Here is a 56389-nt window from a genome sequence, read left to right on the forward strand (position 1 = left end):
GGAGGGCACCAAGCAGTCCCACACCATGGCCGAGAATATGGCCTTCATCAAGTGCTTCCTCAAGGGGGTGGTGGATAAAAAAGCCTACAGCCGCTATGTGGGCAATTTTTACTTTGTCTATGGCGCTCTGGAAGAGGGGTTCGCGCAGTTGCGAGAGCACCCGCTGGTGGGCCGGCTCTACTACCCGGAGCTGTGGCGCAAGGCCAGCTTGGAGAAGGATTTAAATTATTTTGTCGGCCCCAATTGGCGCGCTGTGGTCAAGCCCTCCCCCGCTTGCCAGGTCTACGTCAACCGCATTCGAGAAGTGGTGGAAACAGACCCGGTTCTGCTGATTGCCCATGCCTACACCCGCTACATCGGCGACCTGTCGGGTGGCCAGATCCTGAAAAATATTGCCCGCCGGGCCATGGGCCTGCCGCCAGGAGAGGGAACGGCCTTTTACGATTTCGAGCAGATCCCTCATGAGGGCAAGTTCAAGCAGCGCTACCGCGCTCAGATGGACGCCCTGGGACTGGATCAGGCCACCATCGAGCGCATTGTGGCGGAAGCCAACTACGCCTTCAAGCTGAACATGGACTTGTTTAGGGAGTTGGAGGGCAATTGGCTGTTGTCGATGGCCCGCCTGGCCTGGAACTCTCTCCTCGCCCAGTTTCAGCGCAAGCCCGCCCGCTCTGAGGCGGCTGCTCCCAGTTCCTAGCCACAGCTATTCCCAATCCCAGAGAATCTTTGCTGGGCCGCCAATCCCCCCTCTCCCTCAGGGAGAGGGGCTGGGGGTGAGGACTAGTCGCATTCGAGGGTATCGCGGGTGGCGCGACCGGTGACGGGGTTAACGCCCCTGGCCCGCTCGCAGAGGATGGCAAGGGCATCTTGCCGTATCAAGGCATTGGTGAAATCCGCCCCCTCGATCTGGATGTCCTCTACTCGAGCCAACCACATCATGCTGTCCTGCAGTTGTGCCTCTCGCAGATCCGCGCCCTGTAAGTTAGCCATGTCCAAGGTGGCGCCGCGCAGATCGGCCCCGCGCAGGTTGGCCTTGCTGAGGTTGGCCCCAAACAAATTCGCCCCTGCCGCTTTGACATGGCTGAGATCGCTTTGGCGCAGGTTGGCCTTGAGAAATTTCCAGCCGCTCAGGTCTTGCCCGGCAAAGCTCATGCCCTGCAGATCTCGTTTGGTGTAGTCTTCTGCCCAGGCCGGGAGCCCCAGGAGAATGACCCCCAGGTATAGTAGCAGCCCCCAAAACACCATCCCCCGCAGGAGCCGAGACAGCCTCACCCGAACCGAAGCCTGCCCAGCAACAGACATTGTGGATCCCTCCCTCCAGGAAACCTCCATGGCTTGGAAATTGCTTTTGTTTCTATCCTACCGGTTGGGGATCCCACTGGCAGAGCGGGCTATCTTAAACAGTGTAAGGGGGCGCGGTGACAGCCCTACCCCCAGCTCCTCCTTTCTGGAAAGGGGGAGTTAGGGTTCAAGGTAACGAGCCGTTTCATTGCTATTGGAAATGACTCACAAATCTTCGGCCAGTGGGGCTTCCGACAGGTCTTCTAGGCTCAATTGCACCTGCCGCTGCAGCGCTTGAATGGCTTGGTACTCCTGCTGGATGCTGGCCTGGTACTGGGCGGCAAGGACGGTGTTGCCCTCGGAAAAGGCTTGATCCCACAGTTGGGTCCAGTAGCGGTAGCGTTTCTGGCGAATTTCCAGCTCCATATTGGCAATGGCGGCCCGCACCACCATCCGTGGACGCATCAAGGCTACACGGGTGTTCTCGTCCAGCCAAAGCAGATGGCTGAGGCGCTCGTTGAGCTGTTCCTCATGGGCGCAGAGGGTGCGCAAAGCCGTCAGCAAAGGCTCTTCTTGGTCTTCCAGCTCCGGCTGCGCCGCCAGCAACTCCAAAGTCCGCTGCCACAGCTCTCGGTGAGGGCGAAAACTAAACTGCAGCTCTCGCTCCAACAAGGTCTCACGAATTTCGCGGCGGTACTCGGCAAAATGCAAGAAAATCTGCAAAAGATGGGACTCCGATTGTAAGAGCTTGGATCCCTTGTTGGCAGGAGGTTGGCGGGGTTTGGCCCAGCGGTAGCCGCGCACGGCGCGGCGCAGGTCTTCTTCCAAGTCCCGGCTGAGGCGACCGTTGCCGCGGCTGAGCAATTCTGCCACTTTATGCAAGTACAAAGAGCGCCATTGTCCACCCAAACCGGCCAGCAGTTGCACAAGGGCTTGCTGGGCCTGCTGAAAATCCGCGGCTCGGCTCAGATCCCGACCGGCCAGCACCTGTTCAATTCGCCAATCCAGCCACAGGGGAGCTTGACTGAGCAAGGTTTGAAACTCAGAAACAGGATGCTCTTGCAAAAACTCGTCGGCATCTTTGCCCTCGGGAAGGGTGAGAATGCGCAGCTCGATTTCTCCGCGCCGCGCTTGGTCTTCAATGGCTTCAATGGCCCGGTTGGCCGCGTTCAACCCGGCCCGATCCGCATCAAAGTTGAGAATCAGCCGCTTCGATTGGGTATAGCGCAGCAGGACTTTCACCTGGTGGGGCGTCAAAGCCGTGCCCATAGCGGCTACAGCGTGGGCAACTCCCGCCTGATGCAGGGCGATGACATCAAAGTACCCTTCCACCACCAAGGCTTGGTCGGCCTTGGCAATGGCGTCGCGGGCAAAGTTAAGGCCGTAGACCACCTGGCTTTTGTTGAACAGCTCGGTTTCTGGAGAGTTCAGGTACTTGGGCTGCTCCTCTCCCAAGGCTCTGCCGGCAAAGCCGATCACCCGCCCCTGCAGGTCGAAAATGGGCAGCATGATGCGGTTGCGGAAGCGGTCGTAATGTCCGGATCCCTGTTGGCGCGGCACCAGCAAGCCGGCTTCTTCTAGAAGTTGGACCGGCTGACCCTTCTGGTTAACCAGGTATTCGTAGAGCGAGTGCCAGCCGGGGGGAGCAAAGCCGATTTGAAATTTTTGCAAGGTTTCTTCCCTCAGGCGTCGGCTGTGCAGGTACTGGCGGGCCAGGGATCCTAGCTGGGAGCGGAGGGCGTGCTGGTAGAAATCGGCGGACAGGGCCAAGATCTCCAGCAGCTTTTCCTGGCGGGAGAGTTGGCGCTCGTAGTCCTGGGAGAGGGATCCCCTGGGCTCCGGCACATGGTAGCGGCGGGCCAAGTGGCGCACCGCCTCGGCAAAGGAGAGGCGCTCCATCTGGCTGACAAAGCGGATGACATCTCCGCCCGCCCCGCAGGAGAAGCACTTGTAGATCTGCTTGCTGGGGCTGACCTGAAGACTGGGCTTGCGGTCATTGTGGAAAGGACAGAGGCCGACGAAATTCTTGCCCTGCTTGCGCAGCACCACCTTTTCGGCCACCACCTCGACGAGGTCGGCCTTCTGGCGCACCAGTTGAATGAACTCGGGGGGCAGACCGCTCATGGCCTTGGGGATCCTACACCCCATGGTACCTGCGGGGGACTTGACAGGCTGTCTTTTGACCTGACCTGACCTGCCGGAGATAATGGTCTGGCTTCAAAAGCTGGATTTTTCTATGAACGGTCTTTTGCAGATTGTTGAGAGGAAAATGCGGATCGTCAAACTCTTCTTGCTGCTTTTGCTGGTCGGTGCTGCTGTCTTTTGGGGCCCACAAGTGGCTTCTGCGGAGCCGGATTTGGCTTTGGGAGCCAAGGTCTTTCAAGCCAAGTGTGTGGGCTGTCACTTGAACGGGCGCAACAGTTTGGTGGCAGCGAAAAACCTCTCTCTGGCGGCTCTTCATGAGTACCACGTGGATACCCCTGAGCTCATCCAGGCCCAGGTGCGCAACGGCAAAGGGGCCATGCCCGCTTTTGGCAAGCTGCTCAAGCCAGAAGAAATCGAAGCCGTGGCCGCCTACGTTCTAGACCGGGCTGAGCACAACTGGAGCAAAGGCTAATGGCCCAGGAGAGGACTCAAGATCTGACCCTGGCACCTCAGATGCCGCAGGAGCAGAGCTGTGGAGCACAGGGATCCCGCCGCAAAATCTTGTCGGTTGGGGTGGGGGCTCATGGTTTGGTGGCGGTGGGCATTTCTGCCCATGGAGTGGTGGCCATTGGCGTGGTGACCCACGGCATTCTCTCGATTGGCCTGGTGGCCATGGGCGCCCTCTCCTTTGGGCTGGTGTCGATGGGCTTGGCCAGCGCCGGCCTGGTGTCCATGGGCCTTTCCAGTTGGGGTCAGCACAGCATGAGCGTGACCGAATCCCACGGATCCCATCCCCATCCTTAGGTTTTGTTGGCCGGATCCTGACCGGTTCTCTTTCCACCTAGCGTTGTTAAGGAGTATTTACAATGTTCAGTTGGCACAGTTACCTGGCCTTGGCCAAGAAATCTCTGCTGGCCCTGGGAATGAGCGTTGTGCCCCTTTCTTCTGCTTGGGCCCATGTGACCGTCCATCCCAAAGAGGCCCCGGCGGGCAGCGTTGCCAAGCTCACCTTCCGCGTGCCCCATGGCTGCGATGGCTCCCCGACCATTCGCCTGCGGGTGCAGATCCCGGAAGGGGCCACCTCGGTGAAGCCGATGGTGCACCCTCTCTGGAAAATTGAGACGGTGAAAAAGCCGCTGGATAAGCCCTACGAGTCCCACGGGAAGATGATCACCGAAACAGTGGCCGAGGTGATCTGGAGCGGCGGATCCCTGCCGGATGAGTTCATGGATGAGTTCAGCCTCAGCCTCAGGCTGCCGGATCGCCCCGGCGAGACTATCCCCATCCCGGTCATCCAGGAGTGTGAACAAGGCATGTACCGCTGGATCCAGGTGGCGCAGCCGGGGGAGGATCCCAAAAACCTGCCAGAGCCGGCGCCGCTGCTGAAGCTGACGGACAAAGGAGAGACCCACGGCCACGGCCATGGCGCTCGCTAGCCGGGTTTGCCGTTGGAATGATGTCTTTTGTGCAAAAGGGGATCCTCTTCTGGATTCGGGTTGGTCTCCTGGGCACCCTGCTGTGGGTGGGCGGGATCCAGCCCGTTTTTGCCCATGCCAGCTTGCTCTCCACCTTTCCCGAAGATGGAGCGATGCTGCAGGAAGCGCCGGCGCAGGTGCGGCTGGTCTTCAATGAACCTGTGCAGCTCACGCAGCTCCAGGTTCTGGACGGCAACGGCCAGGTGCTGCCCCTGGAAAACTTGGTCGGCACGGGCAACGCACCGCAGGGGGATTTGCCGGCGGAGATCCCGGAAGGGGTTTACATCGTCAGTTGGCGGGCCATCTCTGCCGATTCCCATCCGGTGAGTGGTTCGTTTGCCTTTCAGGTGGGGACGGCGGATCCGGGGCTGTTGCAGGCGGCGAGGGCAGCCCAAGCGGGGGATCCCTTCTATTGGCCGCTGGTGGGAGTGCGCTGGGGGATCTACCTGGGCAGCCTGTTTGTGGTGGGCGTGCTGGGCTGGTGGCGGCTGGTGCGGGGGCGGTCGGGCGCTGCAGATGAAATAGAGCTCTCTGCCGAGGCCTGGGCTTTTGCGGCTGCCTGGCTCACCCTCAGCCTGACGCTGGTGGCTTTGAGTTTGCACCTGGCCCAGCTCTACCCCCACTTTGCCGGGCCGGAGCTGCTGAGCGTGCTGGCCTCTCCCTATGGTTGGGGCACAGGGCTACGGCTGGTGGGGCTGGGGATCCTGATCTGGGCCTGCGAGGGCGGCCCTGGCTGGGCCAGCGGATTGGGGTCGATGGCGGTGATTGGCTCGTTTTTGCCCATCGGCCATGCCCTCACCAGCGAGTATCCAGCAGGGACGATGGCCCTCTTGGGGCTGCACCTGGCCGGCTCGGCTTTTTGGTTGGGGGGGTTGTGGGGGCTGGAGCGCCTGCTAAGCCATTCGCGCCAGCGGGACGGAGTCCTTGAGTTGACTCCCCCCGCAGTAGGCCTCATCCAGCGGTTTTCCGATGTGGCCACCTGGGCCGTGCCGGGGCTGGTGCTGGCGGGGGTGGGAACGGGCGGGATCCACCGCGGCTGGGACTGGGATCATCCCTACGGGCAGTACCTCTGGGCCAAGCTGCTGCTGGTGCTGATGATCCTAGGGTTGGCCGCCCACAACAAGTTGCGGCTGCTGCCGGCGCTGCGGTCGGGGGTCTGGGCGGCGGCTCGATCCCTGCGCCGGATCGTCCGCCTAGAGCTGGTGGGGCTCGTTCTGGTGCTGGCCTTGACCAGCTTCCTCGTGGCCCAGGCTCCCCCTGGCCCTGGGGTAGTCTCGTCCTGCCAGGAGAAATTGAGCTGGCCGGAAGGCAACTTGCACCTGAGGATTCTGCCCTGTCGTCCTGGGGAGAATGAAATTCGGGTTGAAGTGAAAGGGATCCCGGCCCAGGAGCTGACCCTTGGGTTCTCTCTGCCGGAACAGGGGATCCCCCCTTTACGCCGCACTGTGGCGCCGGCTGGGCCCGGCCAATTTGGGGTGGAGAATGTGCCCCTGGCCCTGGCGGGGGAATGGCAGATCGAGGTGAGACTGTTGGTCGGCGATTTTGAAGAACGGCGAGGCCAGATCGCGGTTTCTCTCCAGCCAGACTAAGACACCCGCCAACCGCCGAGCCAGGGGCTCTCCGCTCAAGGGGGCCGGCCTGTGGCAGAATCGAGCCAGCCTGCAAAACAGCAAAAGGCTGCGCTGCTCAGGTGACCGGCTTGGCTATGGAAGACAAAATCAGGGCGGGAACTGTGCTCAGGGGGCGCTACCGCATTCTCCATCCCCTCGGGGAAGGGGGATTTGGTGTGACCTACAAGGCGGTGGATCAAGACACCTTCGATAGCCCCTGCGTCGTCAAGCGCCTTCGCCCCCTCTCTACGGATCCCTACACGCTGGCCACGGCTCGCAAGCTTTTTGAGCGGGAAGCCAAGGTTCTCAACCAGCTCAATCACTTCGACCAAGTGCCCCGCCTGCTGGCCCACTTCGAGCAGGATCAGGATTTTTACTTGGTGCAAGAGTTTGTTGCCGGCCATGATCTCAGCCAGGAGCTGATCCCGGGCAAGCCGCTGGGCGAGGCCGAGGTTTTGCAACTGTTGCGGGATATTTTGGAGATCCTGCGCCATGTGCATGCCCACCAGATCATCCATCGGGATATCAAGCCGGCCAACCTGATGCGCCGCGATGCTGATGGCAAGTTGGTGTTGATCGACTTTGGGGCGGTGAAAGAGGTGGGACGGCTGGTCAGCCCTGCCCCCGGCCAGACCCAGTTGGCGACGGTGATCGGCTCGGTGGGCTACATAGCGCCGGAACAGCTCAACGGCAAGCCCCAGCCCTGCAGCGACCTTTACGCCGTGGGAGTTCTGGCTATCCAAGCCCTCACCGGTCGTCCCCCTCAGAAGATCCGGGATGATCCCCGCACCGGCCAGCTTATCTGGCGGGATCTGGTTCAGGTCAGCGAGGAGCTGGCGGAGATTTTGGATCGCATGATCTGTCCCCGCTGGCAAGAGCGCTTTCAGTCGGCGGCTGAGGTGCTGGAGGCGCTGCGGCCCCTGCTGCCCAGTCCTGACGAAGCTGTTCTGGCGGTGGATCAAGTTCTGGCAGCGCGCCTCTTGACCCGTGGACAGGAGAAAGCCCGCCAAGGGGATTTCCAGGGAGCAATTGCCGACTATACCCTGGCCATTCAATTGGATCCCCGCAACAGCCGCGCCTACAGCCAGCGGGGCAGCGCCCGCTACAAAAGTGGAGACTTGGCAGGGGCTATCGCAGACTACACCCAAGTTATTCAATTGGCAGGGGATGCCCGCGCCTATTTCAACCGGGGCATCGCCCGCTACCGGCTGGAGGACTACGAGGGGGCTGTTGCCGACTATACACAGGCTCTCCGCCTCAACCCGCAATGGGCGGTGGCCTACTACAACCGCGGCAATGCTTACCGGCAACTGAATCAGCAGCAGCAGGCCATTGAGGATTATTCGCGGGCCATTGAGCTCAACCCAGAGGATGTGCGGGCCTATTTCAACCGCGGCGTGGTGCGCGGCCATCTGGGAGATGCACAGGGGGCAGCAGCAGATTTTTCCGAGGTGATCAAACGGGATCCACAGGATGGAGAGGCTTATTTCAACCGGGGGGTGGCGCGGGCCCAGTTGCTGGATCTGCAGGGGGCTGTCGAGGACTACACCCAAGCGTTGCAGTTGGATCCTGGCCAGGGCAAAGCCTATTACCGGCGGGGCCTGGCCCGACAAGTGTTGGGGGATCCCCAGGGGGCTGTTGAAGATTTTTCTCAGGCCATAGCGCTGCGGGCTGCGGAAACGGGCGAACTTTCTGGGACAGAGGCGGCTGCCCAAGCAGATCTCTACTTGCAGCGGGCCATGGCCCACCTGAGCAACAACGCTCTGGAGCCGGCGCTGGCCGATTGTGAACAGGCCCTCGGCCTGGATCCCAAGCTGTCGCGGGCCTATCTCTGCCGGGGCTTGGCCCGTCAGGGGCTGGGGGATCCCGGCGGCGCCCTGGCAGACTTCAACCGTGCCCTGGAGCTGGATCCCCAGATGGCCAAAGCCTACCTCAATCGGGGCATTGCCCAGCTCGATTTGGGCAACGTCGCCGCGGCTCTGGCGGACTTGAGCCAGGCCATCGCTTTGGATCCCCAAGATGCCGGTGCCTACAGCAGCCGCGGGCGGGTTCATCGGCTGCTGGGGGATCTGCTGGCGGCCCTACAGGATTACACGGCTGCTCTGGAGCGGGATCCGCAAAACCCCCAGCTCTACTTCAACCGCGGCCAACTCCATGCGGAGCGGGAAGATTGGTCGGCAGCCTGTGAGGACTTCTCGCAGGTGTTGCAATGGGCGGCCCGGCCTGGGATCCCGCGCGGGTCGGAGCTCTTGGTGAATGCCCATCTGGGCCGCGGCATGGTGCGACAGCGGCTGGGGGACTGGCAGGGGGCGCTGGCCGATTTCGACCAAGCTCTGCAAGGAGATCCTCAATCAGGCTTGGCTTATTTCCATCGCGGCCAGGTGCGGGCTGCCCTGGGAGATGGGCCGGGGGCCATCCAAGACTACCACCAGGCTTTGGCGCTGGGGGCAGCCGTGGCCGAAGCGGACATTCGCCGGGATCTGGCGCGGGTGCACGCTCAGACGGGGGATCTGCAGGCGGCCCTAGAGCAGTTGAACGAGGCGGTGCGCCTGCAGCCGCAGCGGCGGGATCTGCGCCAAGAGCGAGCCGAGCTCCATCGGCAATTGGGCCGGTGGCAGGAAGCAATTGCCGACTACGATGAGGTGTTGCGGCAGGATCCCCAAGACTGGACGGCTTGGTTAGGACGGGGCATGGCCCATCGGCAGATGGGCAACTTGGCTTCTGCCATTCAGGATCTCAGCCGGGTTTTGCAGCAGGATCCCGACCATAGGGAAGCGCTGTGGCAGCGGGGACAAACTCTGCTGCAGTTGGGCCAGAAGGAAGCGGCCCTGTCCGATCTCGACCGCCTGCTGCAAAGGGATCCCCACCACGGGATGGCCCGCCTGGCCCGCGGCTCCCTCTTGAAGGAGCTGGGGCACCCTGCGCAGGCCGAATCCGACTTTGACCAGCTCATCCAGGAAAAGGCCCAAGAGGGGGAACAGAAGCTCTCTCTGGAAGCCCACCTGCAGCGGGCCCAGGTTCGCCGCCTGCGCCACAACTTGGAGGGGGCGGTGGCCGATTTGGATCGGGCCTTGGAGCTGGCCGGCCCCGGGGCTCCGGAAGCGCTGGTCACGGCCGCCCTGCTGTACCGGGGCTTGTGTCACCAAGAGAGGGGGGATCTGGCCGGGGCGCTGGCGGATTTCACGGCGCTGATCCAGCAGCAGCCGCAGTCTTCTCAAGGATTTGCCCTGCGGGCAAGGGTGCATCTGGCTTTGGGAGACAAACAGGGGGCGTTGGCGGATCTCGACCAAGCCCTGGGTCTCAACCGGGACTGGGGAGTGGCCGATGCGGCCCTGACCTACCGTCAACGGGGGGATCTGCATCGGCAGGCCAATCGCCCTGAGCTGGCCATTGCCGACTACACGCAGGCCCTGGCCTTGAACCCACAGGAGCGCACTGCTTTGCTCTGCCGAGCTCTCTTGTGGGATCGCGCAGGGCAGACGGACAAAGCTCTGGCAGACTACACTCAACTGCTGCAACTGGAGCTGGATCCCCAAGAGCGCGTCTGGGTCTTGAACAACCGCGGCTGGGCTTGCGCCCAACAGGGGGATTTCTCGGCGGCCATCCGCGACTACACCCAAGCCATCGAGATCGACCCCTGCCACCTCAACGCTCACTACAACCGCGCCCTGGCCCGGGCTGCCTCTGGGGATTGGCAGGGGGCCTGCCAGGATTTCCAGGCTGCCCTCCAGATCCAGGAGTACCAAGGTCGGCTTTTGGAAGAGGCCAGTCTCCCCTTCTAGAGATCCACTCAAGCCTCCTCCGCACCTTCTCCCGTCTCCGGTCGCAGCAGCGGGAAGGCAATGACATCACGGATGCTAGGGGCGTCGCACAGCAGCATCGCCAGACGGTCGATGCCGATGCCCAGGCCGCCGGTGGGAGGAAGGCCGTACTCCAGGGCGGTGAGGAAGTCCTCGTCGAGAAAGTGGGCCTCTTCGTCTCCGGCTGCCTTCAGGGCCGCCTGGGCCTCCAGCCGCTGCCGTTGGTCTACCGGGTCGGTCAGCTCCGAGTAGGCGTTGGCCGTCTCTCGCCCGACGATAAACAGCTCAAAGCGCTCCGCCAACCCCGGCTTGCTGCGGTGGGGCTTGGTGAGCGGACATACCTCCAGGGGATAGTCCAGAACAAAAGTCGGCTGGCGCAGACGGCTTTCGCAGCAGTGCTCGAAGGCTTTGACCAGCAGCTTGCCGGGGGAGTCCTGGGGGGAGAGATCGGGGATCCCCTGCTCGGCCAGGGCAGGCAAGAGCTCAGCAGTGGATCCCTTTTCCACGTCGATGAAGATGCCGGTGGCCTCTTCCACCAACTCCTGTATCGTCACCCGCCGCCAGGGTGGGGTGAGGTCGATGGCTTCCCCTTGGTAAGTAATTTGCAGGGATCCCCGTACCGCCAGGGCGGCGTTGCAGACCAGGGTTTCGGTCAGCTCCATCATGGTGTGGTAGTCGGCAAAGGCTTGATAGGCCTCTAGCGAGGTGAACTCCGGGTTGTGGCGGGTGGAGATGCCTTCGTTGCGAAAGACCCGCCCAATTTCGTACACCCGCTCGATCCCGCCCACCACCAGCCGCTTCAGGTGTAGCTCGGTGGCGATGCGCAGGTAGAGATCCAGATCCAGGGCGTTGTGGTGGGTGATGAAAGGCCGCGCCTCCGCCCCGCCGGGGATCACCTGCAACACCGGCGTCTCGATCTCCACAAAGCCCTGCTCCTCCAGGGTCTGCCGCAGGGAGCGGACGATCTTGGCCCGGTCGAGCAAGGTTTGCTTCACCTCGGGGTTGACGATGAGATCGACGTAGCGCTGGCGGTAGCGTTTCTCCACATCCCGTAGGCCGTGCCACTTGTCGGGCAGGGGCAGCAGCGCCTTGGTCAGCACCTGGTACTCGTCCACCCGCACCGACAACTCGCCTTTTTCGGTGCGCTTGAGACAGCCCTTGGCCCCCAGCCAGTCGCCCACGTCGAGGAGCTTGTCCAGGTTCTTGAAAGCCAGCTCTCCCATGTGCTCCGTCAGCCGTTGCTTTTCTAGGTAGAGCTGGATGGTGCCGGAGCGATCCTGAAGGGTAAAAAAGGCCAGTTTGCCCATGACCCGCCGCGCCCGGATCCGTCCGGCCACGGCCACCTGCACATCCTCCCGCTCGGCGCCGGGCTCGAGATCGGCAAATTGGGCCTGCAACTCAGCGGCCAGGTGGGTAACCGGGAAAGAATAGGCATAGGGCAGGATCCCTTGCTCCTGCAGGTGGCGGGCTTTCTCGAGACGGGCGGCCCGTTGGGCGGCTTCACTGCTGCTGGGGAGAGTGGACATAGGAGTAAAGGGAATAGAGGATTTCAGGAACGGACGGGATCCTTTTTTTACTCTTCCGGCGGCGCGATCCCGTGGGAACGCAGCAGCTCCAAAAGTCTTTCGGCCCGTTGGCGTTCTCTTTCGGCCCGCTGCTGCTCTAGGGCGGCCTTTTCGTCGCCGGTGGGCAAAACTTGGCCCTCTCGGTCACACCAGCGCAGCCATTCCGTGTTGACGCCCTCGAAGGATCCCTGCCAGAGGGTCAAGCCCAGGCCAATCTCCTCCAGCCAAGTGGAATCGAAGGGAACCAGCTCTCCCCCCCGCCGCTGAAAAAGAACCAGCGGGGATCCCTGTAGTTCCCGCAGTTGCCGCAAAGGATCGTAAACCCCGTAGTAGCCCACCCCAGCGCGGGCATAGTCCCTGAGTTTGCGACCCAGCTCTTCCCCCTCGCGGTTGGAGACAATCTCAATGACCACGTCGGGGGGCTTGCCCATCTCCCAGACGAAGTAGGTGCGATCTTCCTTGCGCTCGAAGCTGGCGGGGGGAGCCACCTCCAGGCTGAGCATGACATCGGGCACCAGCGGCGGCAGCTTGAGGGCGTAGAACAGGCCGACGTTGGCCGTGGCCAAGAAGGGGATCGGCTCGCCGCTGTCTTTGGCCCTGGGTTGAAAGGAAGCGTAGAGGGCGTTGGTGAGCAGGCGCTGCAGCTTCTCTGAGTAGATGCTATCCACAGGCTGGTCGTCCTCGATTGTCAGGTCGCTGACATCCGGTGGCGGCGGCGGTGGAAACTCCGCTGCTGGTGTCGAGGGCTTGAGGGGGCTAGAAGGTGCAGAAACCATGATGCCGGGATCCCTTGCAGGGGTGCTAGGGGCTGCTCGGTTGTTTGTCGATCAGCCGATATGAAACCATCTCGAGGGTAGCAAAGGCTGCTGGGAAAAGGGTGACCAGAAAGCTTCTCCAATCCCACGCCAGAGATAGAAGCCCAACCCTGGGCTTGCCTCCTTGAGCAGAGCAAGAGACAAAAAATCCTGCCAGACCTCCTCAGCTTTGGCCGGATCCCTTTTGGAGAGCAGCTAGCGCTCTGCTTGGGCGTTCAAGCGGGAGACGATCAGGTACACCACGAAGATAAACAGGGCCACCAATGCCATAGGTCGATCCTTGGTCAGTATCTTTCGCCAGTGTCTGTAGGATAGGGTGCCCACCCGAGCAGGGATCGAGTCGCTGTCCTTGCATAAGACTTTACTATATAACGCTATAGATATGACATTTGCCCGCAGGTTGGTTCTCGGCGGAAGATCGACTGCCGAGCTGGGCCAGTTGGGGATCCCCTCTCACTGGGTAGGCTCGGAGCTGGGCAGAGCCACCAGCAGGGCCTCCAGCAGCCGCTGCACCCGGCTGAGGCGCAGGCCAGCGTCGGCCAAAACAGGGCTGTTGGGGATGATGGCGTGGCGGAACCCCAGCTTGGCGGCTTCCTTGAGGCGCTGCTCCAACTGCGGCACCGGGCGCACCTGCCCCCCCAGGCCCACCTCGCCAATCAAGACCGTGAAGGGATCCACCTGGCGATCCCGGAAGCTGGCGGCCACGGCCACCGCCACCCCCAAGTCGGCAGCCGGCTCGGCCACCTGGATGCCGCCGGCGGAGGCGATGTAGGCGTCGTATTTGGAAAGCGGGATCCCCACCCGTTTTTCCAGCACCGCCAAGATCTGCAGAAAGCGGTTGAGCTCGATGCCGGTGGCGGTGCGGCGGGGGGAGCTGTAGCTGGTGGGGCTGACCAGGGCCTGCACCTCGACCACCAAAGGGCGGGTGCCCTCACAGGCGACAATGGTGGCTGTTCCTGGCGTGGCCTGATCCCGGCTGCTCAAAAAAAGCTGCGAGGGGTTGTCTACTTCCACCAAGCCAGAGGCAGTCATCTCGAAAACGCCGATTTCCTGGGCTGCCCCAAAGCGGTTTTTGACGGCGCGCAGCAGGCGGTGGCTCTGAAAGCGATCCCCCTCGAAGTACAAGACGGTGTCCACTAAGTGCTCCAGCACCTTGGGCCCGGCCAGGGATCCATCTTTGGTGACATGGCCAACGATGAGCAGGGCCACCCCCAGTTTTTTGGCCACCCGCATCAAGAGGCCGGCACATTCCCGCACCTGGGAGACGGATCCCGGCGCTGAGCTAAGCTGCCCCCAGAAGATGGCCTGAATGCTGTCAATGATGGTCACCTGCGGCTGCAGAGCCTGGATCTCGGCCAGAATGGCCTCCAGCTCGGTCTCGGCCAATAGGTAGAGCTGCTCACTTTCTATCCCCAGCCCCTCCGTCCCGCCGAGGCGATCTGCACGCAGCTTAATCTGCTGGGCCGATTCCTCCCCCGACACGTACAAGACAGGCCCGCCCTTGGCCAGATGAGCAGCAGTCTGCAGCAGCAGAGTGCTTTTGCCGATGCCCGGATCCCCGCCGATCAACACCAGGGATCCCGGTACAATGCCGCCCCCCAACACGCGGTCGAACTCGCCAAAGCCCGAGGAAAGGCGGGGGTGGCGATCCGAGTGCACCTGAGCGAGAGGAAGGGCTGCCTGGGGGATCCCGCTGCCGCGGCTGCGCGGGGGGACAAGACGCTGGGGTGACCCAGACTTGGGAGAGGGGGTGAGAACCACCTCCGTCAGGGTATTCCAGGCGCCACAGTTGTCGCAGCGGCCCAAAAACTTGGGATAGCGCTCGCCGCACTGGCTACACTCCCAGACGGTTTTGGCCTTGGCCATGAGCAGGGATCCCGCCTCTTTCTCAGGATACAAAGACTCGATCCCGCTGGCGCAATCAGGATCTCCGCAAGGGCTCCGACCGGCTGCCGCTAACTGTGGGGCACAGGAACGGCAGGAATGGGCACCTCCGGCAAGACTAGGGATCCGCACTGGCCGTGGTGGCGCAGCAGATGGTCACAGAGCACCAAAGCCACCATCGCCTCCACCATCGGCACCGCCCGCGGCAGCACACAGGGATCGTGGCGCCCCCGCGCCGCCAAGACCGTCTCCTGCCCGTCGAGGGTGACCGTGCTTTGGGGCTGGCGAATGGTGGCGGTGGGCTTGAAGGCCACCCGCAGGACGATATCTTCCCCGTTGCTGATGCCCCCCTGGATGCCGCCGGAGCGGTTGCTGCGGGTGCGCCAGCCGCTGGGGGTCATGTAAAACTCATCGTTGTGCTGCTTGCCCGTCAGGTAGGTGCCGGCAAACCCCGACCCAATCTCAAACCCCTTGCTGGCCGGCAGCGACATCACCGCCTTGGCCAGGTCGGCTTCTAGTTTGTCAAACACGGGGCAGCCCAGCCCGCGGGGCACATTGCGGGCCACGCACTCCACCACTCCCCCGAGAGAATCCCCTTCCCGCGCCGCTGCTTCGATTTTGTCAATCATTGCCGCCGCCGCTTCTGGGTCGGGGCAGCGGACAATGTTGGCTTCCACCTGCTCGGCTGTTACTGAGCTGGGATCCACCTGCGCCTCCACGTCTTTGACCCGCTGCACATAGGCCAGGATCTCCACCCCTGCCGCCAGACGCAGGATCTTCTTGGCAATGGCCCCGGCGGCCACCCGGCCAATGGTCTCCCGCGCCGAGGCCCGTCCTCCCCCCTGCCAGTTGCGGATGCCGTACTTAGCCTGGTAGGTGGCGTCGGCATGGGAAGGGCGAAAGGTGGTGGCCATTTCGCGGTAGTCCTGGGGGCGGGCATCCTGGTTGCGCACCAGGATGTGGATGGGTGTGCCCAGCGTAAAGCCCTGGAAAACCCCGGAGAGTATCTCGCAGCGATCCGCCTCCTGGCGCGGCGTGGTGATGGAGCTCTGGCCAGGGCGGCGCCGATCCAGCTCCGCCTGGATGTCGGCCTCGCTTAAGGGCAGCCGCGGCGGGCAGCCGTCCACCACCACCCCCACCGCCCCCCCGTGGGACTCGCCGTAGGTGGTGACGCAAAACAAGACGCCGAAGGAGTTGCCGTTGGCCATGGGATCCCTGGGTTGCCGAAAGTTGAAAACCTGCCCGTTTTGGAGAGGGTCTGACCCTTGAGGGACTGTTTTTATTCTGCACCAGGGAACTGCCGAGCAGCGCGGTGCAACTGACGGCAGCCGGCGATCCCCCGCAACACCAGGTGGGGATCCCAGCGCAGCTCTGCGTCAAGGGGCCGCAGGTGGGGGTAGAGCAGCTCGCCATCGCCGCCGGTTACTAGCAGGGGCCCCTGGGGAAAGCGGCGCCGCCAGTCGGCGATGAAGTCCTGCAAGCCGGCCAGCAGGGTGTGGAGAATGCCGCTGCGGATGGCAGCCCCAGTGTCCCTGGCCCAGCGGGGGGGCAAGGGATCCGCTGCCTCCCACTCCACTTTGGGCAGGCGGGCGGTGTGGTCGGCCAGTGCCTGTGCCTGCAGCCCTAGGCCGGGCAGGATCGCCCCTCCCAGCAGGGATCCCTCCGGGTCAGCCCCCGTCAGGGTTAGGGCGGTGCCGGCGTCGATGACCAGACAGGGCCAGCCGTAGTGGATGCCGGCAGCCCAGACGGCCAGCGCCCGATCCAGCCCCAGGCCGGGGTAGGGATCCCGCAGCGGCACCTGGGAGAGTCCAAGGCAATGCACCCACGGGGATCCCGGCGGCAAAGGGGCAGAGCCAACGGCAGCCAGCCACAGCTCCGTCTCTTCCGGCCAGGACAAGGGCCGGTGGGCAGGGAACTGTTCCACCTTGACCAAGGTCTCCCCCACAAACCAGCCCCAGCGCACGTGGGTGTTGCCCAGCACCGCCGCCAGCCACCGGTCGGGTTGGGCCTCAAAACTCATGCAGCAGCTCCGCCTCCACGCGAAACAGCTCCACCGGCTGATCCGCAGGGATCCCGGCCAACCTTTTGGCGGTGGAAAGCTGCCATTCCGTTGTCAGGGCTTCTCCGGGCAGCAACACCGCCCCCCGCGTGCCCGTGCGAATGAACAGGCCCATGCGGGTGGGATCCACCTGCTCCAGCGAGGGGATGGGCACCACCCGTCGCACGATGGCCACCTGGATGGACGCCGACTCCAGCTCCCCAGGTCGCAGGGGCGGATAGCGCCAGTCGCGGGTAACAGCCCCCACCGCTGCCCGGATGGTGGCCCTGGCCAGATCCTCGCCGCCGGGATCCAAGCTGCCCCAACAGCCGCGGGGCCGCCCCTCCCTGGTCACCGTAACAAAAACTCCCGCCGGGCGCCGCCAGTGGGGCGGGATCTCTTCTGGGGCGGGCAGCACCTGGCCAGTGGCGAAGTAGTGGGCGATGGCCTGCCGCGCCAGGGCCGGCAGCGTCTCAGGAAGGGGTGGCGGCTGGCCGGGAGCGGGGATCCCTGTCCCCTTCGCCTCTTCCTCCCTGGGGTCGACCAAGGCGCCTGCCCAGAAAGTCGTGGCCGGGGACGGGATCCCGCCAACGCGCCCGGAAACCTCTGGCTGGGATCCAACCAGCAGCACTAGCCCCGCCCCCAGAAACAAGGTCAGTAGGCCGAGCAGGTGAACGGCAAAGGTGGACATGGGCAGGGATCCCCTTGGCAAGGGAGAGAGGGTTGGCAACCCAACTCTAGGCTAGGCTACGCCCCCGCTGCTGCAGGTACTGGAAAACGGTGTTCAAGTCCTTGTCGCCCCGCCCGGAGCAATTGACCACCACCCGCTGCTGGGGGCCAAGCTGCGGCGCCAAAGTCTTCAGGTAGGCCAGGGCATGGGCTGTCTCCAGAGCAGGGATGATCCCTTCCAGGCGTGACAGCAGCAGCAGCGCCTCCACCGCCTCGTCGTCGGTAACCGCGTAGTACTCGGCCCGCCCGATCTCTTTTAGGTAGCTGTGCTCCGGCCCTACGCCAGGGTAGTCCAGACCGGCGCTGATGGAATGGGCCTCCTGTACCTGGCCTTCCTCGTCCTGCAGCAGGTAGCTCATGGCCCCGTGCAAGACCCCAATGCGACCGCGGCTGAGGGTGGCGGCGTGGCGGGATGTGTGCAAACCCTCCCCGGCAGCCTCAATACCGATGAGCCGCACCTGAGGATCGCGGATAAACTCGTTGAACAGGCCCAGGGCATTGGAGCCGCCGCCCACACAGGCCAGCAGCACGTCCGGCAACCCTCCCCATTTCTCCTGGCACTGCTGCCGCGTCTCCTGGCCGATGACATCGTGAAAGGCCCGCACCAGCTTCGGGTAGGGGTGGGGCCCGGCCACCGTGCCAATGACGTAGTGGGTGGTCTCCACATGGGTTACCCAGTCGCGGATGGCCTCGGAGAGGGCATCTTTGAGGGTGGCCGTGCCGGCTTCCACCCCGCGCACCTCAGCGCCCAACAGGCGCATCCGCTGCACGTTGGGGGCCTGCCGCTCCATATCCAGCGCCCCCATGTAGATGACGCATTCCAGGCCGAAGCGGGCGCACACCGTTGCCGTGGCCACCCCATGTTGGCCGGCGCCGGTCTCGGCGATGATCCGCCGCTTGCCCATGCGCACCGCCAGCAGCACTTGGCCGAGGGCGTTGTTGATCTTGTGGGCGCCGGTGTGGTTGAGGTCTTCCCGTTTAAGGTAGATCTGGGGGCCGCCGTAGTGTTCGGTAAGCCGCTGGGCAAAGTAAAGCGGGCTGGGCCGACCGACAAAATCCCGCAACAAGCTGTGCAACTCGGCGCGAAACTCGGGATCCTGCCAGTGCCGCTCAAAGGCTTCCTCCAGCTCCGTCAGGGCGCTCATCAGGGTTTCCGGCACAAAGCGGCCCCCAAACGGCCCAAACCGGCCCTGGGGATCCGGGCGCACCTGTGGGTCAAGGGGATCCCAAGCAACAGCGTGGGCAGCAGCAAGAGGAGTTGAGGTCATGGCAAATCTGTTGGTGCGGGCTGGGCAGCCGGCAATAGGAGACAGGCCTCCCTATTTTACAAAAGTCGGAAACGCGGGAAGGCGACTATTTGCCGCCCTAGAGGGTGGGATCCCGCCAAAACCGGCTTTGAATAGGGGACTTCCAGGGATCTTTAGGATGAGGCCGTCTGATTTTGGGGAGCGGCCTTTATGGACAAGCATCTGCAAGAGTTGCTCCAGCAAGAAGATCAAAAGCGCATAGACGAAGAACTACGCCGCACCTATGCCCTTTCTCAAAAGTCTCAGGGAGTGGCAATCTTTTTGTCGTTATTGCTGGCTTTTGCAGCCTACATTTATACGCGGCGATGGAAAGCGCTGATGGTCTTTTTGGGGTGGTGCATTTTTGTTGGTGTGTTGTTTGGCGACGAAGAAGGAGAAGTTTCTCTCCCTGGACTTTTTCTGGCCTCCACCTGGGCAGCAGTGGACAACTGCGCCGCTATCCAGCGAGCTAGAGAAAAAATTGAACTGCTGCGCTCCGGGCAAAACCTCGATAGCGACCGGCGGAGTTAATCGACATCAAATCAACAAGCTGGAAACCCTATCCTTCTCCCCTCTCCCTGTGGGAGAGGGGTTGGGGGTGAGGGATCCCTTTGCCAGCAGCAGTTTAGAAAAAAGGAGCCTAGAATGGCCGCAGATCCGAAAAACTCGAAACCATGAGATCTGCTGCTCGCCTAGCCTGTCTGCTCGCCGGTCTCCTTGTGGGAAAAGAGATCCCGGCTCTGGCCTCACCCGCTCTTTTGGTGCTGGCCCAGTCAGGGTATCAACCTTACATCAATGTCCGCTTTGGCTACCGCCTCGACTATCCGGCTGATTTTGTCCCCCAAGGGGAATCCGACAGCGGCGACGGCCAGGTGTTCATCGGCAAAGAGGGGGCCGAGCTGCGCGTTTGGGGTGGGTACAATATTTTTCAAGCAACGCCCGCCAGCGCCCTGCAAGAGGAGTTGCAGCGCAGCCGAGAAAGCGGACGCCGGGTTACCTATCAAGTTGCCGGTCGGGATTTTTTCGTGGTCTCCGGCTACGAGCCAGGCAGCTTGCGGATTTTCTATCTCAAAAAGCTTGTCCGCCCCTCTCTAGAGGCTGGCTTTGAATTGGTCTATCCGGCCAGCCGGCGCGAGCGCTACGACCGGGATGTGGAAGCCATAGCCCGCTCCCTGCGCTTTGAGGATCCCTGACCCAGGCCCCAGTTGGGGCATGATCATAGGGATCCCTGGCAAAACCCAATGGCCGAGAGACCGCTGGACAGTTGGCTGCGGGAACGGATGCAAGCCGTTGGCCTTTCCTCATGGCAGGCCTTGCAAGCTCAAGCAGGGATCAGCCGCCGCGCCCTCGATCAGGTGCGCCAAGGGCGGTGGGGATCCCTGCGCCTGGAGCAACTGCAAAAGTTGGCTGCCGCTCTCCGGTGGGATGTGGGATCCCTGCTTGGCGGCGGAAGGGGCTCTGACAATGCAGAGGCAATCTTCTCCCTGCTGCAGCCGCTGCTGACCAGCTACCCCACCGTCCGCGAGATTGCCCGGCGCAAGCCGGATTGGCCGGCCCAGAACGTGACGGCTCTGTTCCGGTCGCTGGATGCCCTGCTGCAGCAGTGGGGGTATGAAGCTATCGGCAGCCCTCTTGAATCTGTCCCCTTCGACCCGCAACTGCACCAGCCGGATCAGCCGGACATTCGGCCCGGGGATCCCGTCTATATCCGCTTTGTCGGCTACCGCTGCGGCGATCGCATTCTCTGCCCGGCCAAAGTTAGTCACTCCCTGCCCGGAGGATTGAGCTGATGGCACCCGTCCCCAAAGCGACGCTGGCTATTGATTTTGGCACCAGCAACACCGTGGTGGCGGTTTGGGATCCCGTCCAAGAAGCGCCCCGCCTGCTCAGCCTTCCCGGCCTCTCCCGCCCCAGTTACGCGGCTATTCCCAGCCTGGTCTACGTCAAGGGAAAAGGCCAACTTCTGGTGGGAGAAACCGTGCGCGCCGGGCGCTGGGGAGCAGTGGATCCGCAGCGCTTGTTTCAGGGCTTCAAGCGGGATCTGGTGGCGGAGTTTGTGCCCCCGCCGCGAGTTCTGGATGGGGAGCGCTACGATGCCGAGAGGGTAGCCCAGGCTTTTTTGCAGGCGGTGATGGAAGCCATCCAGCAAGAATACCCGCAGCCGCAACAGGTGGTGTTTACAGCTCCCGTCGGCTCTTTTGAGCGCTACTTAAACTGGCTGCGGAGGGTGGCCGGGGATCCCGTTCAGATTGTGGACGAGGCCACTGCCGCTGCCCTGGGCTATGCGGTTGGCCAGACGGGATCCCTTGTGTTGGTGGTGGATTTCGGTGGCGGCACCTTGGATCTCAGCCTGGTGCGCACCCTTCCCCCTCAGCCGGGCAACCCCGTCCTCAAGGCAGAGGTAATCGCCAAGGCAGATGCCTACGTGGGCGGATTGGACATCGACATCTGGATTGCCGAATACCTGCTGGGGCAACTGGGGCTGAGCCGGCAGCAGCTGGGGGCCCTGAGCTGGATTACCCTTTTGGAGCAGGCAGAACAGCTCAAGATTACCCTTTCTGCCCAGCCCAAGGCGGTGGGCAGTTGGTTTGACGACGAAGCCCTAACTGCCTATGAGCTGCAGTTGGATCGGCAGGTGCTGGAGGAGATTTTAGAAACCCACCAGCTCTTGGATCAAATCCGCCAGTGCCTAGACGATGTGCTTCTCACTGCCCAGGCCAGGGGAGTGGGCAAAGGCCAAATTGAGCAGGTGCTCCTGGTGGGAGGCAGCTCCCAACTGCCGGCAGTCCAAGAGCTGCTCCGCTCCTACTTTGGCAAAAAGAAAGTCCGCTGCGAACGCCCCTTCGACGCTGTGGCCTTGGGCGCCCTGCAGGTGGGCCGCCAAGTTAAGCTGGAGGATCGCCTGCACCACAGCTACGCCATCCGCCTCTGGGATCCCTTGCAAAAAAGCTATGTCTACTACCCTCTGTTTGAGCGGGGCAGCCCCTACCCCTGCCGACGCTCCGAGCCCTTGATCTTGCAGGTGGCCAACGATGGGCAAACCGAAATTCGCCTCGATGTGGGAGAAGTGGCTCAGGTGGCCCAAGCCGAGGTGGTTTACGACGAGCTGGGGCGCATGAGCAGCCGCCAACTCACTCGACAAACCGATTTTCGATCCCTGGCCCCTGGCGCCGAGCCGGCTTGCCTGGCCCGCCTGCAGCCCCCAGGCCGCGCAGGAGAAGATCGCCTCAAGGTGGAATTTGCCGTCGATGCCTCGCGGCGGCTGCTGGCCACTATCTTCGACTTGCAAACCCAGCAACTTTTGGTAGAAGCCCAGCCCGTAGCCACCCTGAGTTAGAGAGAGAAAGGCACTCAGCCTCTTGTCGCACCGAAACCCAAACAGCGCTATCTGGCCATCCTCCCCTCTCCCTCAGGGAGAGGGGCCGGGGGTGAGGGATGCCTCAGGGAGAGGGGCCGGGGGTGAGGGATGCCTCAGGGAGAGGGGCTGGGGGTGAGGGTAAATTTGAAACGACCATAACCCGATCGATTGGATGGGGATTTGATTGGGCCTAGCTTGAGGAATTCAGTATTTGAGAAAAAGCCTTGTTTTCGCCACCACCTCCCTCTTTTGCCCGTCCCCCCCTAGACTTTATCCCGCCGGCCTACAAGCCCTGGGTGCTGCGGCTTGTCCACGGGATCCTGCCGCTGCTGTTGCGGCTGAGGGTGCGGCCCTGGCTTCCTTCCGGCATTGCCAAAATCGAGGCTAGGGGTGTGGAGATCCTGGCGCAGCTCTACCACCAGTTTCAGGCGGGCCAGATCCGGCTGATTCTCGCTTTCCGGCATGTGGAGGTGGATGATCCCCTGGTGGGCCTCTACGTGCTCTCTCGCCTGATGCCGCAGGCTGCCCGTCACCAAGGGATCCCCCTCCGCAAACCCATTCACGCCCATTTTCTCTACGACCGGGGCATGCCTCTTTGGGGTGGCAGGTGGCTGGGGTGGCTACTGTCTCGCCTGGGCGGGATCCCTGTGCATCGGGGACGGCGGGTGGATCGGCTGGCGCTGGCGGCGGCGCGGCGCCTACTGCTGGACGGCCCATTTCCTTTTGGGATCGCCCCGGAAGGGGCCACCAATGGCCACAGCGAGCGGGTCAATCCTCTGGAGCCGGGAACGGCGCAACTGGCCTTTTGGTGCGCCGAAGACCTGGCCAAAGCCGGTCGTTCGGAAAAGGTGGTTGTGGTGCCCATCGGGATCCAATACCGCTACCTAAAGCCCTCTTGGAAAAAGCTGGAGCGCCTGCTAAGCCACCTCGAGCGCCTCAGTGGCCTGACGCCGCCGGCGGATCCCAAGCCTTCCGCAAACCGCCACTGTGCTCAGCGGATCTGTGGCCTGGCCCACCACCTGCTGGCCCAGATGGAAACGTTTTACGGCCTTCCCCCTCTTCCCTCTGGGGCGCCTTTCAACGCCCGCCTGGAACGGCTGCTCCACACGGCGCTGCAGACGGCCGAGACCTACTTTGGCCTATCTCCCCAAGGGGACTGGAACAGCCGCTGCCGCCGCATCGAAGAAGCCGCCTGGATCCAGATCTACCGAGAAGAATTGCGGCATCCCGGATCCCTGGCTCCGCTGCAGCGGGGGTTGCTCGACTGGAAAGCCCAGCAGGCCACCCTCTACCTACAGCACATGCGCCTGGTGGAAAGCTGCGTGGCCGTGCAGGAAGAGTACTTGCTGAGTAAGCCTTCTTTTGAGCGGCTGGCAGAAAGTGCCCTGATCCTGTTTGATGTCTTGGCCCGCCTGCGCGGCGATCCCTACCCGGCCCGGCCTCGCCTGGGTTGGCGAGAAGTTCAGGTTACGGTGGGGGATCCCATCTTGGTGAGCCAGCGATGGGAACGCCAGTACCGCCAAGGCCGCCAGGAAGCCAGACAGGCAGTAGCCGAGCTAACTCAAGATTTGCAACTTGCTCTCGAGCGCATGATCTCTTGAACCAGCAATATTGCCTAGCCGGCAGGGTTGCCTGGCACAGTTCCTCTACCCAACTCCCCTCTCCCTGAGGGAGAGGGGCTGGGGGTGAGGGATACCTCTGGGAGAGGGGCTGGGGGTGAGGGCAGCGGTGCCGAGCAATGGGGGAGTCTTTCCCAGCCAGAAAGGAAGAAGCCTGCCGGGGATCCACTGGAGTTAGTTCTCAGAAACGACTGGCCCTACTGCCGACAGGTAAACCAGCTTTTCATCGTAGAACAGCGCTGAGCCTTGGTCGCCTTGCTGCGACTCTGCCCGGTACTCCTGGCCTTCGCCCACAGTCGTTACCGCTTCCCAAGGCCATTGGGTTATGTTGGCCCAGTATTTGAGAACATCCTCAGAGGTGACCTTGGCTTGCGAGGGGGCTGCTCGCAGGGCCTCGATGGCTAGACCAGCTACCAGGCGAGGCCACAACCGGCTGCAAATCTGCGCCGTTCCGAAGAGATCCAGCGAGCGCACACGACCACCTATGGCAATGGCTAGGCCAGTTGCTCCTTTGACGTAGTCAATGTCTTTGCGGAACTTCTCGAGCTCCCGATTGTAGGTTACATAGGCAGCATCAAGGGCGGCAGTAGGGGAGCTAACACCAAGCCCGCGGTGAAGATAGGCAACGGTGTCCCATACTCTTCCCTGGTCTGAGCGATGGCCAAGTTTGTTTTTCAGCGACTGGAAGACACCCCTTTTTAACTCGTGCCGCAACTTGTTGGGGACAAAGTGCTCGGCATCGCTCATCTCGCGAGAATGGAAGTGCCACCTCCCAGCTTCTACGCAGGAAACGGGTATTGTAACCTTGCTTTTTGGCTTGATTAGGACGGTGGTGTTGAGAACCCGGTTTTGTTTGGCTCCTATCAGCTCCTGGCCTTCTACCAGCAGCAACAGAGACTCACTGTGGTTTTCCACAACTAGCTGAGGCACGGCTCCGGCCTCGCTCACCTCGGTGATGGTTGCTTCCTTGAGCTGCAGTTCAGGAAGGCGATAGGCAACTTCCTGATCCCCCTCAGAAAAGAGGGGAAAAACCTGAAAGCTGCCCTCTTGAATGGGATCGCCAATACGCAGGGCTGGAAAGTTAAGGCTGGCCATCGACTCCTCCTTCTCGTTGAAATTGAAAGGGTGTTGCGCAAGCTGCCCTTTTCCTTGTTGGTATGGGATCAGCTCGCCGGATCTCGCTCCACTCTAAAGTCCTTTGGAAGTTCCCCTTTCCCAAAAGCAAGAAGACTCAACCTCGGTCGGGTGCAGCTTTTCGGGAAGACGGCAGCGCGGACAGAAACAGCCGTTCCCCAAAAAGCAAGGGATCCCTAGAGAAGGGATCCCTCTTCTAAGACCAATTGAGACTAGAACAAATTAGTCGCGCTCAATGTACAAAAAGAGCACGGCCATGGCCACTGCCGGCAGCAGCCAACCGACAATGGGGACGAAAATCCAAGGAAGATAAGCAGCAGCGTAAGAACCGGTCATAGTTTTGCTCCTCTCCAGTGTCTTGACAAGCTTGACAACTAATTCACCAACCCTCGAAAGATGGCGTCGATCCCGGCAAAGTTCTCCAACAGGAAGTAGGCAGCAAAGACGCCACCCATGCCTCCCAAGAAAAATCCTGCCGTCAGATCCCCCCAGCCACGCGCCGTAGATAGAGGATTGGCTCCCGGCGTTTCCGGCTTGTTTCCAAAGGTAACACTGCCATACGCAGACATGCAGGCGGTTCCCAGCAACACAATCACCATGGCCGTGACCAGCCCACCCAAATTGGCCGCCTCAGGATAGTCGCGCAGCGGGCCCACCACGATTTCCGGCCCCACCAAGAAATAGCCATGCGCCAACCCAATCTCCAGCCCCCGCAACAGCGGCGATAGGCCAGGACGGTTGATGGGGAGATTGTTGATAAACAGACGGGTGACAGGAGAATCGCTAATAGGCGTCGAAAGATGCCCCTCGCAGGGATCGTCGTTAAAGGTGCGAATGTAATCCATGTCCGAAGGTCCTGCCTGGAATTTTGCGACTCATTCTACGAGGCTTAAGTTACGCTCTCGGCAACCCATACTCGGATCGTTAAAAAAGTTCACGCTCGCTTAACACAGAGATAGCTCCTCAGTTTGAGACTTTTCCCCAGCGCTCCACGCTGCTTCCGGGCTCTGACCCACCAGCAAACGCGAACCCCCCTGCGCAACTTACGGGGGGAGAAAAGAAAGGCTTAGACTCACCGGCTGGTGGTGAAGAACGAACGGCTTCACCTTGACCTTAAATTATCCTGAATTGCGGGGCTTTGGAACTCTTGTAGCCCCCTTCGTCGTCTCATGAGTCTGGGCAAGCGTTCTGCCCCCGTTCTCTTCCCAGCCTTTCACCCCATTGGCTGGCCTAGAAGTTTGATATCCTATCGGGGGGCTGCTGTTGAAGGTAGCGGCACTTGCCCTTCTTCCCCTGTGAGGCCGTTCGCGCAGGCGCGACGGAGTTCTGTATGCAAGCAACCCTCTCCATGACCGGTTCACTCCCTCAAACTAGGGAAGCCTCTCCCCTTCTGGAGACCCTGTTGGTGGTGGATGACGAGGATGCCATTCGGGAGACAGTTGCCCTGGCTTTGGAAGAACAGGGGTATCAAGTTTTACAGGCCGCCGATGGCCGGCAAGCGCTGGAGTTGGTGTATACGGCGGAGCGGCTGGATTTGATGATCCTGGATCTGATGTTGCCCAGCTTGAACGGCCTGGATCTCTGCCGGCTGTTGCGCAGGGAGGGCAACACGCTTCCCATTTTGATGCTGACGGCCAAAAGCAGCGAGACCGACCGGGTGGTGGGCCTGGAGCTAGGCGCCGACGACTACCTGACCAAGCCCTTCGGCATGCGGGAGCTGATCGCCCGCTGTCGCTCGGTGTTGCGCCGGCAGCAGCAGTCCCACCCCAGCGATGCCACGGTGCTCCGCTACGGGGATGTGTGCATGTTTACTCAGGAGTGTCGCGTGTTGGTGCGGGGTGTTGAGGTCAGTTTCTCCCCCAAGGAGTTTCGTCTGTTGGAGCTGTTTATGTCCAACCCCCGCCGCGTCTGGACGCGGGAGCAGCTTCTGGAGCGCATCTGGGGATCCGACTTTATGGGCGACAGCAAAACCGTGGATGTGCACATCCGCTGGCTGCGGGAAAAGTTGGAGCTGGATCCCAGCAACCCCGAGTATTTGGTAACGGTGCGCGGTTTCGGCTATCGCTTCGGCTAGTGTTCTGGGGTGTTTTGAGAGCCTCTCCCACGCCACTGGCGGGCAAAGGAGAGTGCCTCGGCACGGGTTTGGATCTGCCCCCAAGCCTGCGCCTCTTGCAGGGCTTGCAACAACTGACCTACCCAGGGGCCGGGTTTGGCCCCCAAGCTGTCCACCAGATCCTGGCCATCCAGCAGGGGCACCAGATGGGCCAAGGGATCCTGGGGATCTTCGTAGCGCTGAAGCCAAGACTCCAGCTTTTGGGGGTCGCCGCCCGTGGCTGCTGCCAACAGCGCCAGGCCGCCGAACAGGGATCCCGCCTGGTGATAGAGCCGCCACTGTTGCGCAGGGGTGGGGGAGTCGGCCAGAAGAGACTGGAGCTGAGGCAAGAGGTGGTGCAGCTTTTGGATGGCCCGCATTTCTGCGCGGCTGAAGCGCAGCCGTTCCAGCTCGGTTTCCACCACTGCTGCCGGGGTTCCCGCCGGATCCCACAGCAAGGCCGCCAGCACCGCCGCCAGCAGCCTGCTGCTCCCTTCGCGTGAGCGGTGCGGGGCACCTTCCGTCAAAGGTTGGGCCAGCTCTGCCAGGGTGCGGGGATACTGCCGTTGCCAGGTCTCGGCCCACCACCACACCGCTTGAGCTTGAAGGAAGCCCGGACTCTCCGCTTGCAAGCGGGGCAGCCAAGCCTGCAGCAACCCCGCCGCCACCGCCGCCTGCAGGTGGGCCAGCCCCGCCATCCCTGTTGCCAGCAGGGCCACCACCTCTGCTCGCACCCGTTCTGCCGCTACCTGGGCCAAAAGGGGGGCCCGCTCTCGGATCGCCTCCTCGGTGGCCGGATCCAGCGCAAACCCCAGTTGGGCCGCCTGGCGGTAGGCCCGCAGCAGCCGCACCGGGTCGGCGCTCAGGTTGTCGGGGTGTACCATGCGCATCCGGCCCTGGCGAATATCGGCTCGTCCGCCGGTGGGATCCAGCAGTTGCTCCCTTTGCAGATCCAAGGCCAGGGCATTACAGGTGAAATCCCGCTGCTCCAGATCCGCCTCTGGGGTGGGACCTGCCTGCAGCCCCACATCCACAGTTAACTTTGCCAACACCATACGGGCAATCTGCCGCTCGGCATCCAACACCACAAAGCCCGCCCGCAGCCGCCGCGCCACCCCCGCCGCCCACCCCACGGGATCCGCAGCGCACATCAGATCCAAATCCGCCGGCGCTTCCGCATCCTCGGCCCTGCCCCGCAGCCAAGCCAGGTAAGCATCCCGCAGGGATCCCCCTACCCAATAGCTCTCCGGCGGCAGCCACTTCTCAGGAAAAGGCAGCCATTTCCGGAAACAAGCCAGCAGCCATGGCAGGGCTTCGCTCATACGTTCTCGTTCGCGTCGGCGGTGTGAAGCACTTTATAGCTTAAACGGCAGGAAGCGCGGCCCCCCGCCCCTTAGAAGAGTGGGTGTCAGGGAGATTCTCCTACGGAACTGAACTATAGTAGGTACCAGAGCTTGCTGGTTCTTCCCAATAAAGACTGGAGCAACTGACCGTGGGGCTATTCAGCCGATTTTCCCGTGACATGGGCATTGATTTGGGCACTGCCAACACGCTGGTCTACGTGGCTGGGCGAGGCATTGTCCTACAAGAGCCCTCTGTGGTCGCCATCGACCAAAACACCAAGCAACCCCTGGCCGTGGGGGAAGATGCCAAAAAAATGTTGGGCCGTACTCCGGGCAACATTGTGGCGGTGCGCCCTCTGCGAGATGGGGTGATCGCCGACTTTGACACGGCGGAGATGATGCTCAAACACTTCATCCATCGCGTGCACGAGGGCCGCTACCTGATTGCTCCGCGCATTGTGATCGGGATCCCCAGCGGCGTAACCGGTGTGGAGCGACGGGCGGTAATGGAAGCGGCCCTGCAAGCCGGCTCGCGGGAGGTGTATTTGGTGGACGAGCCGGTGGCAGCAGCGATCGGGGCCGGCCTGCCGGTGCAAGAGCCCACCGGGAACATGATCATCGACATCGGCGGCGGCACCACCGAGGTGGCTGTCCTGAGTTTACAGGGGATCGTGCTGAGCGAGTCGGTGCGAGTGGCGGGAGATGAGCTGAGCGAAGCCATCATCCAGTACATGAAAAAAGTTCACAACCTCACCATTGGGGAGCGCACCGCTGAAGAGATCAAGATTCAGATCGGCTCTGCTTACCCGATTCAAGAGGAGCTGAGCATGGAAGTGCGCGGGTTACACCTGCTCTCCGGCCTGCCCCGGACCGTCACGGTGAAAAGCACCGAGATTCGCGAGAGCATGGCCGAGCCCCTCTCGGTGATCGTGGAAGCCATTAAGCGCACCCTGGAGCGCACGCCGCCGGAGTTGGCCGCCGACATCATCGACCGCGGCATCATGTTGGCCGGAGGGGGAGCGTTGCTCAAGGGCCTGGATGCTCTGATCAGCCATGAAACCGGCATCCTAGTTCACATCGCCCCCGATCCCCTCAGTTGTGTGGTGCTGGGTACTGGGCGGGTTTTGGAGGATTTTAAAACCTTGGGTCGAGTGTTGAGCGGCAGCTTCAAGGGCTAGAGGAGTTTTTCCCATCCCTGATTTGAGGTGTGAGTCGAGGATTTGAGGTGTGAGTCGAGTGGGTCAGAGAGGTATCGCTTGAATCGGCTACGCCAATGGTGGAGGCGCCATGGTTTGGGGCTGCTCCTGTCTGCTCTAGCGATGGGGGCTGCATTAGGACTGCGCCAAACCCAAGGATCCCTGTTGGTGGAGTTGTACACTTGGATCACTGCCCCGGCCCGTCCGCCTGTGGATCCCGCCGCGGTGCTCAGCCAGGCTGCCACCCGTGAGCTGCAAGCCCTGGTAGCCGAGTTGCAGTACCAAAATCGCGAGCTGAAGCGGCTGCTGCAATTTACCGAGCAAATGCCCCAAGCGGGGATCCCGGCAGCCGTGGTGGGCCGCAGCGCCGATCACTGGTGGCAACAGCTCACCCTCAACCGTGGCAGCCGGCACGGAGTCAGGGTGGGAGATGTGGTCATGGCGCCGGGCGGGTTGATCGGGCGAGTCGAGTCGGTTACTCCCAATACCAGCCGGGTGCTCCTGATCAGCGATCCCACCAGCCGTGTCGGGGTGATGTTGAGTCGCAGCCGATACATGGGCATCTTGCGAGGTACGGGCACCCAAAGCGCTGTTTTGGACTTTTTCGACAAGGCTCCCAAAGTCGAGGTGGGGGATGTGGTGGTGACCGCGGGCCTCAGCAGCTTTTATCCAGCCGGGGTTGTGGTAGGAACGGTTCGAGCGGTCAACTTGGACGCCAGCCCTGCTCCTCAAGCCACTGTCGAACTGTCGGCGCCGCTGGGCCTCTTGCAATGGGCCTTGATCTACCGCTATGCGCAACCTTCTGCTTCTTAAGCTTGGGTCTTGCCTCAATTGGGTGGTGACTGCCCTCTCAGGGGTGCTGGCAGCGGTGGCCCCTTGGTGGCGAGGGCCGGGCTTGGAGCTGGCGGGCCTAACCCCCGATTGGCCCTTGATCTGGGTGGTGTGCTGGAGCGTGCGGCGCAAGGCTTGGCAGGGGGCTGTTGCCGGGATCACGCTGGGTTTTCTGCAAGATGCGCTGACCAGCCCTTGTCCTACCCATGCGCTGGGGCTGGCCGTAGTCGGGATCCTCACCGCCAAGTTGCAAAAACAACGCTACATGCAGGAAGACTTCATTTCGGTGGCCTTGATCGTCTTCGGTATGGTGGTGATCGCCGAAACCCTGATGGCGCTGCAATGGATGTGGCTTGTGGCCTCGCAGGGATCCGAGAATCTGGATCCAGCAGGAATGCAAACTTGGCTGGATGGATTGCAGTCTCTCAGCAGCACCGGCGGCGATGGCCCGCGTTCTCTGGAGAGCATCTGGTGGAACCATCAACGCAATGCCCTCACATCTGCCATTTTAAGTAGCCTGTGGGCACCTGCCCTCTATTGGCCCCTCAGCCGTTGGTGGCAATTTCAAGAGCGAGACCTAAGAGAGAGCTAGCTTCAGCTCCGACCCCCGTTTTCGCCTAAAATGACAAAGCCATCTGCGGCCCGCCGGCAATCTTGAGCCAACTGGCCGCATTGAGATTGGATGGATTCAAATTCAGTGGGAGGGATCCATGCCCCATACCATCGTCACCGACGTTTGCGAAGGCATTGCCGACTGTGTGGAGGCCTGCCCCGTCGCCTGCATTCACCCTGGCGACAGCAAAAATGCCAAAGGCACCGACTACTTCTGGATCGACTTTGCCGCCTGCATCGACTGTGGCATTTGCTTGCAGGTTTGCCCGGTAGAAGGCGCGATTTTGCCGGAGGAAAAGCCGCATCTGCAGCGAGTGCCCCGCTAGGCTGGTGGGCTGCTTCATTCTGCTTGCTAAGCTTTGATGGCCCTCTAGCCCAGAGAAGCCAAGGCCACAATGCCGCTGGTCAGCCAGCTCAGGGCCAGGATCCCTCCTAGGAAAGCCAAGGGGATCAGGCCCACCAGGCGCCACCACTCCAGATCCAGCGCCACCGCCGCCGCCCGCACCTGCCAAACCACAAACCACAGCAGTGCTGCAAAGCCCAGCAGGGATCCCGCCACGCCGCCCAAGGATTGGGCAGGCCCCAGTAGCAGCCACGGCAAACCGGCAAACCCCGTCAAGCACAGCAGCGCGGCAAAGGAAGGGGCGGCCCGCCCCAAACAAAAGGCCAGCAACTGCAACAAAGCCGCCAAACCCACCCAGCCCAGGGATCCCATCAGTACCGCCAGTACCATGCTCGGCAGGCTTGCTCCGGAGCGGCGAATGACCTCCAGGATGTTAAGCAGCCCCACCACCCCAAAGGCTTGCCAGAGAACAGGCCGTTCCCGTAACGCCCGAAACGTGCGCTCCGGCAGAAACCAGGCGCCGTAGATGTTGTCTAACCAGGAATTGAGCATGGCTGGCAAAAAGTCAAGCTGCCTTTCATCTTAAGCCCTTGCTGAGCACTTGACAGGCACACCCCAAAAATGCGGTATGATCGACGAAGAATTCTGCGGCGTTGGTGACTGCCGTTATGTTTTTGCGATCGATACCCTTCGACAATTAGGATGGGAAGTGGATGTGAGAGCAGTAGGCCAAACTTGATTTGGAAACTATCGACAATCATCCCCGATATCCTACACTGGATTTTCCAGGTCGAAAACCACGGTAAAACGGCGCAACAGTATTCTCAAGAAGATCCTCGAAAGGGGATCTTTTTGCTGCTTGAAGGTTGCAGTTAAGTTTGTAGAGGCATTTCAAATGGCAATGAAACGTTTCTCTACGTCGTTATTGCTAGGCAAGGCTGTCCTATCCCTAACTCCCCTCTCCCTCTGGGAGAGGGGCTGGGGGTGAGGGCTGACTCCCTCTGGGAGAGGGGCTGGGGGTGAGGGAGCCATGCAAATGACCATCCAACTGGGGTTGTCTTTCGGGACGGGATCCCCTAAGAGGCCTGTTGTTAGTTTTGCACAGGCGGGACGCGGCGCAAGTTCAACAGCACCCTTGCGCTGAGGGGGCGGGTGTTGGCCAGTAGCCCCACGCTCAGCAGCAGCCAACGGTTCAAGGTGGTGCCGGCCAGCAGCCAAGCCATCAACAGGGCTGCCCCTCCCCCTTCTACCCCTGCCGCCAAGACCCAGGCCCAGGCGACTTTCCCGTGCCGGGATAGGAGGATCCCTTGCAATCCACCGACGCCAAGCCCCACCAGCAAGCCACGCAGCGGGCTGGCCATCGCCTGCAAGGCGTTCTGTGGCCAGGGATCCCTGGGATCGAAAGCGAAGGTTGCCACCCCCACCTGAGGGGCCAGGGTATCTGCTGCCACCCAGCCCAAAGCCGTGGCCAGTAGCGTAGCCGCCACCCACCGCCAAGAAACCTGCCGTCGCAATACCGCCCACTGGAGTAGCCCCATTCCCAAGCCAAGGCTGGCCCCAGCCACCGCTCCTTGGAGCGAACCCAAAGCAGCTAGGAGGGGAGCTGCCGCCCCCAGCCCCAGATAGCCAATCCCAGCCGCCGCCCAATTGGCCAGGAGCCAGACCAGGGCCAATCCTTTGCTCTGGCGGGGCTTGCCTGAGGTGGGGAGGGTGGGCTTCGGGTGGGGGCTAACCTGTTCCTGGCCGACCTGCTGTTCAACCTCGCGCAGGCCCTGTTCTGCCGAGGGGTTGCCCGGCTCCAGCCGCAGCACTCCTTGATAGTCCATCTGGGCAAGGCCCCAATGGCCCTGCCGCTGGTGGGCCAGGCCGCGGTACAGATAGTAGCGGGCTTCGTTGGGGGCGCTCTGGATCAGCTCGTTGAGCAGGTGGACGGCCATTTTGTATTCGCCTGCCTCGATCAAATGCACCGCCCGCTGGAGCTTTTCCGCCTCAGCTTCCGACGCAGCCGCCTGCTGGCCAAACCCCGCAGGGATCCGCTGAAGAGAAACCTGTTGAGGAGGAGCCGAGGAGGCGGGAGGCGGGATCTGATCCCCATAGACGGCTCGGAGCTGCTGGGCCAGCTCCTCCATGGTGGCCGGGCGAAGGGCAGGGTCTTTCTCCAAGCAACGCAGCACCACCCTTTCCAGGGCCTCAGGGATGGGGTGGGGCAACGGATGGTCTTGAAAGGGGCGGGGCTGTTGGAAGTTGTGGACGTGGTACCAGCCCTGCAGGGTGTCGGTCTCTGGCTCGAAGGGCAGGGCACCGGTTAACAGCTCGTACAGCACCACCCCCAGCGAATAGATGTCGGAGCGGGCATCCAGCTTCTCTCCCCGCATCTGCTCCGGGGAAGCATAGACCATCGTGCCCAAAAAATACCCGGTTTGCGTCAGGCCACGGGAGGTCTCCCCCATGAGCTTGGAAATGCCGAAGTCCAGGATCTTGACCCGTTCCTTGCCGTCGGGCCCTTTTTGCACAAAGATGTTGCTGGGCTTGATATCGCGGTGGATGACCCCTCGAATCGAGTGTTTGCCCAGATCCATGTGAAAGTTGTGGGCGTGGTGCAGGGCCGAGCAAATTTGCAATGCCAAGTTCACCACCCGCTCTGGGCGCAAGGGGCCTTCCCGTGCCAACACATAGTCCAACCCCTGGCCGGTGTAGGGTTGGGCATTCAGGTACTCCATCACCAGGTAGGGCTGGTTTTGGTAGAGGCCATAGGAGCGCACCTGCACAATGTTGGGGTGCTCGCCCAACAGAGCGCTGACCCTGGCCTCGTCCAGGAAGCGCTGCTGCAGTTGCTGGTAATACTCCGGCTCCATGTCTGGCGGCGGCGGGCGCAACAACTTGACGGCCACCGGCTCGTCATTCAACTGGGTATCCACCGCCTCGAACACATTGCCGTAGCCACCCTCGCTGATGTGGTGGGTCAGTCGGTAGCGGTTGCCGATCAGTTGTCCAATGAGGCGCTGGTTCATGGAGGAGGACGGCCAGCCGAGGAGAGGACTTACCTAAATGATTCTAGTCAGCTTGAGGGCGCAAGACCTGTTGGTGAGGGATCCGCTGCCATTGCCAACCTTTTTCGCCCCAAAAGCTGGGGATCCCGCTAGGATTGGGGCATGGGTGCTCTTTGTGAAACCGCCTCTCCCTCCCCCTTCTGGCTGGAGGTTACCGAGTTTGCCCTGCAGGCCACGGCAAGGGTCGGATCGCAGCTCTTGGCAGACTTTGGCCAGGCCTCCTCTACGGAAAAAGCGGACGGCAGCTTGGTAACCGCTTCTGACAAATGGGCAGATGACACCTTTCAAAAGGCAATTGCCGCGGCCTATCCGGCTCACGGCTACCTGAGCGAGGAGTCCAACCACATTTTCCCGGAGAAAGAGTGGTGCTGGGTGGTGGATCCCTTGGATGGCACCACCAATTTTGCCCGCGGGGTCCCCATCTGGGGCAGCTCGCTGGCGCTGTTGCACTGGGGCGTGCCCGTGTTTGGCTGTGTGCATCTGCCGCCCATCCGCCAGACTTTTTACGGCTACTGGCCTCAGTTTGCGGGCGATGCGCCGGCAGGAGCTTTTCTCATCCGCCACGACCGGGATCCCGTCCGTCCTCGGCCCATCCACCCCAGCACCGCCCCACCCGGCCCCAACCAACTGTTTAATTTTTGCTCCCGCAGCAGCCACTGGATTAGCCCGCGATTTCCCTGCAAAGCGCGGATGTTGGGGGGCGCTGCCTACAACCTGCTGGCGGTGGCCAGCGGCAGCCTTTTGGGAGCAGTAGAACGCTCACCCAAGATCTGGGATGTGGCGGCGGTGTGGGCCATCGTCAAGGGGGCCGGCGCCGTTTGGGAGCCCCTTGGCCCTGCTGACCCGGATCCCGGAAGGCCGTTGATCCCCGGCAAGGACTATGGCCGGCTGACCTATCCGACGCTGGTGAGCGCTCAGGACAGGTGGATCCCGCTATTTCGGGCTTTCATTGCTCTGTAGCTCTCGTAAACCGCCTGGACGTTGTACCAGTTGAGGAAGCAAACCCGACACAGCTCCAAGGCCAACTGCGAGCGGCCTTGCCGGATCAACCAGCGCAGCAGCGGCTCTAGCCGCTTCTCGTTCAGCCAGCCCCCCAGCGACAGCAGGCCCCATAGGCATTGATGCAGAGGCGTCAGTTGGATCATCAGGCGCACGGCCCAAGTGGGGTGCTTTTGGTAAAAGAGGATGCCCATGCGGCCCCGCTGCCGCTCCCGCTCGATGAGGGCTGGGATTTGCGCTAGCTCGAAGGGCGGATGCCAGTGGTAGCCGGTGGCCTGGGGGCACTTGACCAGGCGCAGGCCCAGGTGCTTCAGCCGCACCCCCAGCTCCAGGTCTTCCCAGCCGTAGAGGTGAAACCGCTCGTCAAAGGGGCCGGCAGGGGTTTCACAAGCCCGCTCCAGCCAATGGCGGGCGATGGCCACATTGCCGGTGGCAAAGAAGGCTGCCGAAAAATCGGTGGGCTTGAAGGGCTCGGAGCAGGGATCCTGGAAATTGCAGGTGTTGATCACCCGCCCATAGGTGAAGACCTTGGCTTTCTGGAGCGAACTGGGATCCCCCTTGACGCCGTGTCGCCGCAGCATCTGGGCATGAGCGGCCAAGAAATGATCCACCACCACCAGGTCGCTGTCGATAAAAACAATGATGGATCCCTGGGCATGGCGAAACCCCAGGTTGCGGGCGGCAGCAGGGCCGCGGTGTTCTTGGCACAAAAGCTTTATCGGCGGCAAATCTGGCGGCTGGCTCTGCAGCCATTCCACCGTGCCGTCGGTGGAGCCGTCGTCCACCACCACCACCTCGTAGCCGTCGTAGGGGCCAGGCTGCTGCTGGGCCAAAGCCTGCAGACATTTCTGCAAGATGGGACGGCGGTTGTAGGTGGGGATGATGACGCTGATGTACACCGGGGATCCCTGGCTCGTAAGGCAAACCCTACTCCTAGAGTCAAGGGGTTTTTCTATACGGCTAGAGAGCTTTGAGCAGCTCTGCCGATTGGCGCACCGTCTCGAAAAAGTGATGGACATTGGCCTCCGGAGTGGTGTGGTGCACGCCGTGGCCCAGGTTCATGATGTGGCCGCGGGGTCCCGCCTTTTGAATCACCTCCAGGGTGCGCTGCCGGATGAATTCCGGGGATCCCAGCAACACCATCGGGTCGAGATTGCCCTGCACCGCCAGGGATCCCAGGCGGGCCCTGGCCTCGGCCATGTCGCTCATCCAATCGAGGCTGAAGACATCGATGCCAGCTTTGCCCACCCGCTCCAACAAAGCGGCGCTGCCGTTGATGTAGAGAATGAGCGGCACCTGCGGATGCCGAGCTTTCACCTGATCCACAATTTGCTTTTGGTAGGGCAAGGCCCAAGCTTCGTAATCGCCGGGGCTGAGCTGGCCGGCCCAGGTGTCAAACAACTGCACCACCTGGGCACCGCACTCGATCTGGTAGATCACGTAGCGGGCAATGCTATCCGCCAGCTTGCTCAGCAACTGATGCAACATCTGCGGCTGAGTGAAGGCCAGGCTCTTGATATGGGCATAGTCTTTGGAGCTGCGGCCCTCTACGGCGTAGCAGGCCAAGGTCCAGGGGGAGCCGACAAAGCCCAGCAGCGTTGCCTTCCCTTCCACCTCGCGGCGCAGGGTGCTGAGTATGGTCTTGATAAAGGGCAGGCTTTCTTCCGGCTCTAAGAGACGGATTTGGTCGATTTGGGCCTGGGAGCGGATTGGCGGGTCGATGATCGGCCCCTGCTGCTCCACCAGCTCAAAGGGGATCCCCATGCCCTCAAGGGGGGTGAGGATGTCGCTGAACATAATGACGCCGTCGGGGGCAAAGGCGCGAAACGGCTGCAACGAGATCTCAATCGCCAGCTCCGGGATCTCGCAGCGCTGCTTGAAGGTGTATTTGCTCTGCAGCTCACGGTAGACCGCCATGTAGCGCCCCGCCTGGCGCATCATCCAAACCGGAGGACGATCCAGCACCTCCCCACGGGCCGCCCGCAGCAGACGGTCGCCATCGCCAAGCTGAGCAGATGAGTGGGACATAAGAAGACCAAGCCGGTTGAAGATCCTCAATGCATCCTGACATTGGGGGGACGGCTAGCGCAAGCTTGCGGATCCCCTATGCCGCCGCGTGCAGGGTATCAAGATAGAGTTTTAGCGGCTCAAGCAGGGATCCCGACCTGGAGTGGACATGAGATAATGTCGGCTTGCAGGCCTGTTGTAGAACTACTCGACAGGGATCCCCCCATTGCCGAGTTGAGAGGAAACCCCGCTTGGTTGCCCAAACCTTTGACCTGAAAGTCTATCTGAGCCGGCGTCAGCAACAGGTGGAAGAGGCGCTTTCTGCAGCTCTGGTTCCCGCCTATCCGGAGCGCATTTACGAGGCGATGCGCTACAGCCTGCTGGCAGGGGGGAAGCGCCTGAGGCCGATCCTCTGTCTGGCGGCCTGTGAGTTGGCCGGCGGCTCCGTGGAGCAGGCCCTGCCCACTGCCTGCGCCCTAGAGATGATCCACACCATGTCGCTGATCCATGACGACCTGCCGGCCATGGACAACGACGATTTTCGCCGCGGCAAACCCACCAACCATAAGGTGTTCGGCGAAGACATTGCCATCTTGGCGGGAGATGCGCTGCTGGCTTTTGCCTTTGAGCATATTGCCAGCCAAACTCAGGGGGTACCGCCGCAGTTGGTGCTGCAAGTCATTGCCCGCATTGGCCACGCAGCGGCGGCAACCGGCTTGGTGGGGGGCCAGGTGGTGGATTTGGAGTCGGAGGGCAAAGCCATTTCCCTGGAAACTTTGGAGTACATCCACAGCCACAAGACGGGCGCTCTGCTGGAAGCCTCGGTGGTCTCAGGCGGGATCCTGGCAGGGGCTGATGAAGAGCTGCTGGCCCGCCTGGGCCACTACGCCCGCGACATTGGCTTGGCTTTTCAGATCGTGGACGACATTTTGGATATCACTGCCACCAGCGAGCAACTGGGCAAAACGGCAGGCAAGGATCAAGCTGCCGCCAAAGCCACCTACCCCAGCTTGTTGGGCCTAGAGGCTTCCCGGCAAAAAGCCGAGGAGCTGATCCAATCGGCCAAGGAGGCGTTGCGCCCCTACGGATCCCGGGCCGAGCCACTGTTGGCCCTGGCAGATTTCATCACTCGCCGTCAGCATTAGGACAGGACAAAAGGACAAGATTCAGATGGGATCCCTGTCCCCCTGTTAAAGACCCTGGTCGCGTTCTGGTGCCGGAGAGCTCTATGCTGCAACAGTTGATGGCCAACCACGTCCTCTGGGTTGCTCTGCTGGCCAGTGGTTTGGCCCAGGCCATGAAGCTGATCCTGGCCTATGTGCGGTCGGGCAAGCTCGACCTGCGGGTCTTGGTGGAGACGGGGGGGATGCCCAGCTCCCACGCGGCGCTGGTGACGGCTTTGTCGGTGGGGGTGGGGATCCAGGAAGGCTGGGACAGCCTGCTGTTTGCGGCGACGGTGGTTTTTGCTTTGGTGGTGATGTACGATGCTGCTGGGATCCGCCAGGCCGCCGGCAAGCAGGCGCGGGTGCTGAACCGTCTCCTGGAAGAATGGTTTGAAGAGAAGGGCGCCGATCGTTTCCAAGAACCTTACCTGAAGGAGTTGCTGGGCCACACGCCTGTTCAGGTTATTGCCGGCGCTGCTTTGGGAGCAGCGTGTATCACCTTGTCGTTTGCCCTGGGAGTCAACTAACGACAATTGGGGCATGCTAGAGCAGAAGGAGTGCGGATGGTCATGAGTTCTCAACCGCGTCCGATCCAGCGTTGCCCCGCCTGTGGCAAGCCGATCCCGGCCTATCGATATAAGTCCCCCTACTGCGACCACTGCGGCTGGCGGGCGGCCTCAGCCGGAAAAGGTGGATCTGGGGGCCAGAGAGTCAGAGCTCAGGGGAATAGGATTCAACAACACCTGCAGCGCCTCAGCCTGCCCCCTCTGTTGCAGCCGCTGTTGAAGTTCGACTTTTACCTCTATCTGGGCTGGGGGATCAGCCCTCTGTTTCCGCTGGTGGTGGAGCGACCGCTGCTGGCCGAATCCAATTACCTGTTGTTGATCCCCCTTCTGTTGAGCTGGGGGCTGCTCTATCTGGCGGTGCGGGATCTGCCCCTGCCCCAGGACTTGCGGCTGCCGCGGCTGCTGTTGGATGTGGCGTTTATCCTGCTGCCCTTCTTCCAAAAAATCAACGTCTCCAAAGCCCCCAACCGACCCTACTGGAATGCCCTGCTCATCTGGGTCATCGGGATTTTGCTGGCTGCTGCCTTGTGGCTGTGGAGCTTCAGCCTGCTCTTGACGGCGGTGACGTTGCTGTTGACCAGCTTCTGCACGCTGCTGTTCTAGCCGAGATGGTTGACAAACACTCCAGCCTTCCATGAGCACTCCTGCATAGGCAAAACACGCAGCTCAGCTTTGACACTCCCGCTGACTATCGCAACCCTTGCATGGGAGTTCTGTAGCCAAGCGGGATCCTACCTACGCAAGAGATAGTCCTTTCAAACAGCAATGAAACGTTTCTCTATGTCATTATTGCTACGCAACGCTGTCGCGAACGCGCCGCTCTAACTCCCCTCTCCCTCTGGGAGAGGGGCTGGGGGTGAGGGGCTGGCAGCAAAGTGTCTTAATCTTGTTTGAAACGACTATTACAGTAGAGAAGTAGACAACGCTGGAAGAAGCTGTATGCGGCTCACCAGCTTGCAACTCAGGAGCCAAAGGCCGAGATTCCCCACCGCTGCAAGCTGTCGAAGGCGGTGTAGGCCGTCAGATCCGGCTGCAGGGGCGTAATCGACACATACCCTTGGGCAACCGCCTGCACGTCGGAACAGGGATCCACTCCCTCTTCCACCACTTCCCCCGCCAGCCAGTAGTAGGCCTTGCCGCGCGGATCCAGCCGCTTTTCGTAGATATCGGTGTACTTGCGCCAGGCCAGGCGGGCCAAGACCATGCCGCGTATCTCCGTCAGCGCCACCGGTGGGACATTGATGTTCAACAGCAGCGGCTTCTCTAGGGGCTTCAGGCTCAGCTTCTCCAGCAGCGTCAGCACCACCTGGGCCGCCGGCTGAAAATCCTGGTGGGTAAAGCTGGCCAGGCTCACGGCCAGGCTGGGGATCCCTTCCAACAACCCTTCCATGGCCGCTGAGACGGTGCCGGAGTAGAGTACATCGGTGCCCAAATTGGCTCCCTGATTGATGCCGGAAATCACCCAATCGGGAGGATAATCCAATAGCCCGTCCAGACCCAGCTTGACACAGTCCGAAGGCGTGCCCGAACAGGCCCAGGCTTGCACCTCTGGCGGAAACCCCTCCCGCACCGGATCCACCCGCAGCGGTTTGTGCAACGTCAAGGCGTGGCCGGTGGCCGAGCGCTCCCGATCCGGACAGACTACTGTCACCTGGTGTCCGCCCATCTGAGCCAGCGCTGCCGCTAAACACCGCACCCCTGCCGCCTGGATGCCGTCATCGTTGCTAACGAGAATGTTCATCGGTGCCACTCCTCACCGCGTCCAAGCAACCCGGCTGCCCCTACTATGCTATCTGCTGCTGAGCCCACAGCCGGCCAGGAGCCAGGAAAAAATGAAGAGTGCGGCTTCTGTATGTTACCATTAGACGTAGCCTTATAAACAACATCCGTATAACCACGGTGTTGCTCCATAAATCTTGAGTGTCATTATGAAGCTAAGGTAAAGCTACTACCGAAGCTCCCTTCCTCTTGGTTTATCCTTCCGTTAGGGTCTGGCCTTTTCTTTACAAACTCTTTATGATGGCTCGATGGAGCGGAAGAGGCGGCAAAGTTCATCTAGTTACTCAATTGACAGGAAGCCTATCCCATGTCCCTAGTTTCCATCACATCGGCAGCGGAGGCTCAGGAATGGCGGGAGCTCTGCCAGTGGGCCGAGGAGCACTACCGCTGTCGCACTTTTCCCAAGGACGTGCGCATCCCCACCCGTCCGGGCCTGGTCTACATCCCCCAAGAAGGCGTGGTGCGCCTAGTTAGCCAAACGCCGGAGCGGCGGGAGGTTTTTGTCGGGTTTATCACGCCCGGCGTGCCCTTTGAGCTGAGCAACCCGGAGCGCTTTGAGCTAAAAGCTTGCACCCATGTCGATCGCACCACGGTAATGTGGTTTTACTGGCAGGATCTGGAGCAGTGGCCCTACTTGCACCAGAAAATTCAAGAAAGCTTCCGCCAGCAACTGCAACGCAAGCTGCTCTGGCTAGGCAACTTGGGCCAACGGCGTGCCATTGACCGCCTCAAGGGGTTCCTAACGCTGTTGATTGAAGAGTACGGGCAGCCCTGTGAGCAGGGGATGTACCTCCCTTGGACACTCACCCACGCCCAGATTGGGGACGCCATTGGGGCGACCCGTGTAACGGTTACTCGCCTGCTGGGATCCCTGCGCTCGAAAGGGTTTGTGCAGGTGCTGGATCAAAACTTAATTTGCCTTCCCAACGGGGTGAAGCTGCAGTCCGTGCCCAAAAAGGCGGCTAGCGCCTAAGCTATGGGCCTGCAGCTCTACTACCGTGCCTGGGGCAAAGGGATCCCTTCCCTGCCCATCCTGCTGCTCCACGGCCATCCGGGCAATGCTGACTGCATGGAAGTCTTTGCCGAGGCGGTGGCGGGGATCCACCCCTGTGTGGCGCCGGATCTGCGCGGCTATGGGCGTTCGCAGGTACGGGATCCCTTTGAGATGCCGGCTCACCTAGAGGACTTGCAGGAGCTGCTGGATTGCCTGGGCTGGCAGGAGTGTCTGGTGTTGGGCTGGTCGTTGGGTGGGATCCTGGCCCTGGAGTTGGCCTTGCGCCTGCCGCAGCGGGTCAAGGGCTTGGTTTTGGTAGCCAGCGCCGCCTGTCCTCGTAGCAACCATGCCCCCATCACCGTTGGGGATCAGCTTAACACCGGCATTGCTTCGCTGCTCAACTGGCTTTGGCCCGGCTGGAGTTGGAACATCGACACCTTTGGCCGCCGCTCTCTTTACCGCTACCTCATCCAGCAACACACCCCAACCGCCTATCGCTACTTGGCCCAGGCAGCTTTGCCTGCCTATCTGCACACCTCTCCCCAAGCCCGCCGCGCTTTGCGCACCGCCCTGCAACAGGGCTACAACCGTGAGGGGGAGCTGCAGCACCTGCGCCTACCTGTGTTGCTCCTGGCCGGCGAGCGGGATCGCCACATCACCGCCGCTAGCAGCTTGGCCACCGCCCGCCTTCTACCCCAGTGCACCTGCATTGTCTATCCCGATGTGGCCCACCTCTTCCCGTGGGAGATCCCTGAACAGGTAGGACGGGATCTGCGTCGCTGGCTTAGCGCTCAGGACTGGGACAAAGGGAGCTCTTCTAACCCACCCTCAGCGGAAGAAGCCGCAGCCTGAACCTGGGCCAGCTTGCGCAGCCGGGCAAAGGCTTCTTCCTCCAGCCGGATCTGCTGCTGCTGCTGTTCTTCCGGGGTGCGCAGGCGTTTTCCCAGCGGCTGTTGCAGCGTGCCCAAAAGTAAGGGCTCGGAGACCCCCGGTTCAGGGTGGATGACGGTGCGGGCCTGCAGAGTAAACACCGGCGAACCGGTAGAGAAGCGACCGGAGGACGCCAAATCGCTGGCCGCCTGCTTCAGCGTGAGGATCAGGTGCTCTGGGGTGATGTCCGGGCTGACGGCGATGACCGCCCGCTCTGCCCCTTGGTCATAGACCGTGGTGTAGGGGGCAGCGCCGGGAATGCGGGAGCGAAAGATCGGCCCTAAACTGAGGGCAAAACAGCCCGCCGTCAAAACCAGGGTGAAGGCCGTGTAGCCCACCAGCGAAAACTTCCAAGGCCAGTTGCGGATCCAGGCCAGCAGGGTAAGCAGAGCCAGCAGACCCGCCACCCCCAGCCCCACCTGGGTGGCAGAGGCGAAGAAAGATTGCAAGGATCCATCCATCATTTACAGGGAGAAGGAGTTCGGACTCAGCAGTCTCATCTTAAGCAATCTGGCAATCCTCTCAACTGCTTGCTGGCTCTAGCCGGGAGGAGATAGGCTTGCGACTCCATCTGCCAAACCAGCTCTCGCTGATCCCAGAAGTGCCGGCAGCTCTGTGCCTTTTAGAACTGTTTTTTATGCTACTGAATGAGCATTGCTGGCAAGAAGAACGCTGAAAACAATGCGAAGGAAACGAACGACGGTATCAGCAAGATGGATATAATGCCGGCGAAGCGGCTTGAGAACTGTTGGCATGTCATCTTCAACCCTATCTGATGGAGCGCATCACCGGCTTGATTCTATGGATCCCTCGGTAGCTTTGCAGACCGCGAGAGACTCACTATTTGACCTCGGCAACCTCACCGCTGGGATCGTTAACGAATACCACGACGTAGTCAGCAACTCCGTGCTGCTGGAGAAGCTGGAGAACTTTCAGGTTGTCTACGAAGAGGCCAATGCCCGCCTGCGGAAGCCCTCCTTCCGGATTGCCACCATTGGCACCACCTCTTCAGGTAAGTCCACCATTGTCAACGCTCTCATTGGTCGGAAAATCGCGCCTATCGAGGCCCAGGAGATGAGTGCCGGAATCCTACGGATTAGGCACGGCGAGCGGAGCAAGCTAGTTATCCACAATACAGAAGGAGCCACCTGGGAGTGCGGCACCTGGGAAGACCTGAGGGACGAAGAGATCTACAGCAGGCTCAAGCTGACGATGGAGGCTTACCACCAAGAGCGGCGAAAGAAGAGGAAGAAGGAGGATGAAGCCGAGGTAGTCATCCCTCAGATAGACGTTGAGTGTCCGCTCCTTCCTGTCAGGGCTTCTTCTCTGTTAAACCTGCCTGAGGGCTTACAGGTTGAGATTTATGACTTGCCTGGCCTGAACTCAGTCCAAGATAGAACAAGCCTCAGGATCATCCAAGAGCATGTCAGCAAGTGCTTTAGCCTTGTTGCACTGGATTACTCTCAGACAGATTGGCAAAGACGAGAAGCTCTCTTGAGAGAGCTAAAAGATGTTGTGGAGTTTCTCCGAGGTCAAACCAGCTTGATGATTTTCTTGCTCAATAGGGTTGACATGCGAAATCAAACCGACAACCCTCTAGAGCAAAAGGTCGAGGAGCTGAGAGAGGAAATTAAGGAGATTCTGGATCTTCCAGAGCTGCCTTTTATCATTCCGCTCTCTGCTAAGGCGCTCTTCTATGCCCAATGTGCCTGGGGAGCCAACTCTTCCGAAGGATCGGATGTGGATCCCAGTACTAAACAATGGATGCTCAGCGCTCTTTTTGAAGACTGTGCTAATCTCATCAAGGCTTCTACAAGAGGTGATAGGGAGCTGAAGTCTTGGATAGCAGACCTTGAAAACAAAGTCGAGGAAGGGCAGGCAATATCTGACAATGACACTAGGCTCTTGCTTGGCTACATCCGAGAGTGGAGCGGCGGCAACTTGCTATGGAGAGCATTGCGAGAAAGGATTCAAGCAGACACTGCAAGAGTTGTTATTCTCCCGGCGGTGCTACAAGTGATCAACTCAGCTAGAGAGATTAGCAGTGCCCTAGATGTCATAATCAATACAAGACAAATTCAGACGCTAGAGGAAGTAGATAGGCAAAGAAAATATATTCAAGAGAAACAAGAGCAATGCAAGGAAGCAATCAATCAAGTTGCCCAATCGTTTATCGATGACATTACAGGCTTACTCAACCAAGTTGCCAGTGCTAGTGGCACTCCTGAGTCCCTATCAAAGATTGAGGAGGAAGCCAGAAAGAAGGGCTGGCAGGGGTTTCCCGATTTTATTGACTTTGTGGACGAGCAAGTTAAAGATTTGATTAATAAAATCATTGCTCCAGTTCGAGATGCACTCAAGCAAGAAATTGGTGTTTATCCGCTAGAAGATTCTCTGAAAGAAGTGATCCCTGCTCACATTGCCAACCTCGTTGCTAGATCTTGCGACATGACACTCAGAACGTTGAGGGATTGTGAGTGTCAGGGAGACAGCCTGATTCTGAGAGTACCTGTTGAGGAGAAAACCAAAAAGCCTCATGAGAAGATAGAAAGAGCTGAGCGCGCTGTTTTAGCTCTCTACCAATCGGTTAGGGACGCTCTCGAACATAGGGCCGAGTTTCTGTTACAGGCGAAGGCTCAAACTTTTGAGAGATTTGCGAACTCATTGATCTCTCAGCTTATTGCAAACCTTATTGGAGCCGTTGAAGAAATCCTCACAGTCTCTGAGGAAGATAAGCTAGGGATCCAGGAATTGATTCAAACTGGCGTTAAGCTGAGAAGCGAGCCCTTGCGCCTTACGCAAGATGTCTTTCTCTTTAATAAAAGAGCAAAGATAGAGACTACAAAGAAGGACAAAACTACAATAGTCGAGGAGCCTAGATCTTGCTTTGGAGGCAAGGAGTACAAGATAGCTAAAGTTGGGACGGAGTTCTATCAACAGCTAATTGTACCCAGCTTCGATAAGATGGCTGAGGAGTGGTCAAGCGGAGCAGATGCTGGTAAGCGAAAATTGTGGCAAGTTCTGAAAGAATGGATCATAGGTTACATGGAAGAACTAAGAGAGGCTACTCAAGAATTGGTCAGAAAGGCGCTTGATCTTTCTATGGATGAGCTAGAGAGGCAAAGGAAGGTGATTGATGAGAACCTTAGCCAAGCGGTAGCGATGGCCAAAGATCTGGAGAATAGGAAGAATGCAATTGAAAGCCATATTCAGACCTTGTCTCGCATAGGGAGTGGAAGTGATGAGTGAGAACGACAAAGAGCAGAGACAGCTTCTTAGGCTAGCTGCTGTATTGATTGTAGCTATCGTCGGTGGTGCTGTTTGGGGGCCATGGGGGGCTGTTGTTGTAGCATTACTTTTGCTTGTAGCAAGTTCGCCCGAAAATTTGCCCGAACCCAAACCTTCCGAACGCGAAAGTTCGGTCGTGCTAGCCTCGCCCGAAAATTTGCCCGAACCCAAGCCTTCCGAACGCGAAAGTTGGGTCGTGCTAGCCTCGAGGGCTAGCCAGTTTCGCGAATACTTTTCTCACCTTTCTCCCGTACAAAAAATAACAGAGAAGAATGCGTGTGAGCTTCTGTATAAAAACTCAAAGTATATCTGGAGAGGCACACAGAAAGAGTTTGAGGCTCTGAAAGAGGAAGTCGAGAAGTTTCCGGCTGAAAATCTCAATGATGCTTTTTATCTAGTGGCTCTCGAAGCTGACGAGGAGCTTCCTGGACTTCGCAAAGATGCGAGTCGTCTTAAGCGAAGAGATGCGTTTCTGGCTCTAGCCGGTAAAGCAAAGATTGTCTGGATCTCCCCCCCATTGCATTTAAACTCCTTTGCCAACAAGGATTTCTACCTTGTGTGACCGGAACTTTGGGAGCGTAAGTCATGCTCATTCCAACTCTCCTTTTTGCTTCTCCTTCGATTGTCAGTGGGCTTTTGGATGGATCCCTGGTTCGCTACGGTGGCGTTGTTCGAGAAGCTGCCACGGGTCGCATCGTCAAGCATTTGGCCGAAGCTCCTGGCCTGACCAGCTTGCTGATGAATGCGCCGGTATCTCCTGAATCTGTGATTAATGCCCTTGGTCACCAAGCCACTCATCGAAAGCTTGAGGTTTTGCAGCAGACTGCCACCAAGATTTTGGGGCTTTCTCAGGTAGCTGCTGGCGCTAGCGTTTTAAACCTGGGGGTTAGCGCTATTGGCTTTACCTACATGCATTTCCGCCTGAATCAGTTGCAAGACTCTATTGCCCGCCTAGAAAAGATTGTTAGGGAAGGGATCCAAGACATCCAGCAAAAGCTAGATGCACTTTCTGGCCAACTGGCCTATTTGCAAGCTTTGGCCGTTCAGAGTAGAGCCGAAATTCTGTTGGCTATCTCCAATTTGCATCGTGCTCTTTTCATTCAAAGTCTTGCTAAGCTGCAGGCAGAGCTGGTTAGTTTGCACCGATTCCCTGAGGCTTCTCCTCGCGATGCCCTTAAGGCGCTAGCGGAAGCCCGCATCTTTTTCTCCGACCAAGCCCATCAGATCCCTGTTGAGCGCCAGGCCCACTGCCTACTGCTTGGCGATATTGCCCTCAAGGGTTGGGCAGTTTCCCTAGCGGCGGAATCCCAGCTTCTGCTTAAGCATGGGTACCTGCAAGATGCCGTCGATGCCCTGGACTTTGAGGTTCCTCGTTTCCGGGAACTAAGCGAAAGGTGGTGTGCAGCTCTCTTGCCAGCGGATCGACCTCAGCTCCGGACGGCCTATACGTACACAGCTCCCGGCTTTGCTGGCCACATCTCTAGCGAACGCATCCAGCGCATTGCTCGTCTTTCCCCATTTGATCGAGCGCTTACACCGGAGCAGCGCTTCCTTAGGGAAAAGAATTTTTCTGTCGAGTTCCAGATGACCTACTTCCAAGAGCTGGACAAGTCTTGGTACCTTTCCCAAGCGGCTTTAGCCGAATACCTAGACACCCTCAGCGAGCTCGCGGAGCGCCTTGAAAGTCTCCAGTCTTTTGCTCGCCTCTGTCGAGAGCTTAACCAGGCGGATCCCTACCAACAATTGATCCCATCTGAACCCCAAAGTCTTTATCTACTATCTGCTGGGTAATACCTGCAGCCTAGCAGCTCGGGGGCATGGGCAAGGTCGGATTCGAACCGACACGGTTTCCCGCCGCATTTTGAGTGCGGTGCGTCTACCAGTTTCGCCACTCGCCCGGACTAGAAACATTATCCTACTGAACCGGCGCAACCTCGTCAACCACTCCTACGCGCTGCGGGCTTGCTGCAGTTGTTGAGCTTTTTGCCGCAGCTTGCGGGTTTGCTCCATCACTTCCTCCAGATCTTCGTGGGAGAGGCGCTCCACGTAGTTGATCTTGATTTCTTCCAGCAAGTCCTGTAACAGGGAGCGAATTTCCTCCAGCGCATGTTGCTGGGTGAGTTCGTTGGCCAAGACTTCGCCAAAGCGCCGCAACAGTTGGGCCGCCAACTGGGAGCCGACGGGATCCTCGAAGCTGTTGGTCAAGGTTTTATAGGTGGTGGTGGTCAGCTCGCTGGCCAGGCGCTCCGTCAGTTGGCCGGGCAGGGATCCGAGGCCGGGCAGCCGTTCCAGGGTTTGCAGGGCGGGGAGTTGTTTGAGCAGGCCACCCAGGTTGTAGCGGAGCAATTGCTCCACCTCCGGCTGGATCTGGGGCAGGACGCGGTAGAGGACGGTGCGAAAAACCAGGTTGGCAATGGCTTCCAGCTCGTTGATCTCGTTGAGGTCGATGTAGCTGCGGGAGGGATCGGCTGCCGGCAACAGGGGCAGGGATCCCCGCTGGATGGATGCCTGGATTTGGTTGATCACCCGCACGACGATGACCTCGGTCAGGTCTTCGGCGAAGTTGGCGACAAAGCCTTGGCTCACCTGAGCGCGAACCCGCTCCAGATCCAGCAACTGCGCCTGTCCCAGCCGGATGGTAACCGGGATCACCCGCAGCCAGCGCCAAAAGGGCAACAGCAGCAGCACATCGTACCAGCGCCAGAGCATGGCATCCAGCCAATTGACGCCGGTGTAGCGACGGCTGATGGCCACCGTGCGCAGCACAAATTCCAGCCCAAACAGCAAGGCAAAGGGAAAGTCCAGCAGGGGGAAAAAGTCCACCGGGTTGCCGCTCTCGCCGATGGGGCGGGAGTAATTGGTCTCGAAGAGGGGGCGCAGGCGGGCCTGGAAAAATTCGATCCCGTCTTTGGGATCGACGCTGGCCAAGTATTCGGCAGTCCAGAAGCGGGCGAAGGCAGCCCTGGCCGAGTCGGCTTCGGGGATGTGCTCCCGCATCAAGTTGAGGATGCGCACAAACTGGCCGGTTTTGTTGGCGGCCTGAAAGGGGTTGGTCTCGATCATCTCGTCGCTCAGTTGCCGCAGGCGGGCCAGGATCGGTGCCGCTGCTTCCGACTCCACCCCAAAGCGCAGGGTGACCTGGCGCAGCTCATCCACCAGGGCCAAGTAGCGCTGGGTTTCCGGGTTGGGCTCAATGCCTTTAACCGGGTCGTACAGGTCGGTTACCGGGGAGCGGCTGGTCTGTTGGGAGAGGATGGGCAAGGGAATGGGAGGGCCAAAGGCACCGAAGATCTGCACCCGCCCCTGGAGCCAGAAGTCTCGCCAGGGCACGTAGCTGAGGTCGAAGAGCACCAAGCACAGGTTGCCCAAAGCCAGCACGGCCATTCCTTTTTCGTAGAGGAGGAGCCAGCGGCTTCGCCCCTTGCGGACGGAACGTCTGATAATGCGTCGAGCGGCGTTCATGATCTCGTGCAACGGGTTGGGCTAAGCCAGCCCTAGCCTACCACCCCTGGCTTGAGCTTCTCTTGGCCGGGGCAAGCTGTTGCACAACTTGGCCAAACTGCTGCCAGATGGCCTCTGCCTGGGGTCCCACCTGGCGTAGGATCCAGCCCTGACAGACGGGATCCGGCGACCGCAGCAGCCAGTGGTGCGTATCCGTCGGCCACTCCGGCTCTGGCCAATCCCCCAGTAAGTACAGGGATCCCCAGCAGAGATGGGATCCCAGCACCGACGCGGCGGAGATATGCTGGTGGGGAAAGCGCAGGTCTAGGTGCTCCTGCAGCCAGAGTTTGCTCCCGTCTGTGGAGGCGGGGATCCCGGCAGCGACCCAAACCCGCAAGCTGCTGGAAAGGCGCCGAAACTGCCAGCATTCCCCCATGGCCAGCCGCCCGGCTGTCCAGATCTCGGCATAGGCCAGGCGGGCACTGGGATCCAGCTCGATCTGCACCTGTTGGCGGAAGTCTGCTCCTGCGCCCAGAATGGTCGGGTGAGGGATCCAGATCAGTTGGCTGGTGGGAGCCAGCTTGACCTTGGCCTGTTGCCGGCTCAGGCCGGGGTGGAGGCGGGTTGCCCCTTGGGTGCGAATTTCCAGCGCTGTGCCTACCCCCAGCTCGATGGCGATGCGGTGGCGATCCCCGCCCAGCAGTCCACCATTGGGGTTGCGTAGGTAATAGAGTGGCGGCTCACCCGGGGATCCCAGCCATTGCAGGGGGGCCTGAGAATACTCCCAAATGTGGGTCTGTTGGCCTTGGCGGCTGATCTTCAAGAGGGCCTTGCCGAAGTTCACAGGTGGCTCACAGAGGGAGAATCGGCCTGGATGGAGCGAAAGAGCACCTCCCGCTCCAGCCAGCTCAGGATCTGCTCCAGCCCCTCGCCCGTGCGCAGGTTGGTGAAGACAAAAGGCCTGTCCCCCCGCATGCGGCGGGCATCCCGTTCCATCACCCCCAAGTCTGCCCCTACGTAGGGCGCCAGGTCGATCTTGTTGATCACCAGCAGGTCAGAGCGGGTGATCCCCGGCCCCCCCTTGCGCGGGATCTTGTCCCCTTCGGCCACATCAATAACATAGATGCAGGCATCCACCAGCTCTGGGCTGAAGGTGGCTGCCAAGTTATCCCCCCCCGATTCCACCAGGATGAGATCCAGGGGACAGAAGCGGCGCTCCAGCTCCTGAATGGCATCGAGGTTGAGGGAGGCGTCTTCCCGAATGGCCGTGTGGGGACAGCCGCCGGTCTCCACGCCGATGATCCGCTCCGCTTCCAGCGCCTTGGCCCGCACCAAAAACTCGGCATCTTCGCGGGTATAAATATCGTTGGTCACCACGGCCAAAGACAGGTGATCCCGCAGCGACAGACAGAGCTTTTCCACCAGGGCGGTTTTTCCGGATCCCACCGGGCCGCCAATGCCAACCCGTACCGGCTGAGCAGTCTGCACCATTGTGCCCGACCTCTGATACTTGAGGCTCTTTTTGGGCATTTTAGAACCAGGTGCTCGCAAGGGATCCGGGTATGGTTCGACTTTTGGTGGCAACTGCCGTGGTGCTGGTGGGCTTTTTGGTTGTGAACCGCCTCTATCGCAACCCGCTCGGTTCAGAGCCGAGGCCGGAACAGGCCAGCCCTGAGGCCGCCCAGCAAGGAATCCCCCAGGGAGGGCCGCTGCAGATCTACCAGTCGCGGGAACAGCTCCAGCAAACCCTCAATCAAGGGGCTACGGCCACCCAACAGCAGGTAGAAGCCATCGAGCAATCCTTGGGCAACCCATGACCGGGAAAAGCTTTTCAGGCAAGAATTGCCGGAAGGTTCGAAGTTCAATCTTGGGCGGGAGCAGGGATCCCTGAGGAAACAGCCAGGGCAGCGGAGTGGAAGGCTTGGGCGGATCCCCCAAACGCGCTAAAGTCGAGAATGCTGCAATTTTATAGATCATCCATGCGGATCCCTCCTGTTCCCCCGGAAAAAGCCGACAAGCAACTGCAGAAGGTTTACGAAAGCCTGGAGAAAACCTATGGCACCGCCCTCAACCCGCTACAGGTGATGGCCCATAAGCCGCAACTGATGCGGGCGGTGATGAACCTTTACGGGGCGCTGCACACCGACAACCCCAACCTGCCCGAAGAGCTGAAGGAGCTGGTCAGCATCCGCATTGCCCAGATCAACGGCTGCCGCCACTACTGCCTGCCCTACCACACCCTGCAGGCGCAAAAACACGGAGCTAGCCCGGCCAAAATTGCGGCGGTGGCCCAGGCCCGCACCAGCACCCTCTACACCGAGGCGGAGAAACTGGCCATCGAGTACGCCGAGCGCATGACCGTGCCTAGCATGGTGGTTACCGATAGCTTCTTTGCCCAACTCAAAGCCATCTGGTCGGATGAAGATCTGGTGGAGCTCTCGGCCTGGATCGGCTTTATGAACTTCTGGACCAAGGTCATCGCTGCTTTGGATGTGCCTCTGGATCCTGTTTTTGCGGAGCAACTCCAGGCCTCCTAGGCCCAGTCGTCTCGCGTGCTGAAGCTGCGGTCGTACACCTGGCCGCAGGCGTGGATCTGGCGGGTGCGGGCAAACAGCTCCTCTTCGCTCAGGCCCCACTGCTCCAAGATCTGATCCAAATCCTGCTGCAGATCCCAGGCGCCAGGGAAACCTTGATAGCGGATGCGCAGACGGGCGACTTCGGCCAGCACCCAATCGGAGGGAGGGTTCTCCCGAGCCTGCGCCATCAGCTCATCAAGCACAGCCCTGTCGGTAGCATATAGCGGATGCTGTTGCTCCCGCCGAGATAAGCCATTCGGGGGTGAACCAGATGCCGCCATCCCTCTCCTTACCTTTCTTTAAAACACTCTAGCCGAACCCATTAGGGGATCCTCAATGACGAAAATTGGGATCCCTGATGGCCCGAGAGATCGAGGAACCGCGGGAAAGCCGTTATACTGCAAATGTTGCAGACCATAAACATTCTTCAGTTGCGGAGGCGGCGGCTATGCCCATGCCCATGATCGAGACCCGTACCGACCGGATGCTGCTCAACTTTGGGCCGCACCATCCCTCTATGCACGGGGTCTTGCGCCTGCTGGTCACCCTCGATGGCGAAAACATCGTCGATTGCGAGCCGGTGATCGGCTACTTGCACCGCGGCATGGAAAAAATTGCCGAAAACCGCACCGTGGTGCAATACCTGCCCTACGTCTCCCGCTGGGACTACGGCGCTGGCATGTTCAACGAGGCCATCACCGTCAACGCCGTCGAGAAACTGGCCGGGATCCCGGTGCCCCGGCGGGCCAGCTACTTGCGGGTGATCATGTTGGAGCTGACCCGCATCACCAACCACCTGCTCTGGTTTGGCCCCTTCTTGGCGGACTTAGGCGCCCAAACCCCCTTCCTCTACGCCATGCGGGAGCGGGAGTGGATCTTGGATTTGTTTGAAGCCGTCACCGGCATGCGCCTCATCAACAACAACTACTTCCGCGTCGGGGGCGTAGCGGTGGATCTGCCCTACGGCTGGACGGAAAAATGCCTCGATTTTTGCGAGTACTTCCTGCCCAAAGTAGATGAGTACGAGCGGCTGGTTACCGACAACCCCATTTTCCGCCGGCGGCTGGAAGGGGTGGGGGTCATCTCCAAGCAGGATGCCATCAACTGGGGTCTATCCGGCCCCATGCTGCGCGCCTGCGGCGTCAACTGGGATCTGCGCAAGGTGGATCACTACGAGTGCTACGACGACTTCGACTGGGAGGTGGCCGTTTACCCAGAGGGGGATTGCCTGGCCCGCTATCGGGTGCGCATGAAGGAGATGCGCCAGTCCTGCAAAATTGTCCAGCAGGCGGTGAAGGCCCTGCCCGGTGGCCCCTTTGAAAATCTGGAAGCCAAACGCATGCTGGAGGGGCCAAAGTCGGAGTGGAACAAAGGCGATTACCAGTTCATCAGCAAAAAACCCTCGGCCAACTTCAAGATCCCCAAAGGAGAGGCCTACGTGCGGGTGGAGAGCGCCAAAGGCGAGCTGGGCATTTACATCGTCGGCGACGACAATGTCTGTCCCTGGCGCTGGAAAATTCGTCCGCCTGGCTTTGTCAACCTGCAGGTGCTGCCTCAGCTCATTCGCGGCATGAAGGTAGCCGATATGATCGCCATTCTGGGCAGCATCGACATCATCATGGGGGAGGTGGATCGCTAAAATACCGCTAGGAAAGCGAGGATAAAGGCGATGGCCTGGGCGATCTTGGTTCTGCCGCTCTTGATTGTTGCAACTATTGCCGCAATTATCGGCCCCAAGCAATGGGCCAAGTACCAAGAAGAAAGGCGTCGCCGCGCAGAGCAGCTATCCGATGCTCGCCTCCAGGCCATCATTCAGCAGGAGCTACGCCGCCGCCACCGTCCCCCTCAGTCGGATCCCAACGGCAAGGCTTAGTTAACGCACGGGATCCAAGGTTTTTTTGACTCACCGTCTTTAGGGAGCTACTCAACCCCATGACAACTGCCGGTATCGACCTACAGCTTGGCTTTGAGACTGCCCTGCAAAACTTGGGCTTGGGCCCAGGTGCTGCCCACGCCCTCTGGATGCCCCTACCCATGTTGTTGCTGGTCATCGCCGCCACTCTAGGGGTGATGGTGATGACTTGGCTGGAGCGCAAGATCTCGGCAGCGGCCCAACAGCGGATTGGCCCCAACATGGCCGGGCCGCAGGGGGTGCTGATCCCGATTGCCGATGGCCTCAAGCTCTTGACGAAGGAAGATGTGCTGCCCAGCCTGGCCGACCCGGTTTTGTTCACGCTGGGGCCGATCCTCGTTTTCCTGCCGGTCTTTTTGTGCTACCTGGTGGTTCCCTTCGGCCAGAACCTGTTGATCTCCAACATCGCCATCGGCGTCTTTTTCCTGATCGCCACCTCCAGCGTGCAGCCCATCGGCTTGTTGATGTCCGGCTACGGCTCCAACAACAAGTATTCCCTGCTGGGGGGGCTGCGGGCGGCGGCCCAGTCGATCAGCTACGAGCTACCCCTAGCTCTGTCGGTGCTGGCGGTGGTGCTGATGAGCAACGGCTTGGACACCGTGGGGATTGTGGAGCAGCAGAGCGGACTGGGGATCCTCAGTTGGAACGTCTGGCGGCAGCCGATTGGCTTTGTCATTTTCTTGATCTCGGCCCTGGCGGAAACGGAGCGGATCCCGTTCGACTTACCGGAAGCCGAGGAGGAGCTGGTGGCTGGCTACCAAACGGAGTACTCCGGCATGAAATTTGCCCTGTTTTATCTGGGATCCTACGCCAACTTGCTGCTGGCTTCCCTGATTGCAGCGGTGTTGTACTTGGGCGGCTGGTCGTTCGTGGTGCCGGTGGAGACGATCGCCGCCTGGGCTGGGATCCCGTTGGACAACCCCTTTTTGCAGATCGGCGCGGCGGTCTTAGGGATTCTCATGACGATGGTCAAGGCTTTTATCTTCGTGTTCTTGGCCATCCTCTTGCGCTGGACCTTGCCGCGGGTGCGTATTGACCAACTGCTGGACTTGGGGTGGAAATTTCTGCTGCCCGTCTCGTTTGTCAATTTGCTGTTGACGGCAGCTTTGAAACTCGCCTTCCCAAGCGTTTTCGGGGGTTGAATGAAAGTAATGAAAGTAAAGAAAGCGAGAGAGGGAGAGAACAGGCCATGACTTTTCTGAAGCGAGTTGGCGAATACGTAAGCGATGCTTTCAAAGCGGCCAAGTACATCGGCCAGGGGATGGGGGTGGTTTTCGACCACATGGGCCGTCGCCCGGTGACTGTGCAATACCCCTTTGAAAAGCTGATCCCCTCCGAGCGCTTTCGGGGACGCATTCATTTCGAGTTCGATAAGTGCATTGCCTGCGAGATCTGTGTTCGGGTTTGCCCCATCGACCTGCCAGTGGTGGACTGGGCCTATAACACCGAGATGAAGAAAAAAGAGCTTTACAGCTACAGCATCGATTTTGGAGTGTGCATTTTCTGTGCCAATTGTGTGGAGTTTTGCCCCACCAATTGCCTCTCGGTTACCGAAGATTATGAGCTAGCCACCTACGACCGCCACGACCTCAACTACCACCAGGTGGCGATGGGCCGTTTGCCTTCCAAGGTTACGGAAGACCCGATGGTGACGCCGCTGCGGGAGTTTGCCTACCTGCCCAAGGGGGTGATCGATCCCCATGAGCTGCCTGCCGGATCCCAACGGGCTGGCAAGCGGCCGGAGGAGATTCTGGCAGAAATGAGAGCCGCCAAAGAGGCGAAAGCAGCCAAGGCCGCCGTGGAATAGGGATCCCCTGCACTCGGCACTGCTGTCCCTCACCCCCGACCCCTCTCCCCCTGGGAGAGGGGAGAAGAACTCTGCTTCAAGAAGGTGTTTTGTGGCCGCTATGGCTGTTTGAACTTGTGCGGCTCACTTGTCTGCAAGGTGGGGAAAAGTTTTCTGGATCCCTGAGTCAAGAACTGGAATGGGGGTGTCCAGGACGGATGGATGCCAGCCTTAGCCAACTCTAGGGAAAGGAAAAGGTAAACCTGCTCGCAGAGCCAGGAGAGGTGGCCGATCCGCTGAAGGTTTGTGCGGCGCTTCCGCTTTTGCGAACTGTTACAGTAAAGGGAATGGGATCAGTTCCTTTGGAGCAGCGTTTGAACAATTCCACTGCCACGACGTATGAGCCTGTAGGAGGAGCGGAAGCCCAAAAGACATTTTCAACAGGGCTCGTTGTGACTTCAACACACTCGCGATTGGCATCTGCCTCTAGCGTCCCGCCAGAAGGAATGCTTGGCTTTAAGAAAAACACCGTCTGCTGCGTGGGATCCGTAACAAACAGGTTTAGGTCATCAATAGTCTTCCAGGTCAGGGTGATCTGAAGCGGGGGGGAAGTTTGAGTTGGTGTGGGCGTGGGGACAGGGGTCGCTGTCGGCGTAGGCGTGGGAGTTGGCTCAGGAGTCAGTGTCAGTGTGGGCGTGGGGACAGGGGTCGCTGTCGGCGTAGGCGTGGGAGTTGGCTCAGG

The 56389-nt window shown here is 60.4% G+C and carries 54 protein-coding genes and 1 tRNA gene (1 of these 55 running past the window's edge); 31 read left to right on the forward strand and 24 right to left on the reverse strand.

Going from position 1 to position 56389, the window contains the following annotated elements:
* A protein-coding gene (locus NW826_RS10870; protein WP_414332905.1) for a heme oxygenase (biliverdin-producing) crosses the window boundary here: on the forward strand, positions 1-697 show its 3' portion. Its footprint begins 53 nt before the window's first position; only the last 697 of its 750 coding nucleotides appear in the window; the start codon falls outside the window, past its left edge; it ends in the stop codon at positions 695-697.
* A gap of 83 nt (positions 698-780) precedes the next feature.
* On the opposite strand, the gene NW826_RS10875 is transcribed toward NW826_RS10870, so the two are convergent.
* Positions 781-1302, reverse strand: coding sequence for a pentapeptide repeat-containing protein (locus NW826_RS10875; RefSeq protein ID WP_414349073.1), 522 nt, complete (start codon positions 1300-1302; stop codon positions 781-783).
* A 204-nt stretch (positions 1303-1506) separates the two neighbouring features.
* A complete protein-coding gene (gene dnaG / locus NW826_RS10880; protein WP_414510135.1) occupies positions 1507-3405 on the reverse strand; it encodes a DNA primase in 1899 nt (632 codons plus the stop codon).
* Between the two features lie 112 nt (positions 3406-3517).
* Between dnaG and NW826_RS10885 the strand changes: the two genes are divergently transcribed.
* The 5 genes from NW826_RS10885 (at position 3518) to NW826_RS10905 (ending at position 10293) form a co-directional block, all read left to right on the forward strand.
* The gene (locus tag NW826_RS10885) at positions 3518-3898 is read left to right on the forward strand and encodes a c-type cytochrome (RefSeq protein WP_414332911.1); all 381 of its coding nucleotides are present in this window, start codon (positions 3518-3520) and stop codon (positions 3896-3898) included.
* The gene (locus tag NW826_RS10890) at positions 3898-4230 is read left to right on the forward strand and encodes a hypothetical protein (RefSeq protein WP_414365495.1); all 333 of its coding nucleotides are present in this window, start codon (positions 3898-3900) and stop codon (positions 4228-4230) included. The genes NW826_RS10885 and NW826_RS10890 overlap by 1 nt, the downstream gene beginning before the upstream one ends.
* A 62-nt stretch (positions 4231-4292) precedes the next feature.
* Positions 4293-4862 (forward strand): YcnI family protein, encoded by a 570-nt coding sequence (locus NW826_RS10895; RefSeq protein ID WP_414338245.1) that lies wholly within the window; start codon positions 4293-4295, stop codon positions 4860-4862.
* Positions 4863-4882: 20 nt separating this feature from the next.
* Positions 4883-6490 carry a copper resistance CopC/CopD family protein gene (locus tag NW826_RS10900; protein WP_414510136.1) on the forward strand — a complete coding sequence of 536 codons (1608 nt, stop codon included), beginning with the start codon at positions 4883-4885 and terminating at the stop codon, positions 6488-6490.
* A gap of 116 nt (positions 6491-6606) precedes the next feature.
* Positions 6607-10293 carry a tetratricopeptide repeat protein gene (locus tag NW826_RS10905; protein ID WP_414510137.1) on the forward strand — a complete coding sequence of 1229 codons (3687 nt, stop codon included), beginning with the start codon at positions 6607-6609 and terminating at the stop codon, positions 10291-10293.
* A gap of 8 nt (positions 10294-10301) precedes the next feature.
* Here the strand turns inward: NW826_RS10905 and lysS are convergent, their stop codons facing one another.
* From lysS to trpB, 7 genes are all read right to left on the reverse strand, one after another.
* Positions 10302-11837, reverse strand: a complete 1536-nt coding sequence (lysS, locus tag NW826_RS10910) for a lysine--tRNA ligase (RefSeq protein ID WP_414332918.1) — start codon at positions 11835-11837, stop codon at positions 10302-10304.
* 47 nt (positions 11838-11884) lie between these two features.
* Positions 11885-12652 (reverse strand): Uma2 family endonuclease, encoded by a 768-nt coding sequence (locus NW826_RS10915; RefSeq protein ID WP_414510138.1) that lies wholly within the window; start codon positions 12650-12652, stop codon positions 11885-11887.
* Between the two features lie 492 nt (positions 12653-13144).
* Complete coding sequence (radA, locus tag NW826_RS10920; protein ID WP_414510161.1) at positions 13145-14557, reverse strand: DNA repair protein RadA; 1413 nt, start codon at positions 14555-14557, stop codon at positions 13145-13147.
* An 89-nt stretch (positions 14558-14646) separates the two neighbouring features.
* On the reverse strand, positions 14647-15783 hold the full coding sequence (gene aroC / locus NW826_RS10925) for a chorismate synthase (protein ID WP_414510139.1): 1137 nt from the start codon (positions 15781-15783) through the stop codon (positions 14647-14649).
* Between the two features lie 71 nt (positions 15784-15854).
* On the reverse strand, positions 15855-16595 hold the full coding sequence (locus NW826_RS10930; protein WP_414510140.1) for a pantothenate kinase: 741 nt from the start codon (positions 16593-16595) through the stop codon (positions 15855-15857).
* The gene (locus NW826_RS10935; RefSeq protein ID WP_414510141.1) at positions 16585-17343 is read right to left on the reverse strand and encodes an AMMECR1 domain-containing protein; all 759 of its coding nucleotides are present in this window, start codon (positions 17341-17343) and stop codon (positions 16585-16587) included. Before NW826_RS10935 ends, NW826_RS10930 begins: the two co-directional genes overlap by 11 nt.
* 7 nt (positions 17344-17350) lie before the next feature.
* Positions 17351-18610 (reverse strand): tryptophan synthase subunit beta, encoded by a 1260-nt coding sequence (gene trpB / locus NW826_RS10940; RefSeq protein WP_414332926.1) that lies wholly within the window; start codon positions 18608-18610, stop codon positions 17351-17353.
* A gap of 189 nt (positions 18611-18799) precedes the next feature.
* Between trpB and NW826_RS10945 the strand changes: the two genes are divergently transcribed.
* From NW826_RS10945 to NW826_RS10965, 5 genes are all read left to right on the forward strand, one after another.
* A complete protein-coding gene (locus NW826_RS10945; protein ID WP_414371701.1) occupies positions 18800-19159 on the forward strand; it encodes a hypothetical protein in 360 nt (119 codons plus the stop codon).
* A gap of 143 nt (positions 19160-19302) precedes the next feature.
* On the forward strand, positions 19303-19821 hold the full coding sequence (locus NW826_RS10950) for a hypothetical protein (RefSeq protein ID WP_414510142.1): 519 nt from the start codon (positions 19303-19305) through the stop codon (positions 19819-19821).
* A 48-nt stretch (positions 19822-19869) separates the two neighbouring features.
* Positions 19870-20418: a hypothetical protein gene (locus tag NW826_RS10955; RefSeq protein WP_414510143.1), complete on the forward strand. Its 549-nt coding sequence runs from the start codon at positions 19870-19872 to the stop codon at positions 20416-20418.
* Positions 20418-21965, forward strand: coding sequence for an Hsp70 family protein (locus tag NW826_RS10960; protein ID WP_414510144.1), 1548 nt, complete (start codon positions 20418-20420; stop codon positions 21963-21965). The genes NW826_RS10955 and NW826_RS10960 overlap by 1 nt, the downstream gene beginning before the upstream one ends.
* Before the next feature lie 245 nt (positions 21966-22210).
* The gene (locus NW826_RS10965) at positions 22211-23587 is read left to right on the forward strand and encodes a 1-acyl-sn-glycerol-3-phosphate acyltransferase (protein ID WP_414510145.1); all 1377 of its coding nucleotides are present in this window, start codon (positions 22211-22213) and stop codon (positions 23585-23587) included.
* 192 nt (positions 23588-23779) lie between these two features.
* Here NW826_RS10965 and NW826_RS10970 read toward each other — a convergent pair whose 3' ends face one another.
* The 3 genes from NW826_RS10970 to NW826_RS10980 all read right to left on the reverse strand — a co-directional run bounded on the left by NW826_RS10970 (position 23780) and on the right by NW826_RS10980 (position 25584).
* Complete coding sequence (locus NW826_RS10970; RefSeq protein ID WP_414510146.1) at positions 23780-24700, reverse strand: ARPP-1 family domain-containing protein; 921 nt, start codon at positions 24698-24700, stop codon at positions 23780-23782.
* Between the two features lie 261 nt (positions 24701-24961).
* A complete protein-coding gene (locus NW826_RS10975) occupies positions 24962-25075 on the reverse strand; it encodes a photosystem I reaction center subunit VIII (RefSeq protein WP_414360509.1) in 114 nt (37 codons plus the stop codon).
* 38 nt (positions 25076-25113) lie between these two features.
* Positions 25114-25584: a photosystem I reaction center protein subunit XI gene (locus NW826_RS10980; RefSeq protein WP_414332937.1), complete on the reverse strand. Its 471-nt coding sequence runs from the start codon at positions 25582-25584 to the stop codon at positions 25114-25116.
* Positions 25585-26087: 503 nt separating this feature from the next.
* Here NW826_RS10980 and NW826_RS10985 point away from each other — a divergent pair.
* Positions 26088-26813 (forward strand): response regulator, encoded by a 726-nt coding sequence (locus NW826_RS10985; RefSeq protein WP_414332939.1) that lies wholly within the window; start codon positions 26088-26090, stop codon positions 26811-26813.
* On the opposite strand, the gene NW826_RS10990 is transcribed toward NW826_RS10985, so the two are convergent.
* Positions 26810-28153, reverse strand: coding sequence for a CCA tRNA nucleotidyltransferase (locus tag NW826_RS10990; RefSeq protein ID WP_414332940.1), 1344 nt, complete (start codon positions 28151-28153; stop codon positions 26810-26812). The two genes, NW826_RS10985 and NW826_RS10990, sit on opposite strands and share 4 nt — an antisense overlap.
* 170 nt (positions 28154-28323) lie before the next feature.
* Between NW826_RS10990 and NW826_RS10995 the strand changes: the two genes are divergently transcribed.
* The 4 genes from NW826_RS10995 (at position 28324) to NW826_RS11010 (ending at position 31139) form a co-directional block, all read left to right on the forward strand.
* Positions 28324-29352, forward strand: coding sequence for a rod shape-determining protein (locus NW826_RS10995; RefSeq protein ID WP_414332942.1), 1029 nt, complete (start codon positions 28324-28326; stop codon positions 29350-29352).
* A 114-nt stretch (positions 29353-29466) separates the two neighbouring features.
* Positions 29467-30183, forward strand: a complete 717-nt coding sequence (mreC, locus tag NW826_RS11000) for a rod shape-determining protein MreC (RefSeq protein ID WP_414332944.1) — start codon at positions 29467-29469, stop codon at positions 30181-30183.
* On the forward strand, positions 30161-30793 hold the full coding sequence (gene mreD, locus NW826_RS11005; protein ID WP_414332946.1) for a rod shape-determining protein MreD: 633 nt from the start codon (positions 30161-30163) through the stop codon (positions 30791-30793). Before mreC ends, mreD begins: the two co-directional genes overlap by 23 nt.
* Positions 30794-30911: 118 nt before the next feature.
* Positions 30912-31139 carry an indolepyruvate ferredoxin oxidoreductase subunit alpha gene (locus NW826_RS11010; protein ID WP_414332947.1) on the forward strand — a complete coding sequence of 76 codons (228 nt, stop codon included), beginning with the start codon at positions 30912-30914 and terminating at the stop codon, positions 31137-31139.
* Positions 31140-31183: 44 nt separating this feature from the next.
* Here the strand turns inward: NW826_RS11010 and NW826_RS11015 are convergent, their stop codons facing one another.
* Together NW826_RS11015 and NW826_RS11020 are read right to left on the reverse strand one after the other, a co-directional pair.
* Positions 31184-31708, reverse strand: coding sequence for a YIP1 family protein (locus NW826_RS11015; RefSeq protein ID WP_414332949.1), 525 nt, complete (start codon positions 31706-31708; stop codon positions 31184-31186).
* A gap of 539 nt (positions 31709-32247) precedes the next feature.
* On the reverse strand, positions 32248-34167 hold the full coding sequence (locus NW826_RS11020) for a protein kinase domain-containing protein (RefSeq protein WP_414510147.1): 1920 nt from the start codon (positions 34165-34167) through the stop codon (positions 32248-32250).
* A gap of 141 nt (positions 34168-34308) precedes the next feature.
* Between NW826_RS11020 and NW826_RS11025 the strand changes: the two genes are divergently transcribed.
* The gene (locus tag NW826_RS11025) at positions 34309-35166 is read left to right on the forward strand and encodes an inositol monophosphatase family protein (protein WP_414510148.1); all 858 of its coding nucleotides are present in this window, start codon (positions 34309-34311) and stop codon (positions 35164-35166) included.
* On the opposite strand, the gene NW826_RS11030 is transcribed toward NW826_RS11025, so the two are convergent.
* Together NW826_RS11030 and hemE are read right to left on the reverse strand one after the other, a co-directional pair.
* A complete protein-coding gene (locus NW826_RS11030) occupies positions 35121-36104 on the reverse strand; it encodes a glycosyltransferase family 2 protein (RefSeq protein WP_414510149.1) in 984 nt (327 codons plus the stop codon). The genes NW826_RS11025 and NW826_RS11030 overlap by 46 nt on opposite strands.
* 61 nt (positions 36105-36165) lie before the next feature.
* Positions 36166-37233 carry a uroporphyrinogen decarboxylase gene (gene hemE / locus NW826_RS11035; protein ID WP_414510150.1) on the reverse strand — a complete coding sequence of 356 codons (1068 nt, stop codon included), beginning with the start codon at positions 37231-37233 and terminating at the stop codon, positions 36166-36168.
* A gap of 230 nt (positions 37234-37463) precedes the next feature.
* Between hemE and crtE the strand changes: the two genes are divergently transcribed.
* The 3 genes from crtE (at position 37464) to NW826_RS11050 (ending at position 39544) form a co-directional block, all read left to right on the forward strand.
* On the forward strand, positions 37464-38357 hold the full coding sequence (gene crtE / locus NW826_RS11040; RefSeq protein WP_414335754.1) for a geranylgeranyl diphosphate synthase CrtE: 894 nt from the start codon (positions 37464-37466) through the stop codon (positions 38355-38357).
* 83 nt (positions 38358-38440) lie between these two features.
* Positions 38441-38902 (forward strand): divergent PAP2 family protein, encoded by a 462-nt coding sequence (locus tag NW826_RS11045; protein WP_414335755.1) that lies wholly within the window; start codon positions 38441-38443, stop codon positions 38900-38902.
* A gap of 42 nt (positions 38903-38944) precedes the next feature.
* A complete protein-coding gene (locus NW826_RS11050) occupies positions 38945-39544 on the forward strand; it encodes a hypothetical protein (RefSeq protein ID WP_414335757.1) in 600 nt (199 codons plus the stop codon).
* Between the two features lie 358 nt (positions 39545-39902).
* Here the strand turns inward: NW826_RS11050 and surE are convergent, their stop codons facing one another.
* A complete protein-coding gene (gene surE / locus NW826_RS11055; protein ID WP_414335882.1) occupies positions 39903-40682 on the reverse strand; it encodes a 5'/3'-nucleotidase SurE in 780 nt (259 codons plus the stop codon).
* Positions 40683-41027: 345 nt separating this feature from the next.
* Between surE and NW826_RS11060 the strand changes: the two genes are divergently transcribed.
* Both NW826_RS11060 and NW826_RS11065 read left to right on the forward strand, forming a co-directional pair.
* Complete coding sequence (locus NW826_RS11060) at positions 41028-41693, forward strand: Crp/Fnr family transcriptional regulator (protein ID WP_414335883.1); 666 nt, start codon at positions 41028-41030, stop codon at positions 41691-41693.
* 3 nt (positions 41694-41696) lie between these two features.
* Positions 41697-42566, forward strand: coding sequence for an alpha/beta fold hydrolase (locus NW826_RS11065; RefSeq protein WP_414510151.1), 870 nt, complete (start codon positions 41697-41699; stop codon positions 42564-42566).
* Here the strand turns inward: NW826_RS11065 and NW826_RS11070 are convergent.
* Complete coding sequence (locus tag NW826_RS11070; RefSeq protein ID WP_414510152.1) at positions 42506-43093, reverse strand: DUF2518 family protein; 588 nt, start codon at positions 43091-43093, stop codon at positions 42506-42508. The two genes, NW826_RS11065 and NW826_RS11070, sit on opposite strands and share 61 nt — an antisense overlap.
* A gap of 304 nt (positions 43094-43397) precedes the next feature.
* On the opposite strand from NW826_RS11070, the gene NW826_RS11075 reads away from it, so the two are divergent.
* Genes NW826_RS11075 through NW826_RS11085 form a run of 3 tightly spaced genes read left to right on the forward strand, consistent with a single transcriptional unit; the run spans position 43398 to position 47723 of the window.
* Complete coding sequence (locus tag NW826_RS11075; protein WP_414510153.1) at positions 43398-45893, forward strand: dynamin family protein; 2496 nt, start codon at positions 43398-43400, stop codon at positions 45891-45893.
* Positions 45886-46494: a hypothetical protein gene (locus tag NW826_RS11080; RefSeq protein ID WP_414510154.1), complete on the forward strand. Its 609-nt coding sequence runs from the start codon at positions 45886-45888 to the stop codon at positions 46492-46494. The genes NW826_RS11075 and NW826_RS11080 overlap by 8 nt, the downstream gene beginning before the upstream one ends.
* A 23-nt stretch (positions 46495-46517) precedes the next feature.
* Positions 46518-47723 (forward strand): hypothetical protein, encoded by a 1206-nt coding sequence (locus NW826_RS11085; protein WP_414510155.1) that lies wholly within the window; start codon positions 46518-46520, stop codon positions 47721-47723.
* A gap of 27 nt (positions 47724-47750) precedes the next feature.
* Here NW826_RS11085 and NW826_RS11090 read toward each other — a convergent pair.
* The 4 genes from NW826_RS11090 to ureG all read right to left on the reverse strand — a co-directional run bounded on the left by NW826_RS11090 (position 47751) and on the right by ureG (position 50864).
* Positions 47751-47830, reverse strand: a tRNA-Leu gene (locus NW826_RS11090).
* A 49-nt stretch (positions 47831-47879) separates the two neighbouring features.
* Positions 47880-49394, reverse strand: a complete 1515-nt coding sequence (locus NW826_RS11095; RefSeq protein WP_414510156.1) for a hypothetical protein — start codon at positions 49392-49394, stop codon at positions 47880-47882.
* A 37-nt stretch (positions 49395-49431) separates the two neighbouring features.
* Entirely contained in the window at positions 49432-50217 is a 786-nt protein-coding gene (locus NW826_RS11100; RefSeq protein ID WP_414510157.1) for an urease accessory protein UreD, read from the reverse strand.
* The gene (gene ureG / locus NW826_RS11105; RefSeq protein ID WP_414369130.1) at positions 50214-50864 is read right to left on the reverse strand and encodes an urease accessory protein UreG; all 651 of its coding nucleotides are present in this window, start codon (positions 50862-50864) and stop codon (positions 50214-50216) included. Before ureG ends, NW826_RS11100 begins: the two co-directional genes overlap by 4 nt.
* 71 nt (positions 50865-50935) lie before the next feature.
* Here ureG and NW826_RS11110 point away from each other — a divergent pair, with 71 nt between their 5' ends.
* Together NW826_RS11110 and NW826_RS11115 are read left to right on the forward strand one after the other, a co-directional pair.
* Positions 50936-51190 carry a hypothetical protein gene (locus tag NW826_RS11110; protein WP_414335225.1) on the forward strand — a complete coding sequence of 85 codons (255 nt, stop codon included), beginning with the start codon at positions 50936-50938 and terminating at the stop codon, positions 51188-51190.
* 162 nt (positions 51191-51352) lie between these two features.
* Positions 51353-51910, forward strand: coding sequence for a carboxymuconolactone decarboxylase family protein (locus NW826_RS11115; protein WP_414337178.1), 558 nt, complete (start codon positions 51353-51355; stop codon positions 51908-51910).
* Here the strand turns inward: NW826_RS11115 and NW826_RS11120 are convergent.
* Complete coding sequence (locus tag NW826_RS11120) at positions 51907-52230, reverse strand: DUF3288 family protein (RefSeq protein WP_414510158.1); 324 nt, start codon at positions 52228-52230, stop codon at positions 51907-51909. The genes NW826_RS11115 and NW826_RS11120 overlap by 4 nt on opposite strands.
* Positions 52231-52403: 173 nt before the next feature.
* Here NW826_RS11120 and NW826_RS11125 point away from each other — a divergent pair, with 173 nt between their 5' ends.
* The 4 genes from NW826_RS11125 to ndhI are packed head-to-tail and all read left to right on the forward strand — an operon-like array spanning position 52404 to position 55668.
* Positions 52404-53588, forward strand: a complete 1185-nt coding sequence (locus tag NW826_RS11125; RefSeq protein WP_414335237.1) for an NAD(P)H-quinone oxidoreductase subunit H — start codon at positions 52404-52406, stop codon at positions 53586-53588.
* Positions 53589-53618: 30 nt separating this feature from the next.
* The gene (locus NW826_RS11130) at positions 53619-53822 is read left to right on the forward strand and encodes a hypothetical protein (RefSeq protein WP_414335220.1); all 204 of its coding nucleotides are present in this window, start codon (positions 53619-53621) and stop codon (positions 53820-53822) included.
* A 59-nt stretch (positions 53823-53881) separates the two neighbouring features.
* Positions 53882-55003, forward strand: coding sequence for an NADH-quinone oxidoreductase subunit NuoH (gene nuoH, locus NW826_RS11135; RefSeq protein WP_414335218.1), 1122 nt, complete (start codon positions 53882-53884; stop codon positions 55001-55003).
* Positions 55004-55050: 47 nt separating this feature from the next.
* A complete protein-coding gene (gene ndhI, locus NW826_RS11140) occupies positions 55051-55668 on the forward strand; it encodes an NAD(P)H-quinone oxidoreductase subunit I (protein WP_414335216.1) in 618 nt (205 codons plus the stop codon).
* Positions 55669-56389: the final 721 nt, after the last annotated feature.

Source organism: Synechococcus sp. OH20 (assembly GCF_047502685.1).
Taxonomy (GTDB): Bacteria; Cyanobacteriota; Cyanobacteriia; order Thermostichales; family Thermostichaceae; genus Thermostichus.

Coding starts and splice junctions, on each gene's coding strand:
- NW826_RS10905 (WP_414510137.1), top strand. CDS start 6,607: ATGGAAGACAAAATCAGGGCGGGAACTGTGCTCAGGGGGCGCTACCGC.
- NW826_RS10980 (WP_414332937.1), bottom strand. CDS start 25,584: ATGGATTACATTCGCACCTTTAACGACGATCCCTGCGAGGGGCATCTT.
- NW826_RS11015 (WP_414332949.1), bottom strand. CDS start 31,708: ATGCTCAATTCCTGGTTAGACAACATCTACGGCGCCTGGTTTCTGCCG.
- NW826_RS11080 (WP_414510154.1), top strand. CDS start 45,886: ATGAGTGAGAACGACAAAGAGCAGAGACAGCTTCTTAGGCTAGCTGCT.
- NW826_RS10875 (WP_414349073.1), bottom strand. CDS start 1,302: ATGTCTGTTGCTGGGCAGGCTTCGGTTCGGGTGAGGCTGTCTCGGCTC.
- NW826_RS11125 (WP_414335237.1), top strand. CDS start 52,404: ATGCCCATGATCGAGACCCGTACCGACCGGATGCTGCTCAACTTTGGG.
- surE (WP_414335882.1), bottom strand. CDS start 40,682: ATGAACATTCTCGTTAGCAACGATGACGGCATCCAGGCGGCAGGGGTG.
- NW826_RS11115 (WP_414337178.1), top strand. CDS start 51,353: ATGCGGATCCCTCCTGTTCCCCCGGAAAAAGCCGACAAGCAACTGCAG.
- NW826_RS10930 (WP_414510140.1), bottom strand. CDS start 16,595: ATGAGTTTTGAGGCCCAACCCGACCGGTGGCTGGCGGCGGTGCTGGGC.
- NW826_RS10975 (WP_414360509.1), bottom strand. CDS start 25,075: ATGACCGGTTCTTACGCTGCTGCTTATCTTCCTTGGATTTTCGTCCCC.
- NW826_RS10970 (WP_414510146.1), bottom strand. CDS start 24,700: ATGGCCAGCCTTAACTTTCCAGCCCTGCGTATTGGCGATCCCATTCAA.
- dnaG (WP_414510135.1), bottom strand. CDS start 3,405: ATGAGCGGTCTGCCCCCCGAGTTCATTCAACTGGTGCGCCAGAAGGCC.
- NW826_RS10960 (WP_414510144.1), top strand. CDS start 20,418: ATGGCACCCGTCCCCAAAGCGACGCTGGCTATTGATTTTGGCACCAGC.
- NW826_RS11065 (WP_414510151.1), top strand. CDS start 41,697: ATGGGCCTGCAGCTCTACTACCGTGCCTGGGGCAAAGGGATCCCTTCC.
- ndhI (WP_414335216.1), top strand. CDS start 55,051: ATGACTTTTCTGAAGCGAGTTGGCGAATACGTAAGCGATGCTTTCAAA.
- NW826_RS10985 (WP_414332939.1), top strand. CDS start 26,088: ATGACCGGTTCACTCCCTCAAACTAGGGAAGCCTCTCCCCTTCTGGAG.
- NW826_RS10890 (WP_414365495.1), top strand. CDS start 3,898: ATGGCCCAGGAGAGGACTCAAGATCTGACCCTGGCACCTCAGATGCCG.
- ureG (WP_414369130.1), bottom strand. CDS start 50,864: ATGGTGCAGACTGCTCAGCCGGTACGGGTTGGCATTGGCGGCCCGGTG.
- NW826_RS10895 (WP_414338245.1), top strand. CDS start 4,293: ATGTTCAGTTGGCACAGTTACCTGGCCTTGGCCAAGAAATCTCTGCTG.
- NW826_RS11020 (WP_414510147.1), bottom strand. CDS start 34,167: ATGAACCAGCGCCTCATTGGACAACTGATCGGCAACCGCTACCGACTG.
- radA (WP_414510161.1), bottom strand. CDS start 14,557: ATGGCCAAGGCCAAAACCGTCTGGGAGTGTAGCCAGTGCGGCGAGCGC.
- NW826_RS10945 (WP_414371701.1), top strand. CDS start 18,800: ATGGACAAGCATCTGCAAGAGTTGCTCCAGCAAGAAGATCAAAAGCGC.
- NW826_RS11025 (WP_414510148.1), top strand. CDS start 34,309: ATGGGTGCTCTTTGTGAAACCGCCTCTCCCTCCCCCTTCTGGCTGGAG.
- NW826_RS10900 (WP_414510136.1), top strand. CDS start 4,883: ATGTCTTTTGTGCAAAAGGGGATCCTCTTCTGGATTCGGGTTGGTCTC.
- hemE (WP_414510150.1), bottom strand. CDS start 37,233: ATGTCCCACTCATCTGCTCAGCTTGGCGATGGCGACCGTCTGCTGCGG.
- NW826_RS10955 (WP_414510143.1), top strand. CDS start 19,870: ATGGCCGAGAGACCGCTGGACAGTTGGCTGCGGGAACGGATGCAAGCC.
- NW826_RS11075 (WP_414510153.1), top strand. CDS start 43,398: ATGTCATCTTCAACCCTATCTGATGGAGCGCATCACCGGCTTGATTCT.
- NW826_RS11045 (WP_414335755.1), top strand. CDS start 38,441: ATGCTGCAACAGTTGATGGCCAACCACGTCCTCTGGGTTGCTCTGCTG.
- aroC (WP_414510139.1), bottom strand. CDS start 15,783: ATGGCCAACGGCAACTCCTTCGGCGTCTTGTTTTGCGTCACCACCTAC.
- NW826_RS11010 (WP_414332947.1), top strand. CDS start 30,912: ATGCCCCATACCATCGTCACCGACGTTTGCGAAGGCATTGCCGACTGT.
- lysS (WP_414332918.1), bottom strand. CDS start 11,837: ATGTCCACTCTCCCCAGCAGCAGTGAAGCCGCCCAACGGGCCGCCCGT.
- trpB (WP_414332926.1), bottom strand. CDS start 18,610: ATGACCTCAACTCCTCTTGCTGCTGCCCACGCTGTTGCTTGGGATCCC.
- NW826_RS11060 (WP_414335883.1), top strand. CDS start 41,028: ATGTCCCTAGTTTCCATCACATCGGCAGCGGAGGCTCAGGAATGGCGG.
- NW826_RS11085 (WP_414510155.1), top strand. CDS start 46,518: ATGCTCATTCCAACTCTCCTTTTTGCTTCTCCTTCGATTGTCAGTGGG.
- nuoH (WP_414335218.1), top strand. CDS start 53,882: ATGACAACTGCCGGTATCGACCTACAGCTTGGCTTTGAGACTGCCCTG.
- NW826_RS10990 (WP_414332940.1), bottom strand. CDS start 28,153: ATGAGCGAAGCCCTGCCATGGCTGCTGGCTTGTTTCCGGAAATGGCTG.
- NW826_RS10885 (WP_414332911.1), top strand. CDS start 3,518: ATGAACGGTCTTTTGCAGATTGTTGAGAGGAAAATGCGGATCGTCAAA.
- mreD (WP_414332946.1), top strand. CDS start 30,161: ATGCGCAACCTTCTGCTTCTTAAGCTTGGGTCTTGCCTCAATTGGGTG.
- NW826_RS11095 (WP_414510156.1), bottom strand. CDS start 49,394: ATGAACGCCGCTCGACGCATTATCAGACGTTCCGTCCGCAAGGGGCGA.
- NW826_RS11120 (WP_414510158.1), bottom strand. CDS start 52,230: ATGGCGGCATCTGGTTCACCCCCGAATGGCTTATCTCGGCGGGAGCAA.
- NW826_RS10950 (WP_414510142.1), top strand. CDS start 19,303: ATGAGATCTGCTGCTCGCCTAGCCTGTCTGCTCGCCGGTCTCCTTGTG.
- NW826_RS10915 (WP_414510138.1), bottom strand. CDS start 12,652: ATGGTTTCTGCACCTTCTAGCCCCCTCAAGCCCTCGACACCAGCAGCG.
- NW826_RS11050 (WP_414335757.1), top strand. CDS start 38,945: ATGAGTTCTCAACCGCGTCCGATCCAGCGTTGCCCCGCCTGTGGCAAG.
- NW826_RS11130 (WP_414335220.1), top strand. CDS start 53,619: ATGGCCTGGGCGATCTTGGTTCTGCCGCTCTTGATTGTTGCAACTATT.
- NW826_RS11110 (WP_414335225.1), top strand. CDS start 50,936: ATGGTTCGACTTTTGGTGGCAACTGCCGTGGTGCTGGTGGGCTTTTTG.